This is a genomic window from Rhizobium sp. CB2179 (genome assembly GCF_057653455.1).
This window is the reverse complement of sequence record NZ_CM172781.1, coordinates 3,729,227-3,784,021: the sequence shown is the minus strand read 5'-3', so window position 1 is coordinate 3,784,021 and position 54,795 is coordinate 3,729,227. Positions and strand designations below refer to the sequence as shown.

Genomic DNA, 54,795 nt, shown 5'->3' with positions numbered 1-54,795 from the left:
GTTTTGGCTGGGCAAGCGGATGCGTATCGGCCTGCGGAGCGTCGAACACGCCGAAACAGAGTAGCGGGGTTTCGCGATGCTCCCCGGCCAAGGGAGCAAGTTTTTCCTCGAAGAGGTATCCGGCCTCATAGGCCAGGTAACCGGCAAGCCATTTGCCTTCGGCCTTGGCCTGCTCCATCCGGGCAAGACCTGCAAAGAATTCGGCGGCAGTCCGGGCAACGATGATCTCTGCCGGCTCGGCAAAGAGCATCACCTGTCCGGTCACGTCGTCGCGGAAGAGAATAGTGGGTTGGGTTTCGGCCATCGGCGGCGTCTTTTCTTGGAGCGCGATCCCTGGTCCGCCTGCCGGCGCCTCTTCCCGTTTGCGGGAAGAGGTTTGGCGTGGGGACAGGGTTAATCAGGCCGCTCGATCCAACGCTTCCAACTCGTCGATCAGCCCTTCGATCATCGACAGGCCCTGGCTCCAGAACGACGGATCGGTGGCGTCGAGGCCAAAAGGCTTCAGCAGTTCCGAGTGATGCTTGGTGCCGCCGGCCCTCAGCAGTTCGAAATACTTCTCCTGAAAGCCCTTCTCGGCTTTCTGGTAGACGGCATAGAGCGAATTTACCAGGCAATCGCCAAAGGCATAGGCGTAGACATAGAAGGGCGAGTGGATGAAATGGGGGATATAGGCCCAATAGGTCTCGTACCCTTCAGAAATGCTGATCGCCGGCCCGAGGCTTTCCGACTGGACGGAGAGCCAGAGTTCGCCGATGTCGTCAGCTGTGAGTTCGCCAGCTTTACGAGCGGTGTGGAGCTTGCGCTCGAATTCGTAGAAGGCGATCTGGCGCACGACCGTGTTGATCATATCCTCGACCTTCTGGGCGAGCATCGCCTTGCGCTCGCGCGTATCGGTGGTCTTTTGCAGAAGCGCGCGGAAGGTCAGCATCTCGCCGAAGACGGAAGCGGTTTCGGCAAGCGTCAGCGGCGTCTGGCACATCAGCGCTCCCTGCGCGCCGGCGAGAACCTGATGCACGCCGTGCCCGAGTTCATGGGCAAGCGTCATTACATCGCGCGGCTTGCCCATATAATTGACGAGCACATAGGGATGGGCCGAGGGAACCGTCGGATGCGCGAAGGCGCCGGGCGCCTTGCCGGCACGAACCGGAGCATCGATCCACTGTTCGTCGAAGAACCGCCTGGCGATATCAGCCATCTCGGGGGAAAAATTGCCATAGGCCGATAGCACGGTGTCCTTCGCCTCCGGCCACGAGATGATGGCGCTGGAGGTTTCCGGAAGCGGCGCGTTGCGGTCCCAGAAATTCATCTGCTCCATGCCAAGCCATTTCGCCTTCATCTTGTAATAGCGATGCGAAAGGCGGGGATAGGCTTCGCGGACGGCTGCGGCCAGCGCATCGACGACCTCGCGCTCGACGCGGTTTGCCAGGTGTCGGCTGTCGGCGATGTCCTCGAAGCCGCGCCAGCGGTCGGCGATCTCCTTATCCTTGGCAAGCGTGTTGGTGATCAGCGTAAAGGTGCGGATATTCGCCTTGAAGGTTTCGGCGAGCGCCATGGCTGCCTTGCGGCGCACTTCCGGATCCTTTTCCTGCAGCTTGTTCAGCGCCACTTCGAGCGGCACTTTCTCGCCATCGATCTCGTAGCGAAGTTCCGCCATGGTTTCGTCGAAGAGGCGGTTGAAGGCTGCGGCTGATGTCATCGACTTCTCAAGGAAGAGCTGTTCCAGCCTATCGTCGAGCTGGTAGGGCTTGTCCTTCCTGAGGTCGAGCAGCCAAGGGCGATAATGTCCGGCGGCGGGATCATTCGCCATGCAGGCGTCGATCACCGCGTCGTCGATGCGGTTGAGTTCCAGCGCGAAGAACAGGAGATGACCGGAAAATTCGGTGATCTTGGCCTGTACGTCGCCGTAGAGCTTGCCGTTTGTCGGGTTGGTGGTATCGGAGAAATAAGTGAGGCCGGCAAAGGAGCCGAGGCGGCCGATGATGTCGTCCAGCGCCTCATATTCCTTCAGGGCCGCGCCGATGCCCTCGGCGCCGGTCTTCGCCGTCGCCTCCGTGAGTGTGCCCTTCCACTTTTCTTCAAAGGCGATCGCGGCCTTGCCGGCTTTTTCCATGTCGGCGACGAAGGCGGTGGAGGTGGCGGAGGGATAAAGATCCTGCAGCTTCCAGACCGGCAGAACGCCGAGCGCCGGATCGGCGGCCCCAGCTGGCGCTGCTGCCGATAGAAGAAGGCCGGCGTGCGGGAGCTTGATTTTCATGGGCGCATTCCTCTCCACATTCATAACAGACTGCTTGTCTAAGCGCGCTAAGGCCCGGCATCAAGGGGCTTTCGGCGCATGAAAGGCCTCGCTTCGGCACGAAATCGACCCGTTGCAATCGTTAAAATGCAATTATTTCTCAAAACTGGATGTTCAAGCCTTGCTGTCAGAGTGCGCTTTATGGTTTCGCATGAAGTGAGGCGACAATGACCGGTTACAATGAGCTCAAGGGAGCAGGGCAAATCCTCGTGGTCGAGGACGACCCCGTGCAGCGCCGCCTGCTCAAGAACGCAATCGAGCGTCACGGCCATGTCGTGCACCAGGCGGAAAATGGCCGTATCGGCCTGGAAATGGTCAAACGCGACAGCGGCCTTTTCAACGTCATCGTGCTCGACCTGATGATGCCGGAGATGACCGGCCTCGAATTCCTCGATGCGCTTCACGAATTCGGCACGCAGATCCCTGTCATCGTGCAGACGGGGCAGGGCGGCATCGAAACGGTGGTGCAGGCCATGCGCGCCGGCGCCTTCGATTTCGTCGTCAAGCCGGTCTCGCCCGAACGCATCGCCACTTCGATCTCGAACGCGATGAAGCTCGACCAGCGCGAAGTCAAGGCGCGCGCCGGACGCCGGTCGCGCTCAGGTTCGGTTGGCTTCGACGATATCGTCTCGGCAAGCCCGGCGATGCTCCGCGTCATCGATCTCGCCCAGCGGGCGGCTCAGTCCAACATTCCCGTCGTGCTCGAAGGCGAATCCGGCGTCGGCAAGGAGCTGGTGGCGCGCGCCATCCAATCCGGCGGCGACCGCTCGAACAAGCCCTTCGTCACCGTCAATTGCGGGGCGATCCCGCATAATCTGGTCGAGAGCATTCTCTTCGGTCACGAGAAGGGCGCGTTTACCGGCGCGACCGAGCGCCACATCGGCAAATTCATGGAAGCCGACGGCGGCACCATCTTCCTTGACGAGATCGGCGACCTGCCGCTCGAAGTGCAGGTGAAACTCTTGCGCGCCGTCCAGCAGGGCGAGATTGAGACCGTCGGTGCGCGCACCGCGCACAAGGTCAATGTCCGGCTGATCTCGGCGACCAACAAGGATCTGATCGAGGAGGTCAAGAACGGCCATTTCCGCGAGGATCTCTACTATCGCCTCAACGTCTTCCCGATCACCATTCCGGCGTTGCGCAAACGCAAGGAAGATATTCCGCATCTGGTGCGCGTCTTTGCCGACCGCTTCTCCAGCGAGCAGAAGAACGGCCGCCGCATGACGGTGAATGCCGGCACGCTGGCTTTGCTGACCGCCTATGACTGGCCGGGCAATATCCGCCAGCTCGAAAACGCGATCTTCCGCGCAGTCGTCCTGGCCGAAGGGCCGGAGCTGACCGAGGCTGATTTCCCGCAGATCGCCGCCCAGCTTCCGGAATATGACGTGGTGGATCACCTGGCCCTCGTTGCCGACAATACCGGCCTCGATCCCGACAACGGCTATGGCGAGGACTTCAGGGCGTCGATGTCGGGGGAGGTACACCACCACCGCCTGTCCGAGGCCTCGGAAAACGCGATTGCCAGCGTCAATCCTGCCGGAGACGTGCGCAAACTTGCCGATGTCGAGGAGGAACTCATCCGATTCGCACTCAAATTCTATCGCGGGCAGATGAGTCAAGTAGCGCGCAAGCTCGGTATCGGCCGATCCACACTTTATCGCAAGCTCAAGGACTACGGCATAGACCCTGACAATCCCCAGAAAGATGCGGCTTAAGCGCTTTTCATTAAGATTAAGGCAACCACGTTTTGTTACTAGTCATAAACCACTTGTTAGTGGCGCGTTCACTATGTAAAGAAAAGGTTGATCATGTGTGGCATTTTTGCCATCGTGTGACCGCATTTGACAGTCATCTGAGACAGTACGGGACATTGTCTGTCTGACGGGGATCGAGTTGCCGAATCTGAATGGGAATTCCAAGCCTTCGCGCTTGAGCTGGCGTTTGTTGTGCGCCGACATTTGCGGAAAGGCAATAAGGACGGTAGCGGCCGCCCTTCTTGCGCTCGCGGTTTCCTCACCGGTATTCGTTGGTACGCCTTCGCAGGCAGCGGGCGACACCCGCAGCCTCAAGCTCTATTTCATTCATACCGGCGAAAAAGCCGTCATCACCTACAAGCGTAACGGCAAGTTCGACCCCAAGGGTCTGGAGCAGCTAAACCGCTTCCTGCGCGACTGGCGCAAGAACCAGCCGACGAAGATGGACCCGCGCCTGTTCGACCTGATCTGGGAGGTTTATCGCCAGAGCGGTTCGAGGGACTACATCAACGTTGTCTGCGGTTTCCGTTCGCCGGGAACCAACGAGCTGCTGCGCGGCCGCTCGCGCAATTCCGGCGTCGCCGAAAAGAGCCAGCATATGCTTGGCAAGGCGATGGACTTCTTCATTCCCGACGTCAAGCTGGCGACGTTGCGCGGCATCGGCATGAAGATGCAGGTCGGCGGCGTCGGCTTCTATCCGAAATCGGGCTCGCCCTTCGTGCATATGGATGTCGGTGGCGTTCGCGCCTGGCCGCGCATGAGCCGCGACGAGCTTGTCCGGCTCTTCCCGAACGGCAATACCATCCATATTCCGGCCGATGGCAAGCCGCTACCGGGCTACCAGCAGGCGATGGCCGACTATAAGCGCCGCGCCAGCGGCACGCAGATCCAGATCGCCAACGCTTCCGAATCGGCGCCAAAGCACAAGACGTTGTTTGCCGCGCTCTTTGGCGGCGGAGCGGACGAGCAGGAAGACGAGTCGGATGATTCCACGCCTGTTGCCGTCGCCAAGGCGACGCCGCCGAAGGCCGAGCCTGCTCCCGCCGAGCCGCAACAGACCGAAGTCGCCGATCTGAACGCGCCGGTGCCGCAGGTTCGCCCGGCATTCAGCAACCAGCCGGCGGCCAGCGAAGTGGCGAGTGCACTCGTCGCGCCGCCTTCGGGTAATGCCGCACAGCAGGCTCTTGTGGCGGCCCTTCCGGCCGATCAGGCCCAGCCGCAGCAGTTCGCCGATCTCAGCGCCTACAGCATTCCGGTTCCCTCGCTTCTCGGCCAGCGCCGCGCGCCTGGCGACGCCGAGGTTGCAGCGACCGATCCCGTGCTGACGGGTGCGAATGGACTGCCGGTTCCGACGCCGATCGAACGCCCTTCCGTTGCCGAGAACCTTCTTGCCGCGGCCGATGCCGATCCGGAAGCAGAGGCCGACGAAGCCGATCAGGACGCGCTGTCTCCTGCCGTTGCCGATGCGCTCGACCAGCAGCGGAACGAGGGGGAAAGCCAGATCGCGTCGAAGGCTCCGCCGCAGACGGTCGAGCAGGCGATCAACGCCGCGATGACGCAAAAGGCGCCTGCCGCAACAAAGCCGCCGCTCGAACTCGCGGCATTGGCGCCGATGACCAAATCGGCAAGCTTTGGCGACGGCTTCGACGAACCGGCTGTCGAAAGCGCCGTGGCGCAGGGGCTTCCCGCAAAGGGGGGGCGCCCGACGCATAAGGAAGCCGCGGCAGCAGATGCCAGCCGCACGACGGTGCGCACCGAGCCGAAGCTGACGGAAAAGATGATCTCGCAGTGGGCGCTCACCAATGCCCGCCTCGAAATGGCCTCCAAGCAGGTCAAGGCGCCGCGGTTTGTCAGCCAGACGATGCGCGCCCAGCCGACCGCCGTCTATGCCGAGGGCTTCAACATCAAGACCGCTTCGGTCGACCCGGCCCGCTTCAGCGGCACGGCTGTGAACTTCATGGAAGTGCGCAAGTTCAACACGAACTGAACCTGCCAATCGCGGAAATGTCGAAAACCGCCGGAGCGATCCGGCGGTTTTTCTTTTTTATTTCGATCCGGCAAGCTGGCTGTTTAGGCAGTTGGTTCCACCGCAAAAGAAAAGCCGCCGGGAGGCCGGCGGCTTGTCGACATCGGTAATGCCGGAAGGATCAGCCTTCCGGCGGCGACTCGATCATGCCGAGCGCGAGCAGGTAGGTGTCGAGGATTGCTTCCTCTTCCATGCGTTCCTGCTCGTCCTTCTTGCGCAGCGCCACGACCTTCTTCAGGATCTTGGTATCGAAGCCCATTCCCTTGGCTTCGCCATAGACGTCCTTGATGTCGTCGGCGATGGTCTTCTTTTCTTCTTCCAGCCGTTCAATGCGCTCGATGAAAGCGCGAAGCTGATCGCGGGCGACGCCATGAGCATCAGACATCGTGTTCTCCTGGTTTTTTGGTGATCAATTTTGGATGCCAGTGACTGCCGCGAAGCGGCGTCACGGTCAAGCCTGTTCGGGGCCAGCCAAGCTATTTGTGTGGGTTGTTCAGTTCAAAAGCAGCCTTTTGCACAGGCGAGGCTTCGTTCTGGTGAAGATTCTTCCAATCCTCATAGGACATGCCATAGACCATTTCGCGCGATTCGTCCCTGGTAACCGGGACACCTTCGGCCTCTGCGGCTTCGCGATACCAGTTCGACAGGCAGTTGCGGCAGAACCCGGCCAGATTCATCAGATCGATGTTCTGAACGTCGCTGCGTTCGCGAAGATGTGCGACGAGGCGGCGGAAGGCGGCAGCTTCGAATTCGGTCTGTTGTTCCTTGCTGAGCGCGGTCATCTCGCTTCCTTTCGTTAAATGAGGCCCTTCGTTCAATAGGGGCCGGTACGCGACAGATGAACGTCGTATGCATGCAGAGCGGGATCGGCATTCATCGCCGCAAAGATCGGCGCCAGGCGTTCGGCCCATGCGGATATGCCGGTCTCGTCTCCGATCAGGTCTTGGCGCACCTCGAGCAGCGCATGCGGAATGCCTGTGATCATGCAATGGCGGTACATGGTATCGCCCTTCAGCGCGCCGTCATAGGGTTCGTTGTCGCCGACGGCGAGATCGGGGTCGGCGCGCAGCAAGTCGAGCAGCGGGCCGACGGCGCGATGGTCGCTGTCCCAGAGCACGGCGGCGTGCCAGGGACGGGGAATGCCTTTCCAGGCCGGCGTGAATGAATGCAGCGACAGCACCAGCGGCGCTCTGCCGGCGGCATTCGCCACGTTATCGATCGTTGCGGCGACAGCGTCGTGATAGGGGCGATGGAAGGTTTCGATGCGGTACTCCCATTCCTGCGGCGTGATCGGATGATTGCCTGATATGACGGAGCCGTCGGAGATCTTCATGATCAGTGTCGGATCGTCTTCACCGCGATTCGGATCGATCAGCAGACGCGAAAAGCCGCCGAGCACGGCAGGGACGCCGAGTTTCGCCGAAAGCTGCCGCGTCAGGCCCTCGATGCCGATGTCATAGGCGATGTGGCGGGCGAAGGCCGCCTCGGGCAGTCCGAGCCGGCCATATCGCGCGGGAAGGCGGTTCATCGCGTGATCTGCGAGGATCACCATGCCTTTGTCATGTTTTCCGGATAGGATTTCGAAGGATTGGAAGTCGTCCATCAGGAATTGCCGTTCGTCATTGCGCCGTCTGGCGCAGTGATCGCATGCACCTGCGGTGGGTTCAAGCGTTGCAGGTGGCGAGAGGCTGAGCCGGACCCCTGACGGGTGGATTATGAAAGGAAATATAATCGATTAGCATTGCGTTGACTTTCGCTTGACGGCGGCGCAAGAAGACACGGATACGAATAACCGTGGAGCTATTTGGGAGCCGTGTTGATCCAAGCCGCGCCAAGTTTCCTCACGCGGTCCGGACCGCTGGTCCGTCTCGCTCTGTTCGCTCTTGCAGCCGCCATGCCGTTTTTCATCGCAGATGTCGCACGCGCCGATTTTCGCGTCTGCAACGGAACGCAGAATCTCGTCGGTGTCGCGATCGGATACCGGGCCAAGGATGGCTGGGTGACGGAGGGCTGGTGGCAGGTGCCGGCAACGACCTGCGCCACGCTGATCGAGGGAGAATTGCAGTCGCGCTATTACTACCTCTACGCAGAGGACGCCGCCCGGGGAGGACGATGGACGGGTGACGTGCAGATGTGCGTGGCGGAAAATGAATTCAAGATCTCGGGTGTGCAGGATTGTTATGCCCGCGGTTACCAGAAGATGGGATTCAAGGAATATGATACGGGCCGCCAGGGTAGCTGGATGGTTCAACTCTCCGACACCCCAGGGACGCAAGAAAGCCAGAATTGATGAAGCGTAATCGCAAAGTTAAAATCCTCGCCACCCTCGGGCCAGCCTCCTCCGAGGAATCGATGATCGAGAAGCTGCACCAGGCGGGTGCCGATGTCTTCCGCATCAATATGAGCCATGCGAGCCACGACATGATGCGTATGCTTATCCAGCGCATCCGCTCGGTCGAGGCGCGCTCCGGCCGGCCGATCGGCATTCTCGCCGACCTGCAGGGACCGAAACTGCGTGTCGGCAAGTTCGTCGACGGCAAGGTGGATCTGAGGCCCGGCCAGACCTTCACGCTCGACAACAACGAAGCCCTCGGCGATCAGAGCCGCGTCTATCTGCCGCACCCCGAGATCCTGGAGTCGGTACAGCCCGGCCACCGTCTGCTGATCGATGACGGCAAGCTCGCCCTGCGCGCAGAAAAATGCGACGGCAAGAGCATCGTCACGACTGTTATTTCGGGCACGCGTATCTCCGACCGCAAGGGCGTCAGCCTTCCCGACACGCTGCTCGGCGTCGGCGCGCTGACGGACAAGGACCGCGCCGATCTCGATGCGGTGCTTGCCACCGACGATGTCGACTGGGTGGCGCTTTCCTTCGTCCAGCGTCCCGACGACCTTGCCGAAGTGCGCAAGATCGCCCGCGGCCGCGTCGGCCTGATGTCGAAGATCGAAAAGCCGCAGGCTCTCGAGCGCATCGAGGAAATTATCGAACTTTCCGACGCATTGATGGTCGCCCGCGGCGATCTCGGCGTCGAAATGCCGCTCGAATCGGTTCCCGGCATCCAGAAGCAGCTGATCCGTGCCTGCCGCCGTTCGGGCAAGCCGGTAGTCGTCGCCACGCAGATGCTGGAATCGATGATCTCCGCGCCGGTGCCGACACGCGCCGAAGTTTCCGACGTCGCGACCGCCGTTTTCGAAGGTGCGGATGCCGTCATGCTGTCGGCCGAATCGGCCTCGGGCGACTATCCCGTCGAAGCCGTCACGACGATGGCGTCGATTGCCACCGCCATCGAGCGCGAGCCGCATTATCCCGGCATCATCTATGCCCAGCGCGCCCAGCCGGAAGCGACCGGCGCCGATGCGATCTCGCTGGCCGCCCGTCAGATCGCCGAAACGCTGAAGCTGTCGGCGATCGTCTGTTACACCTCGTCGGGCACGACAGGTCTTCGTGCCTCGCGCGAGCGTCCGCAGGTGCCGATCCTGGCGCTGTCGCCGATCATCAAGACGGCGCGCCGTCTTGCCGTCGTCTGGGGCCTGCATTGCGTCGTCACCCATGACGCGACCGATCTCGACGACATGGTCAACCGCGCCTGCCGCATCGTCGCGGACGAAGGCTTCGGCAAGCCGGGCGACCGCATCATCATCTCGGCCGGTGTGCCGCTCGGCACGCCCGGCGCCACCAACATGATCCGCATCGCCTATATCGGCTCCGACGGCCAGAGCGGCGTCTGATCCGATCGCATCTCTTCGAACGCCCGCTGCCTGAAGAGGCGGCGGGCTTTTTCGTTGACGGACTGGCATTGCCAAGCTTGGCGACGCATGCAAGTTTCGCTCCCTGGAGCTGGACATGCTCCGGGTTCGGAGGAGCATCATGGATATCGTCACGCTTCTGGCTTTTGCAGCCGTTTCTTTTGTCGGCATCGCGACGCCCGGGCCAACGGTGCTGTTGGCGCTGACCAACGGTTCTCGGCATGGCCTGCGCCGGGCAGTTGCCGGCATGATCGGCGCGGTGCTGTCCGATTTCGTGCTGATCGGCGCCGTCGCGATCGGGCTCGGTGCGCTGCTCGCTGCATCGGAATTCTGGTTCTCGATGCTGAAATGGGCGGGCGCCGCCTATCTCGCTTTTCTCGGCATCATGCTGCTGCGTTCGAAGGGCACGATCGATGCGGCGTTGAAGTCCGGAGCGCCTGCGGGCGCGACTTCGCCCTTCTCGATCGGGCTGAAGAGCTTCATGGTCGCGGCGACCAATCCGAAGGGCTACCTGTTCTTCTCGGCCTTCCTGCCGCAGTTCATCGACCCGACGCTGCCGCAGGCAACGCAATACACGTTGCTCGCGCTGGTCTTTGCCGCGCTCGATTTCCTCATCATGTTCGGCTACGCCTTCTTCGGTTCGCAGGCCGTGCGTTTCCTCAAAACCTCCAGCGCCATGTGGCTGGAGCGGGCCTGCGGTGGCGCGCTGCTGGCGCTTGCCGGCTCGCTGGCATTCTATCGCCGGGCAACCGCTTGAGGTCAGGGTCGAGCCAGGGATAGATGGCCGACGCGATAGGCCTGCGTCTGCTCGCCGATCTCGGGAATTTCTCGCCACAGTCTGAAGCGTACCCGCGTCCAGGTCGTCGGTTCGAAGCCGGAGACGGAGGCGAGTGCCCTGCCCGTCGCAACGTCGGCTCCAGCCTGCGCGCTTTCGGCCTGGCGGATGTCGGCGAGCGGCGCATAAGGCTCTGTCTGCAGGACATCGCGTGTGGCGAACTTGGCTGAGGCGATATCAGGCGAGATTTCTGCCTGCCAGACGATCCAGGTCCTCACCTGTGGCCAGCCGAAGGCGCTGGTGAGAGCCTCGAAACCTGGGCCGCAGAGGAAGTCGCTTGCTCCTTCCGGCCTCTGCCAGAGATAGAAGGGCGCATAGAGATTGTCGCGGTTGCCGAACTCCCCCTTGCGGGCGCTGAGATAGGCTTTGAAGCCGAGATCGGGGAAGCCGTCGAGCATCGGCCCCTTGTCGCGGATGCGGCGGTCGATGATCGACATGTCGTAATCGGCGGGCAGGGTGAAGCTGTACTGCATGGCGATCATGGCTGTGCCTCCACCGGTTGCAGCCATTCGACGACGCTGCCATTTTCCGTCGGCTGGATACTGATATAGCTGAAGGGGCTGTCATCAGCCGCGCCATGCCAGTGGCGCTCGCCGGGCGCAAACCAGACGGCATCGCCGGCACGCAATGCTTCGATCGGGCCGCCCTCGTTCTGCGCCAGTCCATGGCCCGAAAGCACATAGAGCAACTGGCCTCTGGGATGTGTGTGCCAGCGGGTGATGGTGCCGGGATCGAGCGTGGCGCGCATTGCGGTGTTCTCACCATCGGCGCTGCCTTCGAGCAGCATCTCGACCCAGAAAGGCGAAGTTGCGACGCCCTCCGGCGAGTGGACCGCCTTGCCAGGGCGCCTGACAGTCATGGTCTTCGGGTTCGAAGCGCTCATTGCCGGCCTCCAGCCACACGAAGCCGCCAGTCTGGGTCGGTCATCTGGGCAATACCGTTACCGAACGACCAGTCTTCCGGTGTGCTGGTGCTGATGACGATCATGACGTCCTCCGGCCGGAGGCCCGGCGATTGCGCCAGGAGATCGGCGAGCCGCCGATAGAGCGCTGCCTTCATCTCGCCGGTGCGAGGCCTGCCGATCGTGATCGAGATGTAGACGAAGTCGTCCGAGCGCGGGCCGGCAAGATAGCTGCGATCGAAGATCAACTCGCGCTCGTCATGCTGGTGGATGGCCTGGAAGCGGTCGTTTTCGGGCACGTCGAAGGTCTCGACCAGGGCGCGCTGGATGTTGTCGGCCAGTGCCATGAGGTAGTCCGGCGACTTGCCTTTACGAAGGGAAATGCGAACTAAGGGCATCGGAATCTCCATGGTTCAGGCCGTCGGTCGGCCTTGACAGCAGAACCATCGCACGGCACGATGATGCTGAAAATCAGAATTTTATGGATGAATGATCCTGAAAAATAGGACTATTTAATGCGACGGACGATCTTCGATCTCGAAGTGCTTCGAACCTTTTCGACCGGCATGGAGCTCGGCAATTTTGCCAAGGCGGCCGAGCGGCTCGGGCGTTCGACCTCGGCAGTGAGTGCGCAGCTGAAGAAGCTGGAGGAGCAGGCGGGCACGCCGATCTTCCGCAAGGCGGGGCGCGGGCTGGCGCTGACCGATGCCGGCGAGACGATGCTCGGCTATGCCAGGCGGCTGCTGGAGCTCAACGACGAGGCGGCTGCGGCCGTCAACAGCGTCGAGCTCGAAGGCTGGGTGCGGCTCGGCCTGCAGGAGGACTTCGGCGAAACCCTGCTGCCTGACGTGCTCGGCCGCTTTGCGCGTGCCCACCCGAAGGTCCGCATCGAAGCGCGGGTGGTGCGTAATGCCGAGCTGCTCGAGCGCGTCACATCGGGCAAGCTCGACCTCGCGCTTGCCTGGAGTGACGGCACGCTGACGGCGCATTGCGAGCGGATCGGCGAAGTGTCGATGCGCTGGATCGGACCTGCCGAGGGGCCGCCGGCCTGGCAAGCCGCAAGCGGCGAGCCGATGCCGCTTGCCTCGCTGGAGGCGCCATGCCTGCTGCGCAGTGCAGCGACCAAGGCGCTGGATGAGGCGGGAATCTCCTGGCGGCTCGCCTTCGTGAGTCCCAGTCTCGGCGGTCTCTGGGCCGCGACGGCGGCAGGCCTCGGTCTCACCATCCGCACGCCGATCGGCCTGCCGGCGAAGGTCCGGCCGCTGGCGCCGGGGGCGATCGGCTTGCCGGATTTGCCGAAGCTCGGTCTGGTCCTGCATCGGGCGGAAGCCGAACCGCAGCCGGCTGCGGCCCGGCTTGCCGAACTCGTGCTGCAGTCGGTGCATGGCGCGTTGCGCGGGGGTGGTGGCCTGACATCCCAGCATTGACCCGTCGGACGCGTGGCTGTAGCTTTGGGCCGCTATGAAGACGTTCACCCTCAATATCGCTTCGGTCTTCTTCTTGAGCCATTGAGGCTCTGCCTTCGGGCATCAGAAGATGCGGCCGCTGACCAGCCTTCGTGGCTGGTGCGTTGCCGTGGACTGTAACCACCCTGCATCTGGCCAAGGACAGAACCGGCAGGTTTGGTGATAGAGAGATATGTCATGACATCAGATGTTTACCCGCCGGCACTGAGTGCTGTGCAGATCGAGCAATTCATCGAGGACGGCTTCACCAGGATCGACGACGCTTTTCCCCGCGCATTGGCCAAGGAAGCTCGTGCCATCATGTGGCGCGACATTCCCTTCGCTGCGGATGATCCAGGGACGTGGACGCAGCCCGTCGTGCGGCTTGCCGGTTATGGCGGCGGACCATTCGAGAAAGCCGTCAACACGCCGGTGCTGCATTCGGCCTTCGACCAGCTCGTCGGCAAGGGTCGCTGGGAGCCGCGCAGCGGGCTTGGCAGTTTCCCGGTCCGCTTTCCCCATCCCGATGATCCCGGCGATGCCGGTTGGCATGTCGATCTGAGCTTTGCCGGCGAGGATTCCAATCGGGATGAGCAGCGGGACTTTTCCGCCTGGCGGGTGAATATCACCTCGCGCGGGCGGGCGTTGCTGATGCTCTTCCTGTTCTCGGATGTCGGGGAACAGGATGCGCCGACCCGCATCCGCGTCGGTTCGCACAAGGATATTGCCCGCCTTCTTGAGCCAGCGGGCGAGTCGGGAATGGCCTATCTTAGGTTGGAGCACGTCGGGGAAGACCGGCCGCTGGCCTTGGCGACAGGGCGGGCGGGTACCGTCTATCTATGCCATCCGTTTCTCATCCATGCAGCGCAGATGCATCGCGGCAAGCAGCCGCGTTTCATGGCGCAGCCCGGCCTTGCACCTTCCGAACCCATTCGGCTCGAACGGGAGGACGGTGCCTATTCAGCGGTCGAGACGGCAATACGCCGGGCGCTTCAGGAGCGGTAACGAGAACAGGATGCATCCTGCCGCCTACAGCGCTGCGCGTCTTTTCAGACGCGCAAAGGACGCTGTAGCACTTTGAATTGCTGCATAATTTTACCCTTAAATCGATTCCGATTTAAGGAATTATGCAGCAGGCCGGGTGCATCACATCTGCAGTTCCTGCAGGGCGGCGCGCCGAATTGCCTGCGGCGGCTGACCGAAAGCGCGAAGGAAGGCGCGGCGCATGCGCTCGCGATCGGCAAAGCCGGTTTCGCGGGCAACGACATCGATCGGGTGGCGGCCCTGCTCCATCATCAGCCGGGCCGCTTCCAGCCTCAGGTTCTCGACGGCCTTCGCCGGCGACTGCCCGGTTTCGTCGCGGAAGGCGCGGCTGAACTGACGGGGGCTGAGATGGGCGACTTCCGCCAACTCCTCCACCGAAAGCGCCGATTTCAGATTGCTGCGGGCGTGGGCGAGCGCCTTTTGGATCCGGTCCGATTTTGGCTCCAGTTCCAGAAGGGCTGAGAATTGCGACTGGCCGCCGGCGCGGCGATGATAGACGACGAGCTTGCGGGAAACGGCGCGCGCCACCTCGAAACCATGATCCTTCTCGACCATCGCCAAAGCCAGGTCGAGACCGGCCGTCATGCCTGCCGAGGTCCAGATGGAACCGTCGATGATGAAGATCCGGTCCTCTTCCATCTTTATCTTGGGATAGCGGCTTTGCAGCTCGCGAGAGACATACCAGTGCGTCGTCGCGCGGCGGCCGTCGAGGATGCCGGCTTCGGCAAGAAAGAAGGCGCCGGTGCAGATCGACGCCAAGCGACGTGTGGCGGGCAGGGCGGCACGAATGAAGTCGGCTTCTGCGGCATTCGGCAGCCTGATATCGGGCGCGCCCGCCACGATCAGGGTGTCGAGGGCCGGGGTGCCGAAGGCCTCCGTCTCCATCATCATGCCAAGCGAGTTGGCAACCGGCCCGCCATTTTCGGAGAGGTAGCGGATCTCGTAAACCTTTTCCTCGAGTTCGAGATTGGCGAATTCGAAGGCGGAGACGGCCGCCAGGCTCATTATCTGAAAGCCGGGATAGAGCAGAAAGCCGATTTGCTGCATGATCGTCGCGTCCTGAAAAGAGAATGTCCTGAAAGGTGGTATATATGGCATTCAGGACGCGCACAATCGCGCGTAAGACTCTCCTCAAGCGCAAGGCATTGGGCCGGCGCGCACGCAAGGAGACGGATCATGACACAGGACCATAAGGGTACGGCACTGGTAACAGGCGCATCCTCGGGCATCGGCGCAGTCTATGCCCACAGGCTGGCGAAGCAGGGCTACAATCTCATTCTCGTTGCCCGCAACGGCGAACGGTTGAAGACGCTGGCAAGCCGGCTGACCGATGAGACCGGCCGGACGGTCGAGACTGTCGTTGCCGATCTCAGCAACCGGGCCGATCTCGGCCGCATCGAAGGGGTGTTGAAGGAAGACCGGAGCATCACGCTGCTGGTCAACAATGCCGGTGTCGGTGGAACGGCGCCGCTGCTTTCCGCCGATGTCGACAAGATGCAGGAGATGATCGAGCTCAACGTCACGGCGCTGACGCGGCTGACCTATGCCGCCGTGCCGGGTTTCGCTACACGCGGCGGCGGCACGATCATCAATATTGCGTCCATCGTCGCGATCGCGCCGGAGCTGCTGAACGGTGTTTACGGCGGTACGAAGGCCTTCGTGCTCGCCTTCAGCCAGTCGCTGAAGCACGAATTGGCGGAGAAGAACATTCGCGTGCAGGCCGTGCTGCCCGGCGCCACCGCCACGGAATTCTGGGACATCGCCGGCACGCCGGTTGAACATTTGCCGAATGAGATCGTAATGTCGGCAGAAAATATGGTCGATGCGTCGCTCGCAGGTCTTGAGCAGGGCGAATTTGCAACGATCCCCTCGCTTGAGGATGCAGGCCTGCTTGCCGCCTACGAGCAGGCGCGTCAGGCATTGATGCCGAATCTCTCGCGCACCGCGCCGGCGAAACGCTACAAGGTCGCGTAATTGTAAAAGATAGAAACCATCCGCGGCTGCTGCTGCGGATGGTCGACGGCGTTCACTTGCACGATGTTCAGCCGAAACGTTCCAGAGCCATGGCGAAGATATCGGGATCGACATTGCCGCCGGAGGTGACCACGACGGCTGTGTCGCTTTCCAGGGCATCGCCATGGAAGAGGGCGGCGGCGAGCGCCACGGCGCCGCCGGGCTCGACGACGATCTTCAATCGCGAGAAGGCAAGCGCCATGGCCCGCAGCGCCTCCTCGTCGGTGACGACGATGCCGGCGCCGGCGAGGCGCTTGAGGATCGGGAAGGTGATGTTGCCCGGCTGCGGCGTGACGATCGCATCGCAGATCGAGCCCGATACCGCCGCGTTGCGTTCGATCTTGCCGGAGGCGAGCGAGCGGGTCGTGTCGTCGAAATCCCTGGGCTCGCAGGGACGGACGCGAAAGCCGGGGGAGCTGGCTTCAAGGGCCAGCGCAATGCCGGAGGTCAATCCGCCGCCGCCGCAGGGAACGAGGACTTCGGCGGATGTCACGCCTTCCTCCCCAGCCTGCTCGGAGATTTCGAGACCGGTCGTGCCCTGACCGGCGATGACGAGCGGTTCGTCGAAGGGCTTGATCAGCGTCAGGCCGCGCTCGGCCGAAAGTCTCGCGCCGATCTCGTCGCGATCCTCGTTGACGCGGTCGTAGAGCACCACTTCAGCGCCGAAGGCGCGGGTGTTGGCGATCTTCAGCTTCGGCGCATCGCTCGGCATGATGATGACGGAGGGCACGCCGTGCAGCTTGGCCGCAAGCGCAACGCCCTGGGCGTGGTTGCCGGAGGAAAAGGCGATGACGCCCTTCGAGCGTACCGCAGCATCGAGGCCGGAGACGGCCGACCAGCCGCCGCGAAACTTGAACGAGCCGGAATGCTGCAGGCATTCCGCTTTCACGAACAGACGCCGGCCGGCAATCTCATTCAAAAAAGGAGAGGAGAGAAGCGGCGTGCGCCTTGCATGACCGCGCAGACGGGCGCGAGCTGCGACAATCATTTCAATGCTAGCCATCCGGGAATCTTTCTGCTTGCGGGTTCGCCCATGCATAGGGCGCGGCAAGCCAATTGTGAACGGCGACTTTGTCACGGTGACATGAATGGTGCCACCGCTGCTTCTTGAGCCGCGTTGCGCTTTCCGCCAACTGTTTGATCAGGCGATCTCGAAGCGTCAGTAGCCGCTTGCCGACCCTTCCGCTGCGCGGCTATCCATGGCGCCATTGTAGCGGGCGCCGCCGCCCTTTTCGATTGCCGCAAGGCTTTTGCCGCCGACGAGGATGCCTGCGGCCTGGCCCCATTGCGGCGCGTCATTGCCGCCATCGAAGCTGTAGCCCATGGCGGCAAGCGTCTTTTCGGTATCGGGCGAGAGTGCATAGGGTTCGAGAAAGACCTTGTCGGGCTGCCATTGGTGGTGGACACGCGGGGCGTTGACCGCCTGACTGATATCCATGCCGAAATCGACGACATTGAGGATCGCTTCCAATGTGATGGTGATGATGCGCGAGCCGCCGGGGCTGCCGATCACCATGAATGGTTTGCCGTCCCGGGTGACGATCGTCGGGCTCATCGAGGAAAGCGGCGTCTTCTTCGGGGCGATGGCATTGGCTTCGCCCTGCACCAATCCGTAGAGGTTCGGCACACCGGGCTTGGAGGTGAAATCGTCCATCTCGTTGTTGAGTAGGACACCCGTGCCGGGCGCGACGACCGCGGCGCCGAAGGAGCCGTTCAGCGTATAGGTGACGGCGACCGCATTGCCCTCGTCGTCGACGATCGAATAATGCGTCGTCTCGGTGCTTTCCTTGCCGCCGAGCGGTTTCAGGTTCGCCGAGGCGCCGGCCCTGTAGGGATCGATCTTGGCGGCAATTTCCGAGGCATATTTCTTGTCGAGCAGTTTCTCGACCGGGTTCTCGACGAAATCAGGATCGCCGAGCGCTGCATTGCGGTCGACATAGGCGTAGCGCATGGCCTCGACCATGATGTGCACGGTTTCGGCCGAGTTATAGCCGAGATAGGAGAGCGGATAACCTTCGAGAACGTTGAGGATCTCGCAGATGATGACGCCGCCGGAAGACGGCGGTGGCGAGGAAATGATGTCGTAGCCGCGGTAATTGCACTCGATCGGCTTCAATTCGCGCACGGCATATTGCTCGAAATCCTCCTTGGCGAGGATGCCGCCCTTGGCCTGGCTCGCCTTGACGATCGCCTCGGCGGGGGCGGCCTTGTAGAAGGCGTCGGGGCCTTTTTCGGAAATGCCTGCCAGGACTGCGGCAAGGTCCGGCTGCTGGAGTTTTTCGCCGGATGCATAGGGTTTACCATCAGGTTTCAGGAAGATCTTCGCCGCCGCCTCATCCTTGGCGAGGCGCTTGGCGTTGCCGGCGAAACTTGCGGCGTCGCCCTGTTCCAGCGTGAAACCTTCCTTGGCGAAGCGAAGTGCCGGCGCGATCAGTTCTTCGCGCGACTTGCTGCCGTATTTCTCGCGCGCGGTCTCGAAGCCCATGACGGAGCCCGGCACGCCAACGGCAAGATAGCCGTCGAGGCTGGCGCGCGGCACGATATCGCCCTTGGCATCGAGATACATAGTCTTCGTTGCGGCAAGCGGCGCGCGTTCGCGAAAATCGAGGAAGGTCTTCGTGCCGTCCTTCAGGCGGATGGTCATGAAGCCGCCACCGCCGAGATTGCCGGCCGAGGGATAGACCACCGCCAGCGCATAACCGACGGCGACCGCCGCATCGACGGCGTTACCGCCGCTTTTCAGCACGTCGACGCCGACATCGGTCGCCAGATGCTGGGCGGTGACGACCATGCCGTGCTCGGCTTCGACGGGCGCAGGCGAGGCGGCGAAAGCCGAGGTCAGGCTCAGCGACAAAGCTGATATGACGGAGATCGTCCCGATATGCAGGCGGCCCATGATTTCCCCTCCTATGGACAATGATGGAAAAACATATGGGACTGCGGCAGCCCGAGGCAATGCAAGGGGTTGGCTTTTATGTGAGGAGCTCGGCGAGTTTCCGGTTGGTGTCGTCGTCATCGAGCGGCGTATAGACGATGAGTTTCATTTCCGGCCGGCTGGTCAGTGTTAGGCCGGTATGTTCGAAGGACATGCGGCCCTTGACGGGATGGTTGATGCGCTTGATGCCGGATAGCGGACTGACGACCTCATGGCGCTGCCACCAATCACGAAATTCAGGGCTTGACTGTTTCAGCAGCGTGATCAGCCGATCGAAATCCGGATCGCCGGCATAACGCGCACTGTCGGCGCGAAACATCGCCAGCGAGACGCGGGCAACTGCTTCCCAGTCGACGAGCAGCTTGCGATGCGCGGGGTCGGCAAAGAGGCGATGCATGGTATTGCGCTCGTCGCGGTCGAGCGTGTCGTAACCGCCGAACAGCACCTCGGCGGCACGGTTCCAGGCGAGCACGTCCCACCGGCGGCCGAGCACATAGGCCGGCTGGTGTGTCAGGTTGGCGAGCATGCGCTGCAGCGGCTCGTCGACACATTCGGGTGCGGACGAGATTGCCTGAGGCACTTGCCGATTGTTGAGGATGAAGAGATGCCGGCGCTCGGCCTCGTCGAGGCGCAGCGCATCGGCAAGGGCGTTGAGCACCTGAATGGAGGGCCGGATGTCGCGGCCCTGTTCCAGCCAGGTGTACCAGGTGGTGCCGACGCCGGCGAGCATGGCGAGCTCCTCGCGGCGGAGACCCGGCGTGCGTCGGCGAAACCCCTCCGGCAGGCCAACTTCGGAGGGCGTCAGCCGCTCGCGACGGGAACGCAGAAAGGCTGCGAATTCACGGCGGCGGGCATCGAATGTATCGGGTCTCTGGTCCATGGGAGCGATCATATCAGTATCAATACCAGGATAAAACTGGAACTGTTTGCCGTTTCCAGGCCGCGCATGATGCCGGTGCCGCGGGTGATTGAAACGCCCGCGGCTCGATCAATTCAAGGAGCAGCATCATGTCTTCGCAGCATGTGGTCGTCATCGGCGGTTCTTCCGGCATCGGCCTTGCCACGGCGAAATTACTGTTGAAACAGGGGTATACCGTTACCATTGCGGGCCGCGACGGCGAAAAGCTTGCCGCGGCGACGGCATCGCTCGCGGGCGAGCTGCGCAGCCTCGTGCTCGATGCGGCGGAGCTCTCCGGTCTCGGGGAGGCTTTTTCCCAGATCGGCGCATTCGGTCATCTCGTGCTGGCGATGGGCAGCGGTCACGGCGCCGGACCCTTCGTGACGCTCGACATGGCGGATCTGCTTGCCGGGTTTCAGACCAAGCTCATCCCGCATGCCGCGGCAGCCCAGGCGGCACTGCCGCTGCTGCAGCCGGGCGGCAGCATCACCTTCGTTTCGGCGGTCAGCGCGCAAGCTGCGATGCCTGGCACGGCTGGACTTGCGGCCGTCAATGCCGGCATCGAGGCGATGGTGCCGGTGCTTGCCGCCGAATTGAAGCCGCTGCGCGTCAACGGCGTTTCCCCCGGGGTCGTCGATACGCCGTGGTGGAATTTCCTGCCGCCCGAGCAGCGCGACAGCGTCTTTGCGGATTTCGCCGGCCGCACGCCGGTCGGCCGTGTCGGCAGGCCGGAGGATATCGCGGAGGCGATTGCCTTCCTGATCGGAAACGGATTTATGAGTGGCCATGTCATCACCTGCGATGGTGGCGTCAGTCTCGGCGCCTGAGGCAGGTTTCGGACGATGCTGACAAAATTATGCAGCATTCAAAGTGCTACGGCGTCCTCGGCGCCTCTGAAAAGACGTGGGGTCCTGTCGGCCCCAACGATGGTACGACTGCGGCCGTCCGATCGCGTGAGGCCGCGGCAAGCCTCTCTTCGGCCCTGCGGGCGATCGCCTGCAGGTCGCGCGGCTTGCCTGATATCTTCTCCATGGCGGCGATGGCGACATCGGTTGCGAGGTAATCCGGCTTGTGGCCGACGCCGCGAACGGTGATGAGTTCGGAGCCTGATATATCGCGGGCAAGGCCGCGCGAGTGCAGGTGTTCCCAGACGATCTCGTCGCTGTCGCCTGTTATGATGACGGTCGGAGCGGTGATCTGCGAATAGAGCAGCGACTGCTCCTTCACATAGGCAAGCAGTCGTTTGAAATCGTCGGCATTGTTCTGGAATGCGCTGGGACGCAGTACCAGCGACGGACCGGTTTTTTCGATGTAGTCGGCCGGGCGCGGATTGGGGCGGAATACATTCAGCGTGCCCCGCTCCAGCCGGCTGAGCCCAAGCGGCACGACGATTGCGTGGTTGAAGAGCCAGCCGACGATCGGCACGGTTGCCAGGTGATAGTACCAGTCGATGCCGCCTGGCCATGGATGAGTGGCGGGCGCGAGGAAGAGCAGGCCGGCGGTTTTGTCAGGATGGCGCAGGCCGAAGGCGGCGGTGATCGCGCCGCCGAAGGAATGGCCGACGATGATCGCCTTTTCGATGCCGCGCTTCTCCATCAGTCTGGCGATTGCATCTGCCTGGCCGGAGGGGACGGCGTTCTCAGGACCGCCGCGTTCGGAATAGCCATGACCGGGGCGATCGACGAACAGCATTTCCGCCCGGCCTTCGAGTGCGGCGCGGAAGGCCACGACCTGGTCGAGCAGATTGCCGCTGGCGCCGTGAATGAAGACCAGAGCCGGCAGATCCGAATTTTCTGGCGGCGGGACGTGGACCGCATTCATGCGGTAGCCGCCGATATCGGTCAGTTCGCCGATATTCGGATAGGCGTGTTCAAATTGCCGCGCCTTATAAGTGGAGTAACCGATGGCGGCGGCGAGCGGGGCGAGAAGAGCGGAAACTTCTGCAAGCATGATCTCAACAAGCGGTAGTTGCGGGATGACCTGCGAGCGGGCACCGCATCGTTCCCGCTCTATTCTAAAATTGCGCAGCACGATCCGACGTCAAGGCCGCCGTCCGGAATCAGGTGCGGTTGCCGGCGAGTTTTTCCGCAAGTGTGTTGGCCTGTTCTTGCGCGGTGCGTTCGGCGGGATAGATATCGAGAAAACGCTCCCACGCCTTCAAGGTCAGCTGATCGTTACCGGAATTGCTGAGGATCGCCGCCATGCCGGAGAGCGCGCCGAAATGACGCGGCTCGAGATCGAGTACACGTTCGATGTCGGACATCGACTTGCGATAATTTCCCATGACGAAATTCAGCGTGGCGCGGCGGTTCCAGCTTTCGGCATAATCGGGCTTCAGCGCGATCGCCTCGTCGAGGAAATCGAGGGCGGCGGGGTTGCGCTTTTCCTCGATCGCCTTGTCGGCCCACTGCATCAGCAGATTGACGGTGGCACTGCCCGAATCGTTCCATTCCATGCGGATTTCATTGGCGATGCCACTGGCTTTTTCGGGATCGCGTTCACGCTTCAGCTGGCTGAAGAGCTGGTCGAGGTGCTGCTTCGGCGAATTGTTGGCATCCGCCTGCTCGACGATGACGTCCTTTTTCGCGACGGCAGCCGACTTTTCCGCGGCGGCGGCCGGAAAGGAGGGGGTAAGGAGAATGAGGGCGAGCGGCAGCGCCGCTGATGTCAAAGCAAAAAAGCGCATGGCGGACATATTAGCCCGCCAGCGCCGAAGATCAAACAAATTTGACGTGATCACCGCAGCGACCCACCGGATATATCTGCCGGCGCAAGCGCACGCGGCAGGGCGATCCGGACGCGCGAAATCAGCCCTGACGAGCCTTGAAGCGCGGGTTCAGCTTGTTGATGATGTACATGCGGCCCTTGCGGCGAACCAGACGGTTGTCACGGTGACGAGCCTTGAGCGACTTGAGCGAATTCTTAATCTTCATTTTTTTGATCCGCGATCTCTATGGGGAATTCACATTCGCCCGTATCTTTAACAATCAAAAGCGCGCCATCGGGCGCGCTGTTTAGGTGGGGGAGCAGATACCCCGTCACCTTTTCCGTGTCAACCACATGAAGGTGTTTTTCCCAAGGCGCAGAGGTGTTTTCTCAGGTCCAAACCGGCGATTTCGGCGTCACGGTGGTGACATGACCCATCTTGCGGCCGGGGCGCCACTCGGTCTTGCCGTAGAGATGAACCAGCGTGTCGGGGCGCCGCAGCCAGTCGGGAACGGCAAGGATATCGTCGCCGATCAGGTTCTGCATGACGCAGTCGGAATGTCGCTCGGCATTGCCAAGCGGCAGGCCGGTGACGGCGCGGATATGCTGCTCGAACTGGCTGACGACGCAGGCGGCTTCCGTCCAGTGACCGGAGTTGTGGACGCGCGGCGCCATCTCGTTGGCGATCAGACCGCCATCGGCAAGCACAAAGAATTCGATGCCGATGACGCCGACATAGTTCAATGCGGCAAGGATTTTCTCGGCCGATTTCCGCGCGGCGTCCGCCGTCGGCGCCGAGATCGCGGCGGGAACCGTCGAGGTGTGGAGGATGCCGTTGCGGTGGACATTCTCGGCGGGATCGAAGCAGACGACCGTACCGTCGGTGGCGCGGGCGGCGATGATCGAGACTTCACGCTCGAAGGCGACGAAGCTTTCGAGAATGAGCGGCACGCCGCCAAGTGCTGCATAGGTGCCATCCGGGCTGTCTGCGGCCGAGCGGAAAACCTTCTGGCCCTTGCCGTCATAACCGAGACGGCGGGTCTTCAGCACGCCCTGGCCGCCGAAATCCTTCAGCGCCGTTTCGAGATCGGCCTGGCTGTCGATCGCATGGAAGCGTGCAGTGGTTATGCCGCAGCCGTTGAGAAAGCGTTTTTCGACGAGACGGTCCTGGGCGGCTTCCAGCGCCTTCGGCGGCGGATAGACCGACACGCTCGCCGAGAGCTTTTCGGCGGCTGCGACAGGCACGTTTTCGAATTCGTAGGTGACGACATCGCAGATATCGGCGAGTTCGGCGAGTGCCGCCGGATCGTCATAGGCAGCGGTAATCTGCCGGTTGGCGAGCTGGGCGGCCGGGCAGTCCGCCTGCGGCTCGAGGATGACCGTGCGAAAATTCAACCTGGCGGCGGCAATCGCCAGCATGCGGCCGAGCTGGCCGCCGCCGATAATGCCGATCGTTGTTGCCGTCATAGGTCGTCCATCGGGTATTCGGCGACGGCAGCACTCTGGCGCTCGCGCCATTCGTCGAGCCGGTCGGCAATTTCTTCGTCGGAGAGGGCAAGTACGGCGGCAGCGAGAAGGGCGGCGTTGACCGCACCAGCCTTGCCGATGGCGAGCGTGCCGACCGGAATACCGGCCGGCATCTGTACGATGGAAAGGAGGCTGTCTTGGCCGGACAGGGCTTTCGACTGGACCGGCACGCCGAAAACTGGCAGCGGTGTCAGCGAGGCGGTCATGCCCGGCAGATGGGCAGCGCCGCCGGCGCCGGCGATGATGACCTTGAAGCCCTCCGCGCGTGCGCCCTTGGCGAAATTGACCAGCCGGTCGACTGTACGGTGCGCCGAAATGATGCGCGCGTCATAGGGAATTTCCAGCGCCTCCAGCGTGTCGGCGGCGTTTTTCATGGTCTCCCAGTCGGACTGGCTGCCCATGATGATGGCGACGGGTGGTCTGTCTGTCATCGTTGCTGCTATTCCCTCTCAGGCGATGATGTCAGGGATGATCTGATCTTCCAGCCTGGAGAGCCTGTCCTTGATGACGAGCTTCTTCTTTTTCATGCGCTGGATCCGCAGAGCGTCGCATCCGGTCTGGATCATGGCGTTGATCGCGGCGTCGAAATCCTCGTGCTCCTGGCGCAAGCGCGCCACTATGAGCCTGATTTCCGCCTGTTCCTGATCGGCCATATACATTCCCCGTTATCGTCCCTGGACCTTGTCCGATCTGCCGATGATTTCCGCAAGCTCCTATCATCAAATACAGGTAACGGCTAGTTAGTCTTGATCATGAAATTGCCATCCAGTCTTCATCTTTTGGCCTTCGACAAGCCTTCAAAAATGTGTCACAGTCCCGCCCGTTGACACCTTGATCCCCGACGATGTTGGCCGGGGAGGGTAAGAGGAAGGAAGGGTCATATGACTGTTCAAGCTCATCTTGAGTCACTCCAGAAAAAGCATGTCGCTCTCGAGGAGGAGTTGCACGCGCTCAGAACATCTCCCTCTATTTCCGATACGGCACTTGCCGATTGCAAGCGTCGCAAGTTGCGCATCAAGGACGAGATTCAGCGTCTTAAGTCATCCGTCCACTAATCTTCCCAAGGATCGCCGGACGATCATCTTGCGCAACAAGGTAAATCCATCCATTCCACCAAAAATCAGCAAGAACCGGTGATTTGACACCAGATTTGCGCCAGCCCGATGCATCCGGCATCGTGGCTGGCGCTTTTGGGTCCGCCACGTCTCACATCGCGTTCTTATGATTCACATCGTATTCCCAGATCGCATGGGAACATGCATCAGGCCCAGAACTGATCCAGCCACAAATTGAGCTTGTCGAAGCCGCGGTTGTTGACCGCGTAGATACGTTTGGTGCCTTCCGAGGTCACGGAGACGAGATTGCTGTCGAGAAGCGCCTTCAGGTGCTGCGAAACAGCAGGACGGCTGATCGGCAGGCCTTCGGCGAGCTCATTGACGGTCCGTGGCGCGCGACGCAATTCCTCCAGCAGAAACCGCCGGTTCGGATCGGCAATCGCAGAGAAGGGGTCCGTGTTCGACATGGCGGGAACGCTACGTCAAACCGGCCGCGCCAGCAAGGAAATTGTGCATTGCAGCGTGTCACTGCATAATTCCTAAAATCGGAGTCGATTTCAGGAATTAAGCAGCCGTTCAAAGTGCCACAGCGTCCTTTGCGCCTCTCGAAAGATGTGCGGCGCTGTATGGCTTCTACCAGCCAAGGCCCTCGCCCACGATCAGGAAGGCGGCGATCAGCGCCATCGCATACATGAAGGGATAGAAGATCTGTGGCCTCATCCGGCGCACGCACCAGGCGCCGGCGATGGTGGCGAGCGGGGCGAAGGGCAGAAGCGTCGCGGAGGTCGCAAGGTTCTGGGTGTCGAGCTGGCCGAGCGCGAAATAGGGGATCAGCTTGATGGCGTTGAGGATTGCGAAGAAGCGCACGCTGGTGCCGGTATATTCGCGCGGCTGCAATTTGAGCGGCAGGGCATAGATCTGGAAGGGCGCACCGCCGGCATGAGCGACGAAGCTGCCGTAACCGGAAAATGTCCCCCAGAGGCCGGCGGCCACCGGCCGCTGGCCGCGCGGCGGGATCACCTTGCCGGCGCCCGGGCCGAAACTGTTCCAGAAATAGCGCAGGCAGAAGAGGATGGTCACCGCGCCGATGACGATGCGCAGCATGTTGCCCGGAACCAGCGCCGAGGTCGCCCAGCCCAGCGCGATACCGAAGATCGCGCCCGGCAGCATGATTTTCAGCGTCGCCCAGTCGCCATGTTTGCGCCAGATGACGAGCGAGATCATGTCCATGAAGACCAGGATCGGCAGCAGGATGGCCGCTGCCTCGACGGGCGAGACGACGAGGGCGAGAAAGGGCAGGCCGATCAGCGACAAAGCGTCGCCCATGCCGCCCTTTGCGAGGCCCACCAGCAGAACGGCGGGCACGGCGGCGTAGTAGAATGACAGATCCTGCGGCATGCTTTCGACGTCCTCCTCTTGCCAGCCTCGTCTAACGGAACTACTCACACAAAACGAGTGCGGATCCCTCATTTCGAAGGGGAATTCGCAGGAAACGGAAAGACCCCATGACCGAACCGGAAAACCGCTGCCGCCTTGTGCTCATCGTGCCCGATATCGCCGATGCAGATGAACAGGCAAAGATCGTCGCCGACGCGCTGAAGGGCGGCGATGTCGCCTCGGTGATCGTGCCGCAATACGGGCTCGACGACAGCACCTTCCAGAAACATGCGGAAAAGCTGGTGCCATTGATCCAGGATGCTGGAGCAGCCGCGCTGATATCAGGCGACAGCCGTGTCGCAGGCCGGGCAAAGGCCGATGGCCTGCACCTTTCCAGCAATGCAGAGGCGCTTTCGGAAGCGATCGACAAACATGCGCCGAAGCTGATCGTCGGCGGCGGCAACGCGGCCGACCGGCACCATGCGCTGGAGATCGGCGAAGTCAGGCCGGACTATATCTTCTTCGGCAAGCTCGACGGCGATATCAAGCCGGAGGCGCATCCGAAGAACCTTGCGCTCGGCGAATGGTGGGCCTCGATGATCGAGATTCCCTGCATCGTCATGGGCGGCACCGATCCGGCCTCGGCGCTCGCCGTCGCCGAAACCGGAGCGGAGTTCGTGGCGCTGCGGCTGGCGGTCTTCGCCGAGCCTGCCCGGGCGCCGTCTGTCGTTGCCGAAATCAATGCGTTGCTTGACGAAAAAGCGCCACGGTTTGAGGATTGAAATCGCGCTCATGCCGATCCCGCCCGTCCGCCTTTTGAAATATATCCTTGCCAGCATGGCCGCCCTCGTTGCGGCCGGGCCGAATGTTGCCTTGGCGCAGGCGCCGGACAGCGTCATCAGCCAGCCGGGCACGGGGCCGGCTTCGACCTTCCGCACCGACCGGCCTTCCAGCCCGGGCGTGCAACCCTCCGATGGTGTCGGCGTATTCGACCGCATGGGCGCGAACCTGCCGGACCTGCCGCCGGAGAAGGATTACAAGGGGCCGATCGACGAGGCCTACGGCGCCTTCCAGCGCGGTTATTACCTGACGGCAATGGACAAGGCGCTGCCGCGCGCCCAGCTCGGCGATCCGGCGGCGCAGACACTGATCGGCGAAATCCTCTCGCAGGGCCTCGGCGTCAAGAAGGACGTGAAGAACGCCGCCTTCTGGTACGGCAAGGCGGCCGAAGGCGGCGACGGGGCGGCGATGTTCAAATATGCACTGATCCTGATGGAAGGCGAGGGCGTGCCGCGTGACAAGGTCAAGGCCGACGACTACATGCACAAGGCGGCCGAGGCCGGCAATCCTTCGGCGGAATTCAACTGGGCGCAGCTTCTCATCGCCGACAATCCCGGCGAGAAGGGACTGAAGCTCGCGCTGCCGTTCTACGAGAAATCGGCCGAGCAGGGCATTGCCGATTCGCAATATGCCGTGGCGCAGATCTATGCGACGCTGAAGGACCTGCCGGAAGAAAAGACGAAGCTCGCCCGCGAGTGGATGGCACGCGCGGCGCGCGCCGGTTTCGACACGGCCCAGCTCGATCTCGGCATCTGGCTCGTCAACGGCGTCGGCGGGCCGAAGGATTACGTCAAGGGCTTCGAATGGCTGAAACTTGCCGCCAATGGCGGCAATGTCGCCGCGCAGAACAAGCTCGCCCATCTCTATATCAACGCGATCGGCACGGCGCCCAATCCGATCGAGGCGGCGAAGTGGTACGTGCTGTCGCGCCGGGCCGGGCTCGCCGATCCGGCGCTCGAGGATTTCTATCTCGGCATCGAGGACAATCAGCAAAAGGCGGCGATCGATGCCGCCAACAAATTCCGACGGCGATAGCGGCCGTATTCTAATTTAGAAAAGCGCGTCGGCGAAGAGGTCTTCATCGTTTTCGGCTTTGACGTTTTCGGCGGGAGCGGAGGTGCTGTCCTCGCTTGCCGGAATGATGCCGCGATGAATGCTGCGCTCCTGGACCATCGTATAGTGCTTGAAGATCTTGCGGTCGAGCGGCGCGATCGTCTCAGCGAGATCGGAGATATCGGCGACATCGGTGCCGGCGACGCCTTCGAGCAGATCGGCGCAGCCGGCAAGGACTTCGCCCAGATTATGCTGGAAATCGAGCTTGCCGATCAGCAGGCTGATCTTGGTGGCGACCTCGCGACCGTTCTCGGCGAGCACCTTCAGCTCGTTTTCCATCACGTTGGCTGCAGAGCGGATGTTGCCGACGGCCGAGGTCAGGCTTTCTCCGAGATTGCCGGCTCCGGCATCCGTGGCGGGGGCGACGCGCCCGGCCGCAGCTTCGAGCGCCGGCAGGCCGTTGACGATGGCGTCGGCGGAATCGTCGAGCTTGCCGGCGAAGATGCGCAGCTCGGCGGTGACGACGTTGATCGACCTGCCTTCCTCGCCGAGTCGGCTGCAGCGCAGGTTGGTATTCAAAGCCATATAGTGAATGTCAGTCTTGACGGCGCGGATGTTGCCGATCGCTTCGGAGAGTTTGGCCGCGGTACCGATCGTCGACTGGCTCACCTGGTCGGCCTGGCGGCTTGCCGTATCGACCTGCTTGACGATTTCATGGGCGGCCGAAACGCTGGATTCCAGCGCGCGCATGAAGTTGCCGCCGGCCTCGCCGCTCTGACCGCTCATCTGATCGCGCAGCTTGAGAATCTCCCGCATGTCGTGATCGAAACTTGCGATCGTCTTGACGACGTTCTCGGAATCCCGCTGGAAATTTGCACACATGTCGCTCATCTGCGCCGCCGTCAGATGGTGAATGACGTTCTGGAGGCGCTGGCGCGCGCCGGCGTCGAGTCTGGCGCCATCCTCACCGGCAAAGAAATCTTCAAGCAGCGAAAAAGTGGCCTGCACATGCTCGATGCGCTGGCGGGTGATATCGCCGATCTGCAGGGCAGACAGGGTCGAGGCGACCTTGCTCTGGACGGCGCGGGCAATCGCGCCGACCTCGCGGGCGATGACGCCGAGATCCTTGCGATGGCCGGCGATCTTGGCGGCATCATCGCGCAGGGCTCCGGCGACGGCAGGAACGGTATCGGCATAGCCCTTCGAAACGCTGGCGCCAAAGGAGGCGGCGAGCTTGACCTCCTTGTCGAGACTGTCGAGATGCGTGGCAAAACGGTTGACCTCATCGGTACCGGAATAGATGCGCTCCAGGATCTCCTGGGCGAAGCCGGCGAATTCGGCAAGGCCGGCACCGGTAATCTTCACGGTCACCGCGAAGGTTCTGAGATAACGCATCGTCTCCTGCATGTCGGCGACGTGCTTGCGCAGTTCCCTGCCGGTATGCGCCAGCGAGACGAGCGCCTGCTGCCGGTTTTCCTCGGTGACGGGCAGCGCCATCAGGCTCTCCACCGTGGCGCGGAGATCGGCGCTGGTGTCGCTCGCCTCCTTGTTGTCGAGCGTCGTGGTGACGCTCTCGAGCGAGTTCAACAGACGGTTGAGCACATCCATCACCGAGAGCAGCACGGTGCCGCCTTCGAGGAAACGTTCCTCGACCTGGCTACGAGCAGATTCCAGGGTCTGGCTTATGTCCCGTCCTGATGAGTAGGCTGCAGCGTTCGGCGATACCAGAGCGTGTGCCACTTTTATACCTTTTCTTAAAATCCAGGCAATTCGAACTCTATTTTTACGGGCAGGATGGAAACGTCCGGTAAACGCGCCGGACTCGCCAGCGTTGTGATTAACGAAAGATGTTGATGGCCTGTCGGGGAAAGCCTAACGCTCGGATTGATGATTCAACTTATTGTTTTTATTTTACTTATTTCTAAATTTTGAGAAAAAAATACAACTTATCCCGGATGAGAATTGGGAGTCTGGGAATGCGCTATACGGCAGTTTCCTACAACCGCTGTTTACCCCGCATTAACGCTGCCGTGAGAGTCCTTTTAGGGTCGTCAAGTATTTTCTGGCCCAGGAGGCTGCATTGGATACTCAGAAACAATATTACGAATCTATAAATTTGCCGGACGTGCTCAGCATTCGCAACGTGTCCGAACTATATTCCAAGTTTACCGATGAATTTCATAGCAATGATACAATCATCATCAGCATTCCCGAGGGCGCAGAAGCGGATCTGAGTTTTGTTCAACTCATCGAATCCTCGCGCCGCCAAGCAAAGGCCAAGGGAAAGACCTTCAAGCTTTCTTCACCGGCCAGTGGCTCTGTCCTGAAGGTACTTGAGCGTGCAGGTTTCATCGAATCCTTCGATCACGAAGACGCAAATTTCTGGTTGCATAAAGAGGTGACGTTATGAGTGCAAAGATCCTGACCGTCGACGATTCCGCCAGCATTCGTCTGACCACCAAGGTCACGCTGACCAATGCCGGCTATAGCGTCACCGAGGCGGTCAACGGGGCAGAGGGCCTCGCGACAGCCAAGGGCAGCAGCTTCGATCTGATCGTGACCGATCTCAACATGCCTGTCATGGATGGTCTGACGATGATCGAGGAACTGCGCAAGCTGCCGGCGCAGGCCGGCGTTCCGATCATCTTCCTGACGACGGAATCGGACGCCGATCTCAAGGCGCGCGCCAAGGCCGCCGGCGCGACGGGCTGGTTGACCAAGCCGTTCGACCCGGAAAGCCTGGTGAAGATCGTGAAGAAGGTTCTTGGACGATGAGTACGCTCGATCCGGTCGCCGTCTTCCGCACGGAAGCTGCCGAATGCCTCGAAGCGATCGAGGCTGGTCTTCTCGACCTGACCCACCAGCTCGACAACAAGGATCTCGTCGATGCCGTGTTCCGCGGCCTCCACACGCTCAAGGGCTCCGGTGCGATGTTCGGTTTCGAGGCGCTCGCCGCCTTCACCCATCATTGCGAAACAGCCTTCGATCGCGTCCGCAAGGGCGAGGTCGCGGCGACCAGCGAACTCGTCGCCGCCGTTCTCGCCGCCCAGGACCATATGCGGGCCCTGGTCGATCAGCCGGACGCCGATCACGGCGATACCGGGCATAAGCTTCTGGCACAGTTGCAAGCTACCGTCGGCGGCAAGGAAGCAGCGCCGGCCGCTGTTGCCGCACCCGCGGCCGTGCGCGAGACCCCGGCGAAGAAGAAGAGCAGCTGGCGCATCCGCTTCAGCCTGCCTGCCAATTCGATGGCCAACGGCACCAACCCGCTCGGCCTGCTGGACGAGCTGCGCGATCTCGGCGAATGCACCGTGCGCGCCAACTCCTCGGCCATTCCTCCCCTCGACGCGCTGGCTCCGACGGAACTCCACATTTCCTGGGACGTGACGCTGACCAGCGAGCAAGACCGCTCAGCGATCGACGACGTCTTCATCTTCGTGCTCGATGATATGGAACTAAGCGTCGAGGAGATCGGCGGGCAGGCAGCGGCAACCGCCGCTCCGGTTGAGGAAAAGGCCGCAACTGCCCCTGTCGCCGCGGTATCGGCGGCTTCGCCGACCAGCGTCCCGGAATTCCGTCCTGTCGAGGCGGTTCCGTCCAAGCGCGAGGCGCCCGCCGCCATCAGCCAGGCGAAGGCGGCCGAGAATGTCCGCGTTCCGGCCGAACGTCTCGATGAGCTGATGGACCGTGTCGGCGAGCTCGTCATCGCGCAATCGCGCCTCAGCCAGCTGGCCAGTGCCAGCGCCGATATCGCGCTGCGCTCCGTCTCGGAAGAAATCGAACGCCTCTCCGGCGAATTGCGCGACACGATGATGGTGCTGCGCATGGTGCCGGTCGCCACCCTGTTCTCCCGTTTTCGCCGCCTCATTCACGATCTCGCCCGCGAAACCGGCAAGGTGATCGAACTGGTGACGGAGGGCGAGAGCACCGAAGTCGACAAAACCGTCATCGAGCGTCTGGCCGATCCGCTTGTGCATCTGGTGCGCAACTCGATCGATCACGGCCTCGAAACGCCCGCCGACCGCCTTGCCTCCGGCAAGACCGAAGCCGGCACGGTGACGCTTTCGGCCCGCCAGGCCGGCGGCGAGGTGATCATCTCGATCAAGGATGACGGCCGCGGCATCAATCGTGAACGCGTTCGCGCCAAAGCGGAATCCTCCGGTCTCATCCAGCCCGGTCAGCCGCTTTCCGACTCCGAGCTGCTGCAACTAATCTTCGCCCCCGGCTTCTCGACGGCCGCGGCAATCACCAATCTCTCCGGCCGCGGGGTCGGCATGGACGTGGTGAAGAAGACGGTCGAAGCGCTCCGCGGCGCGATCGACATCGTCAGCCTGCCGGGACAGGGTTCGGAAGTGTCGCTGCGCATTCCGCTGACGCTCGCCATCATCGACGGCCTGCTGGTGCGGGTCGGCTCCGGCCGCTACGTCATCCCGCTCTCGGCAGTCGAGGAATGCCTCGAACTGTCGCTCGAGGAAGATCTCCGCTCGCGCGGCCGCAGCTTCATCTCGCTACGCGACAGCCTGGTGCCGTTCCTGCGCCTGCGCGACCTCTTCCGCACCGGCACTAAGCCCGACGTGCATCAGAAGGTCGTCGTCATCTCGACCGGCACGGAGCGCGTCGGCCTCGTCGTCGACCAGATCATCGGCGACCACCAGACGGTCATCAAGTCGATGTCGAAACTGCACAATAACGTCGCGACCTTTTCGGGCGCCACCATTCTCGGCGACGGCAGCGTCGCTCTCATTCTCGACGTTGGGCACCTGGTTGCCGCGGGTCAGCAACAGGAGGCGCAATTGCGTGTAGCAGGATGAGTGCAACAGCAGCAGCCGAACGGTTCGACAAGCACTGGAGCTATGCCGAGGAAGTCGAGGTCCTGACCTTCGATCTCAACGGCGAAACCTTCGCGCTGGAAGCGGTCATCGTCCAGGAAATCCTGGACCTGCTTCCTGAGACCGCGGTGCCGGGCAGTCAGCCCTTCGTCGCCAGCGTCATCAACTTCCGCGGTAAGGTCATTCCGCTCGCCGATCTGCGTCTCGCCTTCGGGATGGAAGCAGCAGAGGCGACGATCGACAGCCGCTTCATCGTCATCGAGATCGACCTACAGGGCGAGCAGACGCTCGTCGGCCTCAGAACCGACAAGGTGAACGAGGTGACGACACTTGCAAAGTCCGCGAGCGAAGCCCCGCCCAGCATCGGCATGCGTTGGCGCGCCGACTACATCAACTGCCTGGTGAAGAGGGGCGGAGAATTCATCATTCTCCCCAATCTGCAGGCGATCTTTTCATCGAGGCACGATGCGGCGGGAGCCGTCAATTGACGCTGGATGAATTCAACGAGGGGTTTGGACGATGCGACTGACAATAAAGACGAAACTGGTGACCGCGTTCACCTTCATCATTCTGATGCTCGTAGGCACCGCCGCTTACGGTATCTTCAGCCTTGGATCGCTGAACGACACGATCGATAAGCTTCTTGCCGGCCCGGCAGCCCGCCTCGATCTCGCGCAGCAGATCAACATTGCCCAGCTCGAGGCCATCCGCCAGCAGAAGAACCTGCTCACCGCCCGCAGCGCAGACGAGACGGCCGGCGCGGTCGCGAAGGGCAATCAGGCCCGCAAGGAGTTCACCGACGCCTTCAACCAGGTGCTGGCGCTGGCGACGGAAGAAGGCAAGGCGCGCTGGGCGCGCATCGCCGAACTTTCCAAGACCTTCAATGCGGCCGACGATCAGATCCGTGACTATGTGAAGGCCGGTAATGCCGAAGGCGCAAATACCGTCTCTGTTACGACGGCGCGGGCCGCTGCCAACGATATCGACGCGACGCTCAGCGAAATCCTGGCACTTGAAAAGCAGCGCATGAAGGCTGCCGACGACGGCGCCGAAGCGCAGTACACGACGACACGCACAATGATGGTTGCGGTCGCAGCCGTCGCCCTGCTGATTGCCGCCCTCACCGCCTTCTGGATCGCCAGCACGATCAGCAAGGGCCTCGGCCGTGCCAACACCGTGGTGCGCGAAGTGTCGGAAGGCGATCTGACCAAGATGGCCGACATCACCAGCCATGACGAAATCGGCGAACTTCTGGGCAACGTCAATACCATGATCGAACGTCTGCGCGGCGTCGTTGCCGACGCACTGTCGGCCGCCGACAACGTCTCTTCCGGAAGCCAGCAACTTTCGGCGAGTTCGGAACAGGTATCGCAGGGCGCCACCGAACAGGCGGCTTCGGCCGAAGAGGCTTCCGCCTCGATGGAGCAGATGGCCGCCAACATCAAGCAGAACGCCGATAACGCCGCCCAGACCGAAAAGATCGCCCGCCAGTCCGCCAAGGACGCGGAGATGAGCGGTGAAGCGGTGACGCGTGCTGTCGACGCCATGCGCACGATCGCCCAGAAGATCGGCATCGTCCAGGAAATCGCCCGCCAGACCGACCTTCTCGCCCTCAACGCTGCCGTGGAAGCGGCTCGTGCGGGCGAGCATGGCAAAGGTTTTGCAGTGGTCGCCTCCGAAGTGCGCAAGCTTGCCGAACGCAGCCAGTCGGCTGCCGCCGAAATCAGCTCGATGTCGAGCGATACCGTCAAGGCTGCCGCCGACGCCGGCGATATGCTCGGCCGGCTGGTGCCCGATATCCGCAAGACGGCGGAACTGGTCTCCGAGATCAGTGCGGCGTGCCGCGAACAGGATATCGGCGCCTCGCAGATCAATGAAGCGATCCAGCAGCTCGACAAGGTGACGCAGCAGAATGCCGGCGCTTCCGAGCAGATGTCGGCAACCTCCGAGGAGCTCGCCTCCCAGGCAGAGGAACTGCAGACGTCAATCGCCTTCTTCAAGGTCGATACGGCAGGCAACGCACGGTCCGGCGCCCACAAAGCGCAGCCAAAGGCTTCGGCCAAGGCGCTCAAGGCCCCGGCCGCTGGCCGCAAGCCCGGCCTGCAGGCTCACAGCCAAGGCCGCGGCCAGACGGTTTCGGCTCAACAGCAGCGCCTCAAGGGCTTTGCTCTCGATATGTCGATGGGCGGTCCAGACGCCAGCGACGACGACTTTAGGGAGAGCGCATAAGCGCTCCCCCGGGGAAAGCGCGTGAGCGCTTCGCCTCAATGTGATCCCTCGGGCTGCTCCGGCGGCCTGAGGCGAGAACATCCCCCAACGCATGTAGGCGTTGGCGCTGCGATGGATAGATGTCCGGCTGCCGGGAAGTGAATTTAGTCGCTTTTCCCCGTTTCAGCACATCACTTTCCAAGCTTGACGTCCCGCCAAGGGGACATGTCTCTCCATTCGTTTTGACCGCAAATCGGGGGTATCACATGCGTTTCACCATTAAACTCAAACTGGGTCTTGCCTTTGGCATCATGACGCTGCTGCTGATCGGCATTGCGGTTTATGGAAGCCTGAGCCTCGGCACTCTGAACGAGGCTAACGGCAAGATGATCGACGGCTCGGTACGCCGTCTGGAACTTGCCCTCAACGCCAATATTGCCGAAGTCGACGCCATCCGTTACCAAAAGAACGCCTTGCTCTCGACGGATCCCACAGCCGCTGCAGGTTTCTATAAGGAGGCAGACCAGCATCTGCAGACAATGCTTGATGCTGTCGATGCCGGCTACGCCATCGCCCTGCCGGAGGGCAAGCCCTATTGGGAGAAGCTGCAGACAATCGGCGCAAAATTTCGTGAAAGATCCGCTGAGCTGCAGCAGCTGGATGCCAGTGGCGATCAGGCCGGAGCGCTGGCGCTTTCGCTCGGTGACTTGCGCACGATGACCGACGACATGGGCGATGCGATCTCCGTTCTTATCGAGATCCAGCGCAAGGGCATGCAGGCGACTAACCAATCGAACACCAATCTCTACACCTCAACGAAGCTGATCCTCACCACTGCTTCCGGCATCGCAGTGCTCATCGCGCTCGGTGCTGCGCTCTGGATCACGCTTGGAATCAACAATGGCTTGAGGAAGATCACGACCGTCGTAAACGCCGTCGCGATCGGCGATCTCAACCAGAAGGTCGATGTCACGACCAATGACGAGATCAAGGATCTCATCAATACGGTCAATGCCATGACTGCCAATCTGCGTGCCACGGCAGCACTTGCCGACCAGATCGCCATGGGTGACCTCAGCACCGATGCCAAGCCGCTTTCGGACAAGGATGCGCTCGGCATCGCGATGCAGAGCATGATCTCCAACCTGCGGACCACCGCCGGCATCGCCGATCAGATCGCAAACGGTGACCTGACGGTGTCTCCAAAGCCGCTCTCCGACAAGGATGCGCTGGGCATCGCGCTCGAACAGATGGTCGAACGGCTGCGCGGCGTCGTTGCCGATGCGATATCGGCCGCCGAGAACGTCTCTTCCGGCAGCCAGGAACTTTCGGCAAGCTCCGAGCAGGTGTCGCAGGGCGCCACGGAGCAGGCGGCTTCCGCCGAAGAGGCTTCCGCCTCGATGGAAGAGATGGCCTCCAACATCAAGCAGAACGCCGACAATGCCGCCCAGACCGAAAAGATCGCCCGTCAGTCGGCGAAGGATGCGGAAGCCAGCGGCGAGGCTGTCTCCCGCGCTGTCGACGCGATGCGCACGATTGCCCAGAAGATCGGCATCGTCCAGGAAATCGCCCGCCAGACCGATCTTCTCGCCCTCAACGCTGCCGTGGAAGCGGCTCGTGCGGGTGAGCATGGCAAAGGTTTTGCAGTGGTCGCCTCCGAAGTGCGCAAGCTTGCCGAACGCAGCCAGTCGGCTGCCGCCGAAATCAGCTCGATGTCGAGCGATACCGTCAAGGCTGCCGCCGACGCCGGCGATATGCTCGGCCGGCTGGTGCCCGATATCCGGAAGACGGCCGAGCTGGTTTCCGAGATCAGTGCCGCCTGCCGCGAACAGGATATCGGGGCGGCCCAGATCAACGAGGCGATCCAGCAGCTCGACAAGGTGACGCAGCAGAATGCCGGCGCCTCCGAGCAGATGTCGGCAACCTCGGAGGAACTCGCCTCCCAGGCTGAAGAGCTGCAGACGTCGATTGCCTTCTTCAGGGTCGACATGGCAGGCGGTCGCCGCGAGCGTGCGCCGGCTGCAAAACTCACCGTCCGCAACCGGCCTCCCGCCGCACCTCGCAAACCGGCTGGCAAGGCGCCGGCCAATACGGTGGCCGGCCAGCAGGCCCGCGTGAAGGGTTTTGCCCTCGACATGTCGATGGGCGGTCCCGACACGGTCGACGAGGAATTCCGGGAGAGCGCATAGCGCTCCCCTGGGGAAAGCGCTTAAGCGCTATCGCGTCGCACTCGTCGCGGGCCAGCTAATGCGCCCGCGAGGCATGCTTCCGGCGCCTGCGGGTGCCGGCACGGAGATCCGTGGGCAGTCTTCGTCCGCCGGAAGGTTTTGCTGCATGACGCAGCGCCAAGGAATAGCCGGTTCACACTTATTACGTCGCTCTCACAAAGGATATTGAGATGCGTATCACGATCAAGCTTAAGCTCGCGGCCGCGTTCGGCTTCGTCATTTTGTTGCTGGTGGGCAGCGCGGTGTATGGGATCATCAGCCTCAGCACACTGAACGACGCCGTCGGCAACCTTGTCGCGGGTCCTGCAAAAAGCCTGGAACTGGCCCTGGAAGCAAAAGCTGCGGAGCTCAGTGCCATTCGCTGGCAGAAGAATGCCCTTCTGGAAATGGATCCCGAAGTGGCCAGGAAGAACTACCAGAACTCGGCGAAGAGCATGGACGAAATGCTGGCCTATGCGGTGAGTGGCCAACAGCTTGCAACTGTCGACGGCAAGCCCACGTGGGATAGGCTGATCGAACTGGCCAAGCGTTTCACCGAGGGCTCCCACAAAGTCGCCTCCATCCAGGAAAGTGGTGACAGGGCAGGGGCCAATGCCCTGTCGTCGGGAGAGGTTCGCGCCCTCGTTACGGAACTGGAAGACGTCTTCGCGGCGCTCGTTGCGCAGCAGCAGAAGTCAATGGCGCAGGCCGATGACGATACCGAAACCCTTTATGGTTCCACCAGGAACCTGCTGATCGGCATCGCCGTCGGCGCCTCCGTCATCGCTTTTGCCGCCGCATTGTGGATCGCCCTCGGCATCAACAGCGGCCTGCGTAAGATCATGAACGTCGCCAACGCCGTCGCCACCGGCGACCTGAACCAGAAGGCCGAGATCAACAGCAACGACGAGATCAAGGACCTGGTGAACACGATCAACGTCATGACGGATAATCTTCGCAGCACTGCTGGTATCGCCAGCCAGATCTCGAACGGCGACTTGACCGTGTCGCCGAAGCCGCTTTCTGACAAGGACATGCTGGGCATTGCGCTCGAGCAGATGGTCGAGCGTCTGCGCGGTGTCGTCTCTGATGCGGCGGCTGCCGCAGAAAATGTTTCGGCCGGCAGCCAGGAACTGTCCTCGAGCTCCGAGCAGGTATCGCAGGGCGCCACCGAACAGGCGGCTTCGGCCGAAGAGGCTTCCGCCTCGATGGAGCAGATGGCCGCCAACATCAAGCAGAACGCCGATAACGCCGCCCAGACCGAAAAGATCGCCCGCCAGTCGGCCAAGGATGCTGAAGCCAGCGGGGACGCGGTGACGCGCGCCGTACAGGCGATGCGGACCATTGCCGAGAAGATCGGTATCGTCCAGGAAATCGCCCGCCAAACCGATCTCTTGGCTCTCAATGCCGCCGTCGAAGCTGCTCGTGCAGGCGAACACGGCAAGGGCTTTGCGGTGGTGGCTTCGGAAGTGCGCAAGCTTGCCGAACGCAGCCAGTCGGCTGCTGCCGAAATCAGCTCGATGTCGGGCGATACCGTCAAGGCCGCTCAGGAAGCGGGCGACATGCTTGGCCGGCTGGTGCCGGATATCCGCAAGACGGCGGAACTGGTCTCCGAGATCAGCGCCGCCTGCCGCGAACAGGATGTCGGCGCTTCGCAGATCAACGAAGCGATCCAGCAGCTCGACAAGGTGACGCAGCAGAATGCCGGCGCCTCCGAGCAGATGTCCGCAACCTCGGAAGAGCTCGCGACTCAAGCGGAAGAATTGCAGGCCTCGATCGCCTTCTTCAAGGTCGATACTGCAGGCAACCGCCAGTCCCGCACGCCGGCCGCCAGGATGACGGTTCGCAGCCCGGCTCCCGCCGCCGGCCGCAAGTCTACGCCCAAGAAGCCGGCCGCCAACAGCGTCGCCGGCCAGCAGGCGCGGGCGAAAGGCTTCGCTCTCGATCTCTCCATGGGCGGTCCCGATGATGGGGATGCCGAATTCAAGGAAAGCGCATGATCATGGCCACGACATCTTTGGAAGCGCAATTCGTGACCTTCAGCCTCGGCGAGGAGATTTTCGCCGTGCCGGTTGAGGTGGTACGGGAAATCCTCGACTATGCGGAAGCTTTCAAGATTCCGAATGGTCCCGACTATCTGCTCGGCCTGCGCGACGTGCGCGGGCAGGGCGTGCCGACGATCGATCTTCGCTTGAAGCTCGGCATGACGAAGACCGTGCCGACGCCGCACACGCGGGTGCTCGTCCTCGACGTGCCGATGGAAAACCGGCTGCTGACGCTTGGCCTCGTCGCCGATCGCGTCTTCGAAGTCACGCCATTCCGGCACGAGCAGATCGAGGCGGCGCCTGATATCGGCGTGCGCTGGCGCTCGGACTATATCGCCGGCGTCGTTCGCCGTGAAAACGGCTTCGTCGTCATCATCGACCTTGCACGGTTGCTGTCGCGCGAGGACGCCTCGGTACTGCAATCGGCGGCCTGACCCGCGCATCAACTCGGAGTACTGCATTCTATGAGTATGGCAGCAGCGGTGGAAACCCAATTGCCGGGCGACCGGATCAGCAAGCGCAATTTCGATAAGCTTGCCCGGTTCATCTACGATTATAGCGGCATCAAGATGCCGCCGACCAAGCTGACGATGCTCGAAGGGCGGTTGAGGCGCCGCCTTCGCGCAACCAACCATGCGACCTTCGACGATTATTGCGATTTCCTGTTCAATCATGACGGCCTCGACCAGGAAACCGTCTACCTGATCGACGTGGTGACGACGAATAAGACCGACTTCTTCCGCGAAGCCAAGCATTTCGACTATCTGCAGACGGTAGCGCTGCCAATGATTGTCAATAGCGGCGTTCGGACCATCCGCACCTGGAGTTCGGCCTGCTCGACGGGAGCGGAACCCTACACGATGGCGATGGTGCTGGCGGAATTCGCCGAAGGCCGCAACGACGTCTCCTACAGCGTTCTGGCGACCGACCTTTCCACTGATGTGCTGCAGACGGCGCGCCGGGGCATCTACCCGGAAGATTTGATCGCGCCTGTGCCGCGCGATCTGCAGCGCAAATACGTGCTGACAGCCAAGCAGCCGGGTCGGCGGGAGGTGCGTATCACGCCGAAACTGCGCAGCAAGATCGGTTTTGCCCGCATGAATCTGATGGACGAGAAATACGCGATCGGCGAGTTGATGAACGTCATCTTCTGCCGCAACGTGCTAATCTACTTTGACAAGCAGACTCAGGCCGGTGTTCTCAACCGCCTCTGTGCCTGCCTGGCGAAGGGCGGCTACATGTTCATCGGCCATTCTGAATCAATCACCGGCTTCGATCTGCCGTTGAAGCAGGTCTCGAATACGGTGTTTCAGCGTATCTAAAGCGCATTGCGTCATCCCAAAACCGCTGCGCACTTCTGGACGGCATGCATTAGGGGCATTCATGGCTAAGAAAATCCGCGTTCTCATCATCGACGATTCCGCCAGTATCCGCCAAACGCTGACCCATGTGCTGGAGCAGGATCCCGATATCGAGATCATGGCGGTGGCATCCGACCCCTTCATGGCGGCGCGGAAACTGCAGGAGGAGATCCCCGATGTCATCACGCTCGATGTGGAGATGCCGCGCATGGACGGCATCACCTTCCTGCGCAAGCTGATGTCGCAGCGGCCGATCCCCGTCGTGATGTGCTCGTCGCTGACGGAGGCGGGATCGGAAACGCTGCTCCAGGCGCTGGAGGCCGGCGCCGTCGACGTCATCCTGAAATCGAAGATCGGGGCTGCCGACAGCCTTTCCGACGATGCGATGCGTATTCGCGAAGTCGTCAAGAGCGCCTCGCATGCACGGCTTTCCAATGTCCGCCGCGCTGCCGGAACCATCCGCTCCGCCTCAGCGGAGGGGCCGGCCAAGAAGCTGACGGCGGATGTGATGCTGCCGCCACCGACGGGGCGGGCCATGGCGAAGACAACGGAGATGGTCGTCTGCGTCGGCGCCTCCACCGGTGGCACCGAAGCGCTGCGCGAGTTCCTGGAGGAACTGCCGGCCAACGCGCCGGGCATGGTGATCGTCCAGCATATGCCGGAGAAATTCACCGCCGCCTTCGCCAAGCGGCTGAACGGGCTTTGCGAGGTCGAGGTCAAGGAAGCCGTCGATGGCGATCCGGTGCTGCGCGGCCATGTGCTGATCGCGCCAGGCGACAAGCACGTGCTGCTCGAGCGCCAGGGTGCGCGCTACTATGTCAGCGTCAAGACCGGGCCGCTGGTTTCGCGACACCGGCCTTCCGTCGACGTGCTCTTCCGCTCGGCGGCGCGCTCGGCCGGCTCGAACGCCATGGGTATCATCATGACCGGCATGGGCGACGACGGCGCGCGCGGCATGCTGGAAATGCATCAGGCCGGCGCCTACACGGTGGCGCAGGACGAGGCGAGTTCAGTCGTTTTCGGCATGCCGAAGGAGGCGATCGCCAAAGGCGGCGTCGACCGTATCCTGCCGCTCGATCAGATCGCTCGCGAAGTTTTGATAACGCAGCAGAAGTTTTAAGTCGGTTTCAACGGAACCGGCTGAAGCCGGCGGTATCGCAGGATGCCGCCGGTTTTTGGTTACAGCCCTGCAAATTCCCTATTCAGGCGAGATAACCGCCGTCGATCGTCAGGCTGGCGCCGGTGACGAAAGCGGCCTCGGCACTGGCGAGATAGGCGGCGAGGCCGGCGATCTCGCGGTCCTCACCCAGGCGGCCAAGTGCCATCAGCGGCTTGAGGCGCTCATGATCGTCCTCATTGGGGTTCATGTCGGTCGCCGTCGGGCCGGGCTGGATGTTGTTGACGGTGATGCCGCGTGGGCCGAGATCGCGGGCGAGGCCGCGGGTCATCGAGGCGATTGCGCCCTTCGTCATGCTGTAGACTGCGGAGGTTGGAAAGCCGCTGCGATCGGCGGTGACGCTGCCGATGGTGATGACGCGGCCGCCTTCCTTCATGTGTCTTGCCGCTGCCTGGATGCCGACGAAGGCAGCGCGGACGTTGACGGCGAACATCCGGTCGAAATCTTCGAGCGAATAGTCGTCGAGCGGGTTGAGGATGAGAATGCCGGCATTGCTGACGAGAATGTCGAGACCGCCAAAATGCCCGGCTGTCAACGCGACGGCATCCTGTACGGCCTTCGCATCGGCACTGTCGGCCCGGATCGCCAGCGCCCTGCCGCCAGCAGCCTCCAGCTCGGCGACGATCGCCTTCGCCTTGTGCTCCGAGCTGGAATAGGTGAAGGCGACGGCGGCGCCATCAGCGGCGAGCCTTCGGACGATAGCGGCACCGATGCCGCGCGAGCCGCCGGTGACGAGGGCGATCTTGGTGGAAAGGGGTTGAGACATGCAGGTTTCCTTTGTTTCTGGATTGATCAGTCTAGAATTGCTCATGGAAAGGTCAGTTCGGAGTTGTCCGTTCGTCAGCGGAGGCTTCTGATTGCCATGTGTGCGATACCGCGGAGCGTCTCGGATTGGGCGCCGTTTCGGGCGCTGACTTTCATGCCCGACAGCGCAGCGCCGAGAAACGGAATGGCGTCGGCGATATCGATCTCTGTTGCGAGTTCTCCGCTCCTGCGAGCCTCAGCGAGAAGGCTTTCGATCGCCGCGTGAAGCGCGCGGCCGGCGCTGTCCGTAAGAGCTGCGACCTCGGCATCGGAGCGGCCGAATTCACAGATGGCGCTGACACCGAGGCAGCCGCGCCGGGCCTCGGCAGCGGGACGCGAGGCGAAAGCGACAAGAGCACCTTCCAGCGCCTCGATCGGCCGACCGTCGTGGCGAAGATCGGCGATGATCTTATCGATGCTCTCCACATTGTAGCGCTTCAGCGCTTCCAGATAGAGACCGCGCTTGTCGCCGAAGGTGTCGTACATGCTTTGGCGGCTGATCTTCATCGCCGTCAGCAATTCCTCGGTTGAGGTGCCTTCATAGCCATGCTCGGTAAATACGCCGATGGCGGCATGAAGGGCGGTGTCGCGATCGAATTCCTTGTGTCGTGCCATGACCAGGCTTCTACTCTTATTGGACTGGTCTGTCCAGAATAAAATGAATAGTTTCCGACGCCGCAGGGCAGCCATGCGTGCGTCCCCTTGAAATTTCCCTGATTTTGTGGTCTTGAGGCCGCCAATCTTCGCAGCGCTGCCTGTCATGCATGGTCAGGGACACTTCCCGCCCCTGGCAGCGCGCGCGCCCCGTATCAGTCCCAAGGAAAAATGCGCCGATGGCCCGTTCAGCTCTTCTCAATGTCATGGTTCAGGCTGCCCTCAAGGCAGGAAAGTCGCTGGGGCGTGATTTCGGCGAAGTGCAGAACCTGCAGGTTTCCGTGAAAGGACCGGGCGACTTCGTTTCCGCCGCCGACCGTAAGGCCGAAAAGATCGTCAGGGAAGAGCTGCTCAAGGCGCGTCCGACCTATGGCTTCCTCGGCGAGGAAAGCGAGGAAATCAAGGGCACCGACGGCGCGCATCGCTGGATCGTCGACCCGCTCGACGGCACGACGAACTTTTTGCACGGCATCCCGGCCTTCGCTGTCTCGATCGCGCTCGAACGCAATGGCGAGATCGTCGCCGCCGTCGTCTTCAATCCGGCGACCGACGAACTCTATACCGCCGAGCGCGGCGGCGGCGCCTTCCTCAATGACCGGCGCCTGCGCGTCGCCGCGCGCCGGGCGCTGTCGGATTGCGTCATCGGCTGTGGCGTGCCGGCGCTTGGCAAGCGCAATCACGGCAAGTTCCTGGTCGAGCTTCGTCACGTGATGGGCGAAGTGGCAGGCATCCGCCGCCTGGGTTCGCCGACGCTTGATCTCGCCTATGTCGCGGCCGGGCGTTTCGACGGTTTCTGGGAAGCGGAACTGGCGCCCTGGGACGTGGCGGCCGGCATCCTGCTCATCCGTGAAGCCGGCGGTTTCGCGACCGACTGGGAGGGTGGCGCGACGATGCTGGAGAGCGGCACAATCGTCGCCGGCAACGAGATCATCCACAAGGCGCTGATCGAAGTCGTCAAGCGGCCGGTTCCCGCCAAGTGACCGAACGAAAATCTGGCTGTTGTAAAGTCACGGTTTTCTCCCCGGCATACTTCAATTCGGCACAATGTTGTTCTAGTCTCCGCCAGCAGGGAATCCGGAGGCTGCGTAACCTATGGAAAATGTGAATGTGGCGGAGATCGGCTCCACCGAAAAGACGACGGGCATTTATGCCAACAGGCTTTCGAGCCCCATGCCCTTCCTCTGGACGATGCTGCTTTTCCTCGTCATCGTCGGTTTTATCGCCGCTATCCTCTTCCGCCAGACGCAGACCGCCTTCATGCACAATCCGGGCCTCAACGGCCTGATCGTCGGCGTTCTCGCGGTCGGAATCATCCTTGTTTTCAACCATGTACTGGCGCTTCGCCCCGAGGTGCGTTGGTTTAATTCCTTCCGCGCCGCCGGCAGCGTCGACAAGGTCAACCGCAATCCGCGGCTGCTTGCGCCAATGCGGGCGCTGCTCGGCAGCCGCAAGTCCTCAGCGTCGCTGTCGACGACGGCGCTGCGCTCGATCCTCGATTCGATTGCCAGCCGCCTCGACGAATCGCGCGACGTTTCACGCTACCTGATCGGCCTCTTGGTCTTCCTCGGCCTGCTCGGCACCTTCTGGGGCCTCATCGGCACGATTGGTTCGATCAGCATTGTCATCCAGTCGCTCGATGCCGGTTCGAACGGCACCGGGGACGTGCTCTCGGCGCTGAAGGAAGGCCTTTCCACGCCGCTTTCGGGCATGGGCCAGGCCTTCTCCTCCTCGCTGCTCGGCCTTTCCGGTTCGCTCATTCTCGGCTTCCTCGACCTGCAGGCCGGCCGCGCGCAAAACCGCTTCTATATGGAGCTGGAAAACTGGCTCTCCTCGGTGACGGATGTCGGCTCCGATCATCTTGCCCCGGCTCTCGACGCGGTTTCCGGCGCTTCGTCGGACGACATGCGCGCGCTCTCCGATTATCTGCGCAAGGTCTCGGAAGAGGGTGGTGCCGGCAGCCAGCGCTCCGTCGCCGCCATGGCGAGCCTTGCCGAAGGCATTCAAGGCCTCGTCAAGAACATGCGCAACGAGCAGCAGATGCTGCGCGACTGGATCGAGGCACAGCAGGACGAGGCGAAGGCGATGCGCCGCACGCTCGACCGGCTTGCCGAACGCATCGGCGTGCAGGAGCGCGCAGGCGAGAGGGGCGAGCGTTTGCGCGACCGCGCCAGCCAGGCAGAAAAGAGCGAGGGCAAGTAAGCCATGGCTCTAGCCCGCAACCGGCGCCGCGAACGCACGGTCGATTATTGGCCGGGCTTCGTCGACGCGCTGTCGACGCTGCTCATCTCCATCATGTTCCTGCTGACGGTCTTCGTCGTCGGGCAGTTCATACTCAGCCGTGAGATCACCGGACGCGATGAGGTGCTCAATCGTCTTAACAGCCAGATCAACGAGCTGACGCAGCTTCTTGCGCTGGAAAAGGGCAGCAACCAGGATCTCCAGGATTCGGTCGCCAATCTGCAGGCCTCGCTTGCCAGCGCCGAAGGCGACCGGTCGCGGCTGCAAGCGCTGCTGAGTGCCGGTTCGGGCGGTCAGGATGCGGCGCAGAAGCGGATCGGCTCGATGACGCAGGAGCTCGACGAGCAGAAGCAGGTGAGCGAACGAGCGCTCAGCCAGGTCGAACTGCTAAACCAGCAGATCGCAGCGCTTCGCAGCCAGATTGCCGCCGTCGAAGCAGCCCTTCAGGCGTCGGAGGATAAAGACCGGGTCTCGCAGACCAAGATCGCCGACCTCGGCAGCCGCCTCAACGTGGCGCTTGCCGCCCGTGTCCAGGAGCTGAACCGTTACCGTTCCGACTTCTTCGGCCGTCTGCGGGAGATCCTCTCGGACCGCGAAAATATCCGCATCGTCGGCGACCGGTTCGTCTTCCAGTCGGAAGTGCTGTTTCCCTCGGGCGGCGCCGATCTCAACCCGGAAGGGCAGACCGAGATGGCGAAGCTTGGCGCGGCCCTTCTCGATCTCGCCAAGGAAATTCCGCCGGAGATCAATTGGGTGCTGCGCGTTGACGGCCATACGGATAATGTGCCGCTTGCCGGAACGGGCCGCTATCGCGACAATTGGGAGCTCTCCTCGGCGCGCGCGATTTCGGTCGTTAAGTTCCTGATCGCACAAGGCGTGCCGGCCGACCGGCTGGTTGCCGCCGGCTTCGGCGAGTTCCAGCCAATCGCGCCGGGCGAAACGCCGGATGCGCGCTCTACCAACCGCCGCATCGAGCTGAAGCTGACCGAGAAATGATTTCAGCGCCGCGCCTCTTCGAAGACGCGCAAAGGACGCCGAAACACTTTGAATGGCTGCATAACTCCTTAAATCGATTCCGATTTAAGGAGTTATGCAGGGGGCTGACATTACCGCTGCACACCCTTTAACCGGCCGGCGAGAAAGTCGCGCACGGCGGGGCTGTCGCTGAGGCCGATCGCCGTCATATAGGCGTCGGCTGCGGCGGCATTGTCGCCGGCCTGCGCCTGAAGATAGGCACGCACGGCCCAGTAAGGCTGATAGGCTGCCACGTCGCGCGGATCGAGTTTGTCGAGCCGCTCCAGGCCGGCATCGGCGCTGAAGGCCCTGCCGATCACCGCAGCTTGGCTGACGCGCGCACCCACCGTCGGCTTCATCATCACCAGCGCCGCGTAGAGTGTCGTCAGCGCCTGCCAGTCGGTCGTTCCCGATAGCCGGCGCGCTGCATGCACGGACTGGATCGCTGCCTGGCATTGGAAGGGGCCGAAACGGTCGAAGCTGCCGGCCTTGCGCAGCAGCGCATCCGCCTCGGCAATCATGATTGCGTTCCACGCAGCCGTATCCTGCTCGTCCAGCGGCACATATCGGCCGCTACCGTCGCGCCGGGCGCTGCGGCGGGCTTCGCAGTGAAGCATCAGCGAGAGCAGGCCGACAGCTTCGGGTTCGTCCGGCAGTACCGCCAGTAGCGCGCGGCCGAGCCAGATCGCCTCGCCGGCGAGCGAATGGCGTTCGTTCTCTCCGTCAAGACCGTCCCAGCCAAGACCGTAAGCCGCGTAGATCGCCGAAAGCACCGCCGCCAACCGGCCCGGCAACGCGGGGCGAGGCGGAACGGCGAAGGGAATGCCGGCATCGCGGATCTTCAGCTTGGCCCGCACCAGCCGCTGGCCTATCGCCTCGGGTGAAACGACGAACGATCGGGCGATGGTCTTTGCCTCGATGCCGAGAACTGTCTGCAGCATCAGCGCCGTATGCACGGAGCAGTCGATGGCGGGATGGGTGCAGGCGAAGAGCAGCTTCAGCCGCTCATCGGGAAAGACGGCGCTGCCGGCCGCGTTCATGCGTTCCTCCGCCTCCTCGAAGGCGACCGATATCGTCGTTTGCGCATTGGCCTCGACGGTGCGGTGGCGGGCCGCCTGCATGAGGTTGCGGCGGGCAGCCACCAGCAGCCAGGCTTCCGGATTGCCGGGAACGCCGCGCTCCGGCCAGACGCGAAGGGCCGAAGCCAACGCTTCCGACAATGCATCCTCTGCCGCCGGCACGTCACGCGAGCGGGCGGCGAGGAAGGCGATCAGCTTGCCGTACGACTGACGCGCCACCTTTTCGGCAGCGCGTCCGGCATCGGGCTGCATTGCCGCCTCACATCTGCAGGCGCGGGCGCACCTCGACCGAACCCTTGTCGGAGATCGGAACGCGGGTCGCCCATTCGAGCGCGGTGTCCATGTCGGGGACGTCGATCAGATAGAAGCCGCCGAGCTGTTCCTTACCTTCCGGATAGGGACCGTCCTGAACATCATGGTCCCCGCCTTTGCGGCGCACGATCGTGCCGGTCTCCGGGCCTGTCAGTCCGGCGCCGCCAGTCATGATTCCTGCCTGGGCGAGCGCCTGGCTGTAGGCGACCCAGCCGTCACGATAGACGGGATCGCCGCGGCGAGCGAAATCCTCGGCGGCTTCGCGAATGATGAGAGCATATTGCATGGAAAACTCCTGATCTCGTTGCTGACGTTGATCCGGGCATCCCGATGTCGGGGATCGAGATCCCGAAAGCCGTGAAGCCCGGCGGAGCGGCGCGGCCGTTCCGAAACAATGAGGCGCGGCCACCGGTCGTTTCGACATGGCTTTCAAAAAAATATGCTAAAAAGAAAAATGGCGCCCGAAATCGCAAGCAAGCGAGCCGAGCTCAAGGGCGCCGGCGCTGCTTACGGGCGCGAAAGGGCAGGGCGGCAATCACGCCGCCGCTGCCGGTCTGCTCAGGATTCGGCCTTCGTCTGATCGACGATTTCGGCACTTGGCGTGTTCTTCTTGATGGATTCGATTGCACTCATGGCGGACGCCTTCGCCTTGTAGCCCTCTGACGAGAACATAGCTTCCCCGTTCGATGCTTTGAAGCGGAAGCGGAACTCGCCGGCCTTATCCTTATAGACTTCGAATTTATACATAGATGTCTCCCGAAATCCCAAAACGCTGAATTGCAACCATCAGCTTAGCGGAGGCTAGATCAAAATGGCGAGCTTTTCCACTGCCTTAATCAGGATTGGGTTGCTTAGCGTCCAATTGTCACCGTTTCCATTGGACGCAAGCGAATGAGGGGGCGCCAGCGCCTATGCCGAGAACAGGATGATTTCAGGCCGGGTCGGCCTAAAATCTGAATCCTGTTCTCATTTAAAGAATAGAGCATGATGTCATCCGAAAGCCGCTCACACTTTTCGGCATCATGCTCGGCATCACTCCATCTGGATGTTGGCGCCCTTGACGACCGGTCCCCATTTGGCGAGTTCGGCCTTCACATGGGCGGCGAGTTCTTCCGGCGTCGAGCCGACGATGGTGGCGCTGAATTCCTTCATGCGTTCAGCGACAGCTGGGTCGGCGAGAGCCTTTTTAGCCGAGGCGTTGAGGCGCATCACCACTTCGTTCGGCGTCTTGGCCGGGGCGAAAAGCGCGTTCCAGGTATAGGTCTCGTAACCTGGAATGCCTGACTCGGCGACGGTCGGCACGTCGGGGAAGGACGGCGCACGCTCGGCCGTGGTCACCGCCAGCGCCCGCAGAGTACCGGCCTTGATGTGGCTCGATGAGGAGGGCAGGTTGTCGAACATGATCGGCACCTGGTTGCCGATGACGTCGTTCAATGCCGGACCGGCGCCCTTATAGGGGATGTGCTGCATGCTGACGCCGGCCATGGACTTGAAGAGTTCACCGGAAAGATGCAACGGCGTGCCGTTGCCCGATGAGGCGTAGCTGTATTTGTCTGGCTCGGCCTTCAGCAGCGCGACCAGCTCCTGCACGGTCTTTGCCGGCAGTTCCGGATTGACGACCAGCACATTCGGCACGACGACGAGCAGCGAGATCGGTGCGAAGTCCTTTTCTGCATCATATGGCGTCGATTTCAGGATCAGCGGATTGAGGGCGTGGGTCGCGACTGTGCCCATCAGGATGGTGTAACCGTCCGGTTCTGCGCGGGCGACGTTACCGGCGCCGAGATTGCCGCCGGCGCCGGCGACGTTCTGGACGATCACTTGTTGGCCGAGATCCTCCGACATCTTCTGCGCGACGATGCGGGCGACGACATCGGTCGAGCCGCCGGCCGCGAAGGGGACGACCATGGTGATCGTACGATCGGGAAAATCCGCAGCGGTGGCAGACGCGCCGACGGCAAGGGCCGCAAGCACACCGAAACCGAGCGCAAGGCCCGCACGTCGCGTCATATCGGAAAGCGCCATTCCTATCTCCTCCCAAGGATTTCAGCAGCAATATCCCCACCCCGGGGAATGAAGAGGTTAGGGCAGGACGCGCGAAAGACAACCGCAGAGAGGCGCGGCGGGTTCAGACTTTAGTCGCTGTTGGCTGGAGAAGTGCGCCCTGGCTATTTCGCGGCGGCGAGCACATCCTCATTGGCGGCGTCGAATTGCAGCCGCGCCAGCCGCGCATAGATGCCGCCATGGCGGATCAGGCTCTGATGCGTGCCCTCTTCGACGACCCGGCCCTGATCCATGACGAGAATGCGGTCGGCCTTCAGCACGGTTGCCAGGCGATGAGCGATGACGAGCGTCGTGCGGCCGTCCACCAGGCCGTCGAGCGCCTTCTGCACCAGGGTCTCGCTTTCGGCGTCAAGCGCCGAGGTCGCCTCGTCGAGCAGCAGCACCGGCGCGTTCTTCAGGATGGCGCGGGCGATGGCGATGCGCTGGCGCTGGCCGCCGGAGAGCGTGATGCCGCGTTCGCCGACCTCGGTCTCGTAGCCCTGGTCCAGCCGGGCGATGAATTCGTCGGCCTGCGCGGCAAGGGCTGCGGCGCGAACCTCGTCACGCGAGGCGCCGGGACGGCCGAAGGCGATGTTGTCATGGATCGAGGCGGCAAAGATGGTGACATCCTGCGGCACGATGGCGATGCGCTGGCGCAGCTCGTCGGGCGTCGTCAGCTGCGCATCGACACCATCGATCTTCACGCTGCCCTGCTGCGGATCGTAGAAGCGCAGCAGCAGTGAAAAGACGGTGCTCTTGCCGGCACCGGAGGGGCCGACGATGGCGACCGTCTCACCCGGCGTGATCGCGAAGCTTAAGCCATGCAGCGCCGATTTGCCGGGGCGCGAGGGATAGGCGAAATGCACGCCGGAGAATTCGACGCGGCCGCGGCTGGGCGAAGGAAGCGGCGCAGGGCTGGCGGGGGCGGTGATCGGCGAGACCTCATCGAGAAGTTCGGTCAGCCGGTCGGCAGCGCCGGCTGCCTGCGAAAGTTCGCCCCAGACCTCGGAAAGCGCGCCCAGCGAACCGGCGGAGATGACGGCATAGAGCAGGAACTGGCCGAGCGTGCCGGCCGAGAGCGTGCCGGCAAGCACGCTGTGGGCGCCCACCCAGAGAACGGCGACGACGCTGCCGAAGATCAGCGTGATGGCGATCCCCGTCAGCAGCGCGCGCGAGCGGATGGCGGCGCGGGCGGCCTCATAGGCGGATTCGACGGCGGTGCCGTAACGCGTTGCTGCGGCGTCTTCGCCGTTGAAGGCCTGGACGGTGCGGGTCGCGGCGATCGTCTCGTTGGCGAAGGCGGAGGCCTCGGCGAGCGTGTCCTGGGCTGCGCGTGAGCGTTTGCGCACCGAGCGGCCGAAGGCGACCAGCGGGAAGACGATCAGCGGGATCGCTCCGATGACGAGGCTCGAAAGCTTCGGCGAGGTGACGATCATCATGCCCATGGCGCCGATACAGAGGATGAGGTTCCTCAGCGCCACCGAGGCGGTGGCGCCGACGGCGGACTTGATCTGCGTCGTATCGGCGGTCAGCCGCGAGACGATCTCGCCGGACTGGTTGACGTCGAAGAAGGAGGGCGACAGCCGCGTCACATGGGCAAAGACGTCGCGGCGAAGATCGGCGACGATGCGCTCGCCGATGGTGATGACGAAATAATAGCGCAGCGCGCTGGCGACCGCGAGTACGATGGCCATGACCATCAGCATGGCGAAGTAGCTGTTGATGAAGCGGCCGTCCGACTGGGTGAAGCCGTGGTCGATCATGCGGCGCACGGCGAGCGGCAGCGCCAGCGAGGTGATGGCGGCAAGCGCCAGCGACATCAGCGCACCAGCCACCAGGCCGCGGTAACGCATGACATAGGGTGTCAGCCTGCCGAGCGGTCGCAGCGATCGCTTGTTGTTTACCTCAGCCCGTGCCTGCTCTGCCAAATCGTCTCCGATCGCCCGCAGGACCCGCGCAATGCGGCCTGTTGGCTCTTGTTATCTAGGCGTCCTTCATGTATAGGCACCGCATCCTAATGGGAAGCCGTAGCCATCCGACTGCGGCTTCATTTATTCAATCGGTTCGTTGGCCGCAACTGCATGCGGCAAATTGAACTCCGGTATCGCAGGAAGATTGTTATGAAGGCAGGCATCCATCCCGAATATCACATGATCAAGGTGGTCATGACCGATGGCACTGAGTACGAAACCCGCTCGACCTGGGGTTCGGAAGGCGCTGTCATGAACCTCGAAATCGATTCCAAGTCGCATCCGGCCTGGACCGGCGGCAACCAGCAGCTCATGGACCGCGGTGGCCGCGTTTCCAAGTTCAACAAGCGTTTCGGCGGCCTCGGCCTCTAATCGCTTCTGCTCGACGGAATTCGAAGAGAGCCCGGTTTTGCCGGGCTTTTTTGCGTTGGCAATGGCTTACAGTGCCGCGCGTCTTTTCGTACGCGCAAAGGACGTTTCAGCAATGCCGGTGTTCAGCGGCAAACAAAAAACCGGCCGCGTAAGACGCAGCCGGTTCATATCGAATTCTTGCAGATCTGGTCAGTTGTTGCCGAAGGCGGTCTGCAGCAGGGACAGCTGGGCCTGGACGCTGTTCTGATTATCATGAACGATCACTGCTTCGGACGGGCGGTAGATCTCGCGGTCAAGCAGGGCAATGCGGTTCTGCAGACGCAACGAGCGTTCGACCAAGTCGCGGAAGGATTCCGGCAGATCACCCCAGCCGGGTGCGGCGCGGTCGACGTTAAAGCCGTCGAGGCGAACCTTGTTCTTTTCGGCCAGCACCTGGTCACGGGACATTTCGCCATTGTTGACGGCGCGCTGCAACAGCAGCCAGGAAGCCATCTGCATCAGGCGGGTGGTGAGACGCATCGATTCCGCGGCGTAGAGAACCGAGGCCATCCGCGGCAGAACCTTGGAGGCGGCGCGGCCCTGGCCGTCGAGATAGGCGGCAGTCTCTTCGACCAGCGACATGCCTTCCGCGTAAAGTGCCTTGAACTGCGAGGATGCAGCGGCGCGGCCTGCAAAACTGATCGTGTTCAATCCAACTTCCGACATCGCAATAGTTCCTGTTCGCACGCAGCTACATATATTCAGGTAACGCCGGCACCGACGGAAAAGTTTCCAGGCCCGGTCTTTATGACTTTAAGATGGTATCATTAGCCCAAATGCGCAAGCCGTTTCTTAAGAAAGGGTTAATCTCCACAGTTTCGTGGAAGTGCGCCGGCCATAGGAAAAAGAAGAGCCGCAAACGCGGCTCTCAAGGTAAAACAGGGAGAAAAATCAGACCAATTCACCGCTTGGAAAACTGTCTGAGATCCAGAGGAAATCCGGATGAATATAGTAATACCTTATAAAGCTTAATATTTTATTAACATTGTGCTGAATTAAGACTTGGGGCTAGCTGTTTTATCCGCCCATAGCCTTGTTTTTCGGAGTTTTTAGCGGATCACGAGCGGAAGAAGCTTTCCGCTGCCTGCCGCCCGGAGGCCTTGCGACCGGCCTCGGCCTCGAGGCGTGCGATCTCCGTCTTCAGCAATTCCACCCGCCCCTTCAATTCGTCGACCGAAAGCATGGAGAGATCCGCGCCGATCTCATGGGCGACTTTCTTCTGCGGCCGCTCGTCATCGATGAAGCTCATGGTTCGTCCTCCGTTCGCTGCGCACTTTTGCTGGAATTGTTCTAGCCGAACTTTACAGCAGGATCGCCGCTTTCGGGAGACTTTTCCGTTTCGGGAGGTTTGCCGGCGCCGCGATCGGCAAGCGACATGCTTTGCGGTGTCAGCATCTGCGAGGTGCCGGTCGGGATCGTCGTGTAGGCGTCGCGGTCGCTGGCCGGCACGGCGGCGCGGATGCGGCTCCTGATGATGGCGTAAACCGTGATCAGCACATGGGCGATGGCGGTGACGAGGAAAAGCGCATGCGGGGTGATCGCCGACATGACGGGACCGCTGAGCGTCGGGCCGATCATCGTGCCGATGCCGTAAAGCAGCAGCAAGCCGCCGGAGACCTTGACGAAATCCTCCGAGGCCGCGAAGTCGTTCGCGTGGGCGACGGCGATCGGATAGAGCGTATTCGCCACCGCGCCGTAGAGGACCACAAGCCCGATCAGCAAGGCGGGGGACGTCGGGTGGAGCAGAAAGATCAGCAAGCCGGCAAGGGCGGCGATCCCCGACATGGCGGCGAGCACGTAGCGCCGGTCGATGCGGTCGGAAAGCCGGCCGGCCGGCAGCTGCATCACCGCCCCGGCGAAGATGGTGGCGCTCATCATGACGGCGATGTTGGTGTCGGACAGGCCGGCGCCGGCGCCGAAGACGGCGCCGAGCGTGCCGTAGGCGCCGTTGGCGATGCCGACGAGCAGGATGCCGAGGCAGGAGACCGGCGAGT

At 62.1% G+C, this 54,795-nt stretch carries 57 protein-coding genes (2 of these 57 only partly in view); 26 read left to right on the top strand and 31 right to left on the bottom strand.

Features of this window, described 5'->3' with window-relative positions:
• On the bottom strand, positions 1 to 304 hold the start of the coding sequence (locus AC244Q_RS18780; RefSeq protein WP_128405930.1) for an aminodeoxychorismate synthase component I. It extends 857 nt beyond the left edge of the window; the window shows 304 of its 1,161 coding nt (coding positions 1-304); its start codon is at positions 302 to 304; its stop codon lies off the left edge, out of view.
• A gap of 93 nt (positions 305 to 397) precedes the next feature.
• A complete protein-coding gene (locus AC244Q_RS18775; RefSeq protein ID WP_017995147.1) occupies positions 398 to 2,254 on the bottom strand; it encodes a M3 family oligoendopeptidase in 1,857 nt (618 codons plus the stop codon).
• A gap of 206 nt (positions 2,255 to 2,460) precedes the next feature.
• Between AC244Q_RS18775 and AC244Q_RS18770 the strand changes: the two genes are divergently transcribed.
• Together AC244Q_RS18770 and AC244Q_RS18765 are read left to right on the top strand one after the other, a co-directional pair.
• The gene (locus AC244Q_RS18770) at positions 2,461 to 4,008 is read left to right on the top strand and encodes a sigma-54-dependent transcriptional regulator (RefSeq protein ID WP_012758931.1); all 1,548 of its coding nucleotides are present in this window, start codon (positions 2,461 to 2,463) and stop codon (positions 4,006 to 4,008) included.
• A gap of 178 nt (positions 4,009 to 4,186) precedes the next feature.
• On the top strand, positions 4,187 to 6,034 hold the full coding sequence (locus AC244Q_RS18765) for a peptidoglycan L,D-endopeptidase MepK (protein ID WP_128405931.1): 1,848 nt from the start codon (positions 4,187 to 4,189) through the stop codon (positions 6,032 to 6,034).
• Between the two features lie 160 nt (positions 6,035 to 6,194).
• Here AC244Q_RS18765 and AC244Q_RS18760 read toward each other — a convergent pair whose 3' ends face one another.
• From AC244Q_RS18760 to AC244Q_RS18750, 3 genes are all read right to left on the bottom strand, one after another.
• Complete coding sequence (locus AC244Q_RS18760; RefSeq protein WP_003542853.1) at positions 6,195 to 6,458, bottom strand: DUF2312 domain-containing protein; 264 nt, start codon at positions 6,456 to 6,458, stop codon at positions 6,195 to 6,197.
• Between the two features lie 91 nt (positions 6,459 to 6,549).
• Positions 6,550 to 6,855 carry a DUF1244 domain-containing protein gene (locus AC244Q_RS18755; RefSeq protein ID WP_003542852.1) on the bottom strand — a complete coding sequence of 102 codons (306 nt, stop codon included), beginning with the start codon at positions 6,853 to 6,855 and terminating at the stop codon, positions 6,550 to 6,552.
• Positions 6,856 to 6,887: 32 nt separating this feature from the next.
• Entirely contained in the window at positions 6,888 to 7,676 is a 789-nt protein-coding gene (locus tag AC244Q_RS18750) for an N-formylglutamate amidohydrolase (RefSeq protein WP_128405932.1), read from the bottom strand.
• A 201-nt stretch (positions 7,677 to 7,877) separates the two neighbouring features.
• Here AC244Q_RS18750 and AC244Q_RS18745 point away from each other — a divergent pair, with 201 nt between their 5' ends.
• The 3 genes from AC244Q_RS18745 (at position 7,878) to AC244Q_RS18735 (ending at position 10,577) form a co-directional block, all read left to right on the top strand.
• Positions 7,878 to 8,363 carry a DUF1036 domain-containing protein gene (locus AC244Q_RS18745; protein ID WP_128405933.1) on the top strand — a complete coding sequence of 162 codons (486 nt, stop codon included), beginning with the start codon at positions 7,878 to 7,880 and terminating at the stop codon, positions 8,361 to 8,363.
• Positions 8,363 to 9,802 carry a pyruvate kinase gene (pyk, locus tag AC244Q_RS18740; protein ID WP_011653475.1) on the top strand — a complete coding sequence of 480 codons (1,440 nt, stop codon included), beginning with the start codon at positions 8,363 to 8,365 and terminating at the stop codon, positions 9,800 to 9,802. The genes AC244Q_RS18745 and pyk overlap by 1 nt, the downstream gene beginning before the upstream one ends.
• Positions 9,803 to 9,941: 139 nt before the next feature.
• Positions 9,942 to 10,577, top strand: a complete 636-nt coding sequence (locus AC244Q_RS18735) for a LysE family translocator (RefSeq protein ID WP_012758927.1) — start codon at positions 9,942 to 9,944, stop codon at positions 10,575 to 10,577.
• A 2-nt stretch (positions 10,578 to 10,579) separates the two neighbouring features.
• Here AC244Q_RS18735 and AC244Q_RS18730 read toward each other — a convergent pair whose 3' ends face one another.
• The 3 genes from AC244Q_RS18730 to AC244Q_RS18720 are packed head-to-tail and all read right to left on the bottom strand — an operon-like array spanning position 10,580 to position 11,954.
• Positions 10,580 to 11,137 (bottom strand): DUF4865 family protein, encoded by a 558-nt coding sequence (locus AC244Q_RS18730; protein WP_017995143.1) that lies wholly within the window; start codon positions 11,135 to 11,137, stop codon positions 10,580 to 10,582.
• On the bottom strand, positions 11,134 to 11,538 hold the full coding sequence (locus tag AC244Q_RS18725; RefSeq protein ID WP_128405934.1) for a cupin domain-containing protein: 405 nt from the start codon (positions 11,536 to 11,538) through the stop codon (positions 11,134 to 11,136). The genes AC244Q_RS18730 and AC244Q_RS18725 overlap by 4 nt, the downstream gene beginning before the upstream one ends.
• A complete protein-coding gene (locus AC244Q_RS18720; RefSeq protein WP_128405935.1) occupies positions 11,535 to 11,954 on the bottom strand; it encodes a tautomerase family protein in 420 nt (139 codons plus the stop codon). The genes AC244Q_RS18725 and AC244Q_RS18720 overlap by 4 nt, the downstream gene beginning before the upstream one ends.
• A gap of 117 nt (positions 11,955 to 12,071) precedes the next feature.
• Between AC244Q_RS18720 and AC244Q_RS18715 the strand changes: the two genes are divergently transcribed.
• On the top strand, positions 12,072 to 12,983 hold the full coding sequence (locus AC244Q_RS18715; RefSeq protein ID WP_128405936.1) for a LysR substrate-binding domain-containing protein: 912 nt from the start codon (positions 12,072 to 12,074) through the stop codon (positions 12,981 to 12,983).
• Between the two features lie 216 nt (positions 12,984 to 13,199).
• The gene (locus tag AC244Q_RS18710; RefSeq protein WP_128405937.1) at positions 13,200 to 14,006 is read left to right on the top strand and encodes a phytanoyl-CoA dioxygenase family protein; all 807 of its coding nucleotides are present in this window, start codon (positions 13,200 to 13,202) and stop codon (positions 14,004 to 14,006) included.
• 141 nt (positions 14,007 to 14,147) lie between these two features.
• On the opposite strand, the gene AC244Q_RS18705 is transcribed toward AC244Q_RS18710, so the two are convergent.
• Positions 14,148 to 15,092 carry a GlxA family transcriptional regulator gene (locus AC244Q_RS18705; RefSeq protein ID WP_012758921.1) on the bottom strand — a complete coding sequence of 315 codons (945 nt, stop codon included), beginning with the start codon at positions 15,090 to 15,092 and terminating at the stop codon, positions 14,148 to 14,150.
• 129 nt (positions 15,093 to 15,221) lie between these two features.
• Between AC244Q_RS18705 and AC244Q_RS18700 the strand changes: the two genes are divergently transcribed.
• Entirely contained in the window at positions 15,222 to 16,019 is a 798-nt protein-coding gene (locus AC244Q_RS18700; protein ID WP_113548010.1) for an SDR family NAD(P)-dependent oxidoreductase, read from the top strand.
• Positions 16,020 to 16,086: 67 nt separating this feature from the next.
• Here the strand turns inward: AC244Q_RS18700 and AC244Q_RS18695 are convergent, their stop codons facing one another.
• From AC244Q_RS18695 to AC244Q_RS18685, 3 genes are all read right to left on the bottom strand, one after another.
• Positions 16,087 to 17,061 (bottom strand): threonine ammonia-lyase, encoded by a 975-nt coding sequence (locus AC244Q_RS18695; RefSeq protein ID WP_041935572.1) that lies wholly within the window; start codon positions 17,059 to 17,061, stop codon positions 16,087 to 16,089.
• A 156-nt stretch (positions 17,062 to 17,217) separates the two neighbouring features.
• Complete coding sequence (gene ggt / locus AC244Q_RS18690; RefSeq protein WP_012758918.1) at positions 17,218 to 18,954, bottom strand: gamma-glutamyltransferase; 1,737 nt, start codon at positions 18,952 to 18,954, stop codon at positions 17,218 to 17,220.
• Positions 18,955 to 19,030: 76 nt separating this feature from the next.
• Positions 19,031 to 19,885 carry a helix-turn-helix transcriptional regulator gene (locus AC244Q_RS18685; protein WP_113548009.1) on the bottom strand — a complete coding sequence of 285 codons (855 nt, stop codon included), beginning with the start codon at positions 19,883 to 19,885 and terminating at the stop codon, positions 19,031 to 19,033.
• Positions 19,886 to 20,001: 116 nt separating this feature from the next.
• Here AC244Q_RS18685 and AC244Q_RS18680 point away from each other — a divergent pair, with 116 nt between their 5' ends.
• Positions 20,002 to 20,718, top strand: coding sequence for an SDR family oxidoreductase (locus AC244Q_RS18680; RefSeq protein WP_012758916.1), 717 nt, complete (start codon positions 20,002 to 20,004; stop codon positions 20,716 to 20,718).
• A 46-nt stretch (positions 20,719 to 20,764) separates the two neighbouring features.
• On the opposite strand, the gene AC244Q_RS18675 is transcribed toward AC244Q_RS18680, so the two are convergent.
• The 6 genes from AC244Q_RS18675 to AC244Q_RS18650 all read right to left on the bottom strand — a co-directional run bounded on the left by AC244Q_RS18675 (position 20,765) and on the right by AC244Q_RS18650 (position 24,777).
• Positions 20,765 to 21,841, bottom strand: a complete 1,077-nt coding sequence (locus AC244Q_RS18675) for an alpha/beta fold hydrolase (RefSeq protein ID WP_113548008.1) — start codon at positions 21,839 to 21,841, stop codon at positions 20,765 to 20,767.
• 109 nt (positions 21,842 to 21,950) lie between these two features.
• Positions 21,951 to 22,586 (bottom strand): tetratricopeptide repeat protein, encoded by a 636-nt coding sequence (locus AC244Q_RS18670; RefSeq protein ID WP_012758914.1) that lies wholly within the window; start codon positions 22,584 to 22,586, stop codon positions 21,951 to 21,953.
• Positions 22,587 to 22,698: 112 nt separating this feature from the next.
• Complete coding sequence (gene ykgO / locus AC244Q_RS18665) at positions 22,699 to 22,824, bottom strand: type B 50S ribosomal protein L36 (RefSeq protein WP_003542835.1); 126 nt, start codon at positions 22,822 to 22,824, stop codon at positions 22,699 to 22,701.
• Positions 22,825 to 22,987: 163 nt separating this feature from the next.
• Positions 22,988 to 24,064, bottom strand: coding sequence for a 5-(carboxyamino)imidazole ribonucleotide synthase (locus AC244Q_RS18660; RefSeq protein ID WP_017995130.1), 1,077 nt, complete (start codon positions 24,062 to 24,064; stop codon positions 22,988 to 22,990).
• On the bottom strand, positions 24,061 to 24,555 hold the full coding sequence (gene purE, locus AC244Q_RS18655) for a 5-(carboxyamino)imidazole ribonucleotide mutase (protein WP_003552651.1): 495 nt from the start codon (positions 24,553 to 24,555) through the stop codon (positions 24,061 to 24,063). Before purE ends, AC244Q_RS18660 begins: the two co-directional genes overlap by 4 nt.
• An 18-nt stretch (positions 24,556 to 24,573) precedes the next feature.
• Positions 24,574 to 24,777 (bottom strand): YdcH family protein, encoded by a 204-nt coding sequence (locus AC244Q_RS18650; protein WP_003552650.1) that lies wholly within the window; start codon positions 24,775 to 24,777, stop codon positions 24,574 to 24,576.
• 228 nt (positions 24,778 to 25,005) lie between these two features.
• Here AC244Q_RS18650 and AC244Q_RS18645 point away from each other — a divergent pair, with 228 nt between their 5' ends.
• Positions 25,006 to 25,179 carry a YdcH family protein gene (locus AC244Q_RS18645; RefSeq protein ID WP_003552648.1) on the top strand — a complete coding sequence of 58 codons (174 nt, stop codon included), beginning with the start codon at positions 25,006 to 25,008 and terminating at the stop codon, positions 25,177 to 25,179.
• Positions 25,180 to 25,385: 206 nt separating this feature from the next.
• Here AC244Q_RS18645 and AC244Q_RS18640 read toward each other — a convergent pair whose 3' ends face one another.
• Both AC244Q_RS18640 and AC244Q_RS18635 read right to left on the bottom strand, forming a co-directional pair.
• Positions 25,386 to 25,646, bottom strand: coding sequence for an ArsR/SmtB family transcription factor (locus AC244Q_RS18640; protein WP_003552646.1), 261 nt, complete (start codon positions 25,644 to 25,646; stop codon positions 25,386 to 25,388).
• Between the two features lie 166 nt (positions 25,647 to 25,812).
• Positions 25,813 to 26,577, bottom strand: coding sequence for a sulfite exporter TauE/SafE family protein (locus AC244Q_RS18635; RefSeq protein WP_012758912.1), 765 nt, complete (start codon positions 26,575 to 26,577; stop codon positions 25,813 to 25,815).
• Positions 26,578 to 26,684: 107 nt separating this feature from the next.
• Between AC244Q_RS18635 and AC244Q_RS18630 the strand changes: the two genes are divergently transcribed.
• On the top strand, positions 26,685 to 27,338 hold the full coding sequence (locus tag AC244Q_RS18630) for a thiamine phosphate synthase (protein ID WP_113548007.1): 654 nt from the start codon (positions 26,685 to 26,687) through the stop codon (positions 27,336 to 27,338).
• Positions 27,339 to 27,348: 10 nt separating this feature from the next.
• Positions 27,349 to 28,431: a tetratricopeptide repeat protein gene (locus tag AC244Q_RS18625; protein WP_113548024.1), complete on the top strand. Its 1,083-nt coding sequence runs from the start codon at positions 27,349 to 27,351 to the stop codon at positions 28,429 to 28,431.
• Positions 28,432 to 28,446: 15 nt separating this feature from the next.
• Here AC244Q_RS18625 and AC244Q_RS18620 read toward each other — a convergent pair whose 3' ends face one another.
• A complete protein-coding gene (locus tag AC244Q_RS18620) occupies positions 28,447 to 30,189 on the bottom strand; it encodes a chemotaxis protein (RefSeq protein ID WP_128405938.1) in 1,743 nt (580 codons plus the stop codon).
• Between the two features lie 340 nt (positions 30,190 to 30,529).
• On the opposite strand from AC244Q_RS18620, the gene AC244Q_RS18615 reads away from it, so the two are divergent.
• From AC244Q_RS18615 to AC244Q_RS18570, 10 genes are all read left to right on the top strand, one after another.
• Positions 30,530 to 30,859 (top strand): STAS domain-containing protein, encoded by a 330-nt coding sequence (locus AC244Q_RS18615; RefSeq protein ID WP_012758908.1) that lies wholly within the window; start codon positions 30,530 to 30,532, stop codon positions 30,857 to 30,859.
• Positions 30,856 to 31,224, top strand: a complete 369-nt coding sequence (locus AC244Q_RS18610; RefSeq protein WP_012758907.1) for a response regulator — start codon at positions 30,856 to 30,858, stop codon at positions 31,222 to 31,224. Before AC244Q_RS18615 ends, AC244Q_RS18610 begins: the two co-directional genes overlap by 4 nt.
• Entirely contained in the window at positions 31,221 to 33,260 is a 2,040-nt protein-coding gene (locus tag AC244Q_RS18605; RefSeq protein ID WP_128405939.1) for a chemotaxis protein CheA, read from the top strand. The genes AC244Q_RS18610 and AC244Q_RS18605 overlap by 4 nt, the downstream gene beginning before the upstream one ends.
• Complete coding sequence (locus tag AC244Q_RS18600) at positions 33,257 to 33,766, top strand: chemotaxis protein CheW (RefSeq protein ID WP_012758905.1); 510 nt, start codon at positions 33,257 to 33,259, stop codon at positions 33,764 to 33,766. The genes AC244Q_RS18605 and AC244Q_RS18600 overlap by 4 nt, the downstream gene beginning before the upstream one ends.
• Before the next feature lie 31 nt (positions 33,767 to 33,797).
• Positions 33,798 to 35,507, top strand: coding sequence for a methyl-accepting chemotaxis protein (locus AC244Q_RS18595; RefSeq protein ID WP_128405940.1), 1,710 nt, complete (start codon positions 33,798 to 33,800; stop codon positions 35,505 to 35,507).
• A 245-nt stretch (positions 35,508 to 35,752) separates the two neighbouring features.
• Positions 35,753 to 37,675, top strand: a complete 1,923-nt coding sequence (locus AC244Q_RS18590) for a HAMP domain-containing methyl-accepting chemotaxis protein (protein WP_442137938.1) — start codon at positions 35,753 to 35,755, stop codon at positions 37,673 to 37,675.
• A 209-nt stretch (positions 37,676 to 37,884) separates the two neighbouring features.
• On the top strand, positions 37,885 to 39,693 hold the full coding sequence (locus AC244Q_RS18585; protein ID WP_128406019.1) for a methyl-accepting chemotaxis protein: 1,809 nt from the start codon (positions 37,885 to 37,887) through the stop codon (positions 39,691 to 39,693).
• Entirely contained in the window at positions 39,690 to 40,172 is a 483-nt protein-coding gene (locus tag AC244Q_RS18580; protein WP_012758901.1) for a chemotaxis protein CheW, read from the top strand. Before AC244Q_RS18585 ends, AC244Q_RS18580 begins: the two co-directional genes overlap by 4 nt.
• Positions 40,173 to 40,202: 30 nt before the next feature.
• Complete coding sequence (locus tag AC244Q_RS18575; RefSeq protein ID WP_012758900.1) at positions 40,203 to 41,060, top strand: CheR family methyltransferase; 858 nt, start codon at positions 40,203 to 40,205, stop codon at positions 41,058 to 41,060.
• Positions 41,061 to 41,121: 61 nt separating this feature from the next.
• Complete coding sequence (locus tag AC244Q_RS18570) at positions 41,122 to 42,219, top strand: protein-glutamate methylesterase/protein-glutamine glutaminase (RefSeq protein ID WP_113548444.1); 1,098 nt, start codon at positions 41,122 to 41,124, stop codon at positions 42,217 to 42,219.
• Between the two features lie 82 nt (positions 42,220 to 42,301).
• Here AC244Q_RS18570 and AC244Q_RS18565 read toward each other — a convergent pair whose 3' ends face one another.
• The gene (locus AC244Q_RS18565; RefSeq protein WP_113548445.1) at positions 42,302 to 43,042 is read right to left on the bottom strand and encodes a 3-oxoacyl-ACP reductase family protein; all 741 of its coding nucleotides are present in this window, start codon (positions 43,040 to 43,042) and stop codon (positions 42,302 to 42,304) included.
• A 74-nt stretch (positions 43,043 to 43,116) separates the two neighbouring features.
• Positions 43,117 to 43,695: a TetR/AcrR family transcriptional regulator gene (locus tag AC244Q_RS18560; RefSeq protein WP_017995117.1), complete on the bottom strand. Its 579-nt coding sequence runs from the start codon at positions 43,693 to 43,695 to the stop codon at positions 43,117 to 43,119.
• 218 nt (positions 43,696 to 43,913) lie between these two features.
• Between AC244Q_RS18560 and AC244Q_RS18555 the strand changes: the two genes are divergently transcribed.
• The 3 genes from AC244Q_RS18555 (at position 43,914) to AC244Q_RS18545 (ending at position 46,968) form a co-directional block, all read left to right on the top strand.
• A complete protein-coding gene (locus tag AC244Q_RS18555) occupies positions 43,914 to 44,714 on the top strand; it encodes an inositol monophosphatase family protein (RefSeq protein ID WP_113548446.1) in 801 nt (266 codons plus the stop codon).
• 112 nt (positions 44,715 to 44,826) lie between these two features.
• Entirely contained in the window at positions 44,827 to 45,933 is a 1,107-nt protein-coding gene (locus AC244Q_RS18550) for a MotA/TolQ/ExbB proton channel family protein (RefSeq protein WP_113548447.1), read from the top strand.
• 3 nt (positions 45,934 to 45,936) lie between these two features.
• Complete coding sequence (locus tag AC244Q_RS18545) at positions 45,937 to 46,968, top strand: peptidoglycan -binding protein (RefSeq protein ID WP_017995114.1); 1,032 nt, start codon at positions 45,937 to 45,939, stop codon at positions 46,966 to 46,968.
• A gap of 110 nt (positions 46,969 to 47,078) precedes the next feature.
• Here the strand turns inward: AC244Q_RS18545 and AC244Q_RS18540 are convergent, their stop codons facing one another.
• The 5 genes from AC244Q_RS18540 to AC244Q_RS18520 form a co-directional block, all read right to left on the bottom strand.
• On the bottom strand, positions 47,079 to 48,317 hold the full coding sequence (locus AC244Q_RS18540) for an RNA polymerase sigma factor (protein ID WP_113548448.1): 1,239 nt from the start codon (positions 48,315 to 48,317) through the stop codon (positions 47,079 to 47,081).
• A gap of 7 nt (positions 48,318 to 48,324) precedes the next feature.
• The gene (locus AC244Q_RS18535) at positions 48,325 to 48,663 is read right to left on the bottom strand and encodes a YciI family protein (protein ID WP_017995112.1); all 339 of its coding nucleotides are present in this window, start codon (positions 48,661 to 48,663) and stop codon (positions 48,325 to 48,327) included.
• A gap of 272 nt (positions 48,664 to 48,935) precedes the next feature.
• Entirely contained in the window at positions 48,936 to 49,124 is a 189-nt protein-coding gene (locus tag AC244Q_RS18530; protein WP_003552601.1) for a YegP family protein, read from the bottom strand.
• A gap of 285 nt (positions 49,125 to 49,409) precedes the next feature.
• Positions 49,410 to 50,402 (bottom strand): Bug family tripartite tricarboxylate transporter substrate binding protein, encoded by a 993-nt coding sequence (locus AC244Q_RS18525; RefSeq protein ID WP_113548449.1) that lies wholly within the window; start codon positions 50,400 to 50,402, stop codon positions 49,410 to 49,412.
• Positions 50,403 to 50,545: 143 nt separating this feature from the next.
• On the bottom strand, positions 50,546 to 52,348 hold the full coding sequence (locus AC244Q_RS18520) for an ABC transporter transmembrane domain-containing protein (RefSeq protein WP_113548450.1): 1,803 nt from the start codon (positions 52,346 to 52,348) through the stop codon (positions 50,546 to 50,548).
• Between the two features lie 192 nt (positions 52,349 to 52,540).
• On the opposite strand from AC244Q_RS18520, the gene rpmE reads away from it, so the two are divergent.
• Positions 52,541 to 52,762 carry a 50S ribosomal protein L31 gene (gene rpmE, locus AC244Q_RS18515; protein WP_003542805.1) on the top strand — a complete coding sequence of 74 codons (222 nt, stop codon included), beginning with the start codon at positions 52,541 to 52,543 and terminating at the stop codon, positions 52,760 to 52,762.
• A gap of 189 nt (positions 52,763 to 52,951) precedes the next feature.
• Here rpmE and rcdA read toward each other — a convergent pair whose 3' ends face one another.
• From rcdA to AC244Q_RS18500, 3 genes are all read right to left on the bottom strand, one after another.
• Complete coding sequence (rcdA, locus tag AC244Q_RS18510; RefSeq protein WP_003542804.1) at positions 52,952 to 53,467, bottom strand: protease adaptor protein RcdA; 516 nt, start codon at positions 53,465 to 53,467, stop codon at positions 52,952 to 52,954.
• A 391-nt stretch (positions 53,468 to 53,858) separates the two neighbouring features.
• Positions 53,859 to 54,050 (bottom strand): DUF1192 domain-containing protein, encoded by a 192-nt coding sequence (locus AC244Q_RS18505; protein WP_012758889.1) that lies wholly within the window; start codon positions 54,048 to 54,050, stop codon positions 53,859 to 53,861.
• A gap of 41 nt (positions 54,051 to 54,091) precedes the next feature.
• Positions 54,092 to 54,795: the 3' portion of an MFS transporter gene (locus tag AC244Q_RS18500; RefSeq protein WP_012758888.1), read on the bottom strand. 595 nt of this gene lie beyond the right edge of the window; the window shows 704 of its 1,299 coding nt (coding positions 596-1,299); the start codon falls outside the window, past its right edge — the gene reads right to left on this strand; its stop codon occupies positions 54,092 to 54,094.

Bases quoted from the DNA above. Each gene is read 5' to 3' on its own strand.
- AC244Q_RS18640 (WP_003552646.1), bottom strand. From the start codon at position 25,646: ATGTCGAACACGGACCCCTTCTCTGCGATTGCCGATCCGAACCGGCGG.
- AC244Q_RS18590 (WP_442137938.1), top strand. From the start codon at position 35,753: ATGCGTTTCACCATTAAACTCAAACTGGGTCTTGCCTTTGGCATCATG.
- AC244Q_RS18550 (WP_113548447.1), top strand. From the start codon at position 44,827: ATGGAAAATGTGAATGTGGCGGAGATCGGCTCCACCGAAAAGACGACG.
- AC244Q_RS18605 (WP_128405939.1), top strand. From the start codon at position 31,221: ATGAGTACGCTCGATCCGGTCGCCGTCTTCCGCACGGAAGCTGCCGAA.
- AC244Q_RS18710 (WP_128405937.1), top strand. From the start codon at position 13,200: ATGACATCAGATGTTTACCCGCCGGCACTGAGTGCTGTGCAGATCGAG.
- AC244Q_RS18565 (WP_113548445.1), bottom strand. From the start codon at position 43,042: ATGTCTCAACCCCTTTCCACCAAGATCGCCCTCGTCACCGGCGGCTCG.
- purE (WP_003552651.1), bottom strand. From the start codon at position 24,555: ATGACAGACAGACCACCCGTCGCCATCATCATGGGCAGCCAGTCCGAC.
- AC244Q_RS18715 (WP_128405936.1), top strand. From the start codon at position 12,072: ATGCGACGGACGATCTTCGATCTCGAAGTGCTTCGAACCTTTTCGACC.
- AC244Q_RS18555 (WP_113548446.1), top strand. From the start codon at position 43,914: ATGGCCCGTTCAGCTCTTCTCAATGTCATGGTTCAGGCTGCCCTCAAG.
- AC244Q_RS18580 (WP_012758901.1), top strand. From the start codon at position 39,690: ATGATCATGGCCACGACATCTTTGGAAGCGCAATTCGTGACCTTCAGC.
- AC244Q_RS18635 (WP_012758912.1), bottom strand. From the start codon at position 26,577: ATGCCGCAGGATCTGTCATTCTACTACGCCGCCGTGCCCGCCGTTCTG.
- rpmE (WP_003542805.1), top strand. From the start codon at position 52,541: ATGAAGGCAGGCATCCATCCCGAATATCACATGATCAAGGTGGTCATG.
- AC244Q_RS18600 (WP_012758905.1), top strand. From the start codon at position 33,257: ATGAGTGCAACAGCAGCAGCCGAACGGTTCGACAAGCACTGGAGCTAT.
- pyk (WP_011653475.1), top strand. From the start codon at position 8,363: ATGAAGCGTAATCGCAAAGTTAAAATCCTCGCCACCCTCGGGCCAGCC.
- AC244Q_RS18725 (WP_128405934.1), bottom strand. From the start codon at position 11,538: ATGAGCGCTTCGAACCCGAAGACCATGACTGTCAGGCGCCCTGGCAAG.
- AC244Q_RS18525 (WP_113548449.1), bottom strand. From the start codon at position 50,402: ATGGCGCTTTCCGATATGACGCGACGTGCGGGCCTTGCGCTCGGTTTC.
- AC244Q_RS18560 (WP_017995117.1), bottom strand. From the start codon at position 43,695: ATGGCACGACACAAGGAATTCGATCGCGACACCGCCCTTCATGCCGCC.
- AC244Q_RS18735 (WP_012758927.1), top strand. From the start codon at position 9,942: ATGGATATCGTCACGCTTCTGGCTTTTGCAGCCGTTTCTTTTGTCGGC.
- AC244Q_RS18670 (WP_012758914.1), bottom strand. From the start codon at position 22,586: ATGTCCGCCATGCGCTTTTTTGCTTTGACATCAGCGGCGCTGCCGCTC.
- AC244Q_RS18540 (WP_113548448.1), bottom strand. From the start codon at position 48,317: ATGCAGCCCGATGCCGGACGCGCTGCCGAAAAGGTGGCGCGTCAGTCG.
- AC244Q_RS18675 (WP_113548008.1), bottom strand. From the start codon at position 21,841: ATGCTTGCAGAAGTTTCCGCTCTTCTCGCCCCGCTCGCCGCCGCCATC.
- AC244Q_RS18750 (WP_128405932.1), bottom strand. From the start codon at position 7,676: ATGGACGACTTCCAATCCTTCGAAATCCTATCCGGAAAACATGACAAA.
- AC244Q_RS18720 (WP_128405935.1), bottom strand. From the start codon at position 11,954: ATGCCCTTAGTTCGCATTTCCCTTCGTAAAGGCAAGTCGCCGGACTAC.
- AC244Q_RS18770 (WP_012758931.1), top strand. From the start codon at position 2,461: ATGACCGGTTACAATGAGCTCAAGGGAGCAGGGCAAATCCTCGTGGTC.
- rcdA (WP_003542804.1), bottom strand. From the start codon at position 53,467: ATGTCGGAAGTTGGATTGAACACGATCAGTTTTGCAGGCCGCGCCGCT.
- AC244Q_RS18545 (WP_017995114.1), top strand. From the start codon at position 45,937: ATGGCTCTAGCCCGCAACCGGCGCCGCGAACGCACGGTCGATTATTGG.
- AC244Q_RS18575 (WP_012758900.1), top strand. From the start codon at position 40,203: ATGAGTATGGCAGCAGCGGTGGAAACCCAATTGCCGGGCGACCGGATC.
- AC244Q_RS18570 (WP_113548444.1), top strand. From the start codon at position 41,122: ATGGCTAAGAAAATCCGCGTTCTCATCATCGACGATTCCGCCAGTATC.
- AC244Q_RS18595 (WP_128405940.1), top strand. From the start codon at position 33,798: ATGCGACTGACAATAAAGACGAAACTGGTGACCGCGTTCACCTTCATC.
- AC244Q_RS18680 (WP_012758916.1), top strand. From the start codon at position 20,002: ATGTCTTCGCAGCATGTGGTCGTCATCGGCGGTTCTTCCGGCATCGGC.
- AC244Q_RS18535 (WP_017995112.1), bottom strand. From the start codon at position 48,663: ATGCAATATGCTCTCATCATTCGCGAAGCCGCCGAGGATTTCGCTCGC.
- AC244Q_RS18610 (WP_012758907.1), top strand. From the start codon at position 30,856: ATGAGTGCAAAGATCCTGACCGTCGACGATTCCGCCAGCATTCGTCTG.
- AC244Q_RS18730 (WP_017995143.1), bottom strand. From the start codon at position 11,137: ATGATCGCCATGCAGTACAGCTTCACCCTGCCCGCCGATTACGACATG.
- AC244Q_RS18695 (WP_041935572.1), bottom strand. From the start codon at position 17,061: ATGGCTAGCATTGAAATGATTGTCGCAGCTCGCGCCCGTCTGCGCGGT.
- AC244Q_RS18660 (WP_017995130.1), bottom strand. From the start codon at position 24,064: ATGACGGCAACAACGATCGGCATTATCGGCGGCGGCCAGCTCGGCCGC.
- AC244Q_RS18700 (WP_113548010.1), top strand. From the start codon at position 15,222: ATGACACAGGACCATAAGGGTACGGCACTGGTAACAGGCGCATCCTCG.
- AC244Q_RS18530 (WP_003552601.1), bottom strand. From the start codon at position 49,124: ATGTATAAATTCGAAGTCTATAAGGATAAGGCCGGCGAGTTCCGCTTC.
- ggt (WP_012758918.1), bottom strand. From the start codon at position 18,954: ATGGGCCGCCTGCATATCGGGACGATCTCCGTCATATCAGCTTTGTCG.
- AC244Q_RS18685 (WP_113548009.1), bottom strand. From the start codon at position 19,885: ATGATCGCTCCCATGGACCAGAGACCCGATACATTCGATGCCCGCCGC.
- AC244Q_RS18775 (WP_017995147.1), bottom strand. From the start codon at position 2,254: ATGAAAATCAAGCTCCCGCACGCCGGCCTTCTTCTATCGGCAGCAGCG.
- AC244Q_RS18645 (WP_003552648.1), top strand. From the start codon at position 25,006: ATGACTGTTCAAGCTCATCTTGAGTCACTCCAGAAAAAGCATGTCGCT.
- AC244Q_RS18625 (WP_113548024.1), top strand. From the start codon at position 27,349: ATGCCGATCCCGCCCGTCCGCCTTTTGAAATATATCCTTGCCAGCATG.
- AC244Q_RS18650 (WP_003552650.1), bottom strand. From the start codon at position 24,777: ATGGCCGATCAGGAACAGGCGGAAATCAGGCTCATAGTGGCGCGCTTG.
- AC244Q_RS18755 (WP_003542852.1), bottom strand. From the start codon at position 6,855: ATGACCGCGCTCAGCAAGGAACAACAGACCGAATTCGAAGCTGCCGCC.
- AC244Q_RS18630 (WP_113548007.1), top strand. From the start codon at position 26,685: ATGACCGAACCGGAAAACCGCTGCCGCCTTGTGCTCATCGTGCCCGAT.
- AC244Q_RS18505 (WP_012758889.1), bottom strand. From the start codon at position 54,050: ATGAGCTTCATCGATGACGAGCGGCCGCAGAAGAAAGTCGCCCATGAG.
- AC244Q_RS18585 (WP_128406019.1), top strand. From the start codon at position 37,885: ATGCGTATCACGATCAAGCTTAAGCTCGCGGCCGCGTTCGGCTTCGTC.
- AC244Q_RS18705 (WP_012758921.1), bottom strand. From the start codon at position 15,092: ATGCAGCAAATCGGCTTTCTGCTCTATCCCGGCTTTCAGATAATGAGC.
- ykgO (WP_003542835.1), bottom strand. From the start codon at position 22,824: ATGAAGATTAAGAATTCGCTCAAGTCGCTCAAGGCTCGTCACCGTGAC.
- AC244Q_RS18760 (WP_003542853.1), bottom strand. From the start codon at position 6,458: ATGTCTGATGCTCATGGCGTCGCCCGCGATCAGCTTCGCGCTTTCATC.